The sequence below is a fragment of the Rothia sp. HMSC061C12 genome, assembly GCF_001815755.1.
Lineage (GTDB): Bacteria > Actinomycetota > Actinomycetes > Actinomycetales > Micrococcaceae > Rothia > Rothia mucilaginosa.
The window spans coordinates 1-56874 of record NZ_KV821863.1; the positions used below are offsets into that span (position 1 = coordinate 1).

Sequence of the window (56874 nt, forward strand, 5' to 3'; positions counted from 1 at the left end):
TCGTTGTCCAAGAAACGGGAGGCAGTTCATACGAGGAACGGGGCTTTGCCGTGTATATGCCGTATATCTCGTGGATTGGTCCTGACATGCTTGTTCCCGCGCGGGGGAAGGTCTAGGGTGGGTTTAGCATCTGTGTCGGTACGTGAAAGGTTGTGGATGCGATGTCGCAGCTACCCCAAAATAATGAAGTTTTTGATGACAATCCCGAATACGCCAAGCTCCACCCGGGAAATAACAATGGGCAATCCGCCCCGGGTAACCAACCACTACCTACACGTCAGTTTTACCCGAGCTACCCGAGGAATATTGTCGGACCTGTGGGCATCCTGGAAGAAGGGCGTAAGTTGGCTCAACGGTCATTGACCTTTGGCATCATCAGCGTGGTGCTTATCCTCTTGACGTTCTTGCTGCCCTACACCCTCCTCGGATCTTTTATTCTGGGCATCCTGGGAATCTTGTCTGCACGAGACGCGGAATGTCACGGCGTACCGGCAAAGGCGGGGCATATCCTCAGCTGGATTGGTGTGATTCTGCCCATCGCCCTATCAGTCCTGGCGGCTATTGCCCTGTTAATGCTCGTTTTCACCTTGAAAGGATAGTGTCGTAACCGGCTTAGGAAGTTTGGATAGCCGAGAGTCGAATTCATGGTCTTTCGTATGTGATATGTAAAGAGCCCTGTTCCTCAATGCGAGGAGCGGGGCTTTGCTGTGTATATGCCGTATATCTCGTGGATTGGTCCTGACATGCTTGTTCCCGCGCGGGGGAAGGTCTAGGGTGGGTTTAGCATCTGTGTCGGTACGTGAAAGGTTGTGATGCAACGATGCAGGATCCAATCCTAGGCCCGTATTCCGACCCAGCAGCTGGTCTGCGCTCGAAACCTCATCGCCACAAACAGGGTGCTGATATTGAAGAGCCCCCTATGATGCAGAGCGGTGGGAAAACAGCGACTAATCTAGGGGAACGAGCCTCCCAACTTTCACTCACTTTCGGTGTGCTCAGCCTCATCAACATCATGGTGTCGGGTCCGTGGTTTTTCGGTATCCCCACCATCATCTTAAGTGTCCTTGGTCTACATAAAGCTAAGGAAGCGGATAGTTACGGCGTAGTTTCTCTTGCGGGTCGAATCCTGAGCTGGATAGCTATCGCCAAGCTTGTCCTCGTGTACATACTGATTGTGTGGGCGTGGTTCAACGGCGAATAGGTTTTTGCGAAGCACCAGGCTGAGGTATTCAACTAACGCGTGTAGATCCTGAAAGGTTGTGGATGCGATGTCGCAGCTACCCCAAAATAATGAAGCCTTCGATTACAACCCCGAATACGCCAAGCTATACCAGGAAGATAACAACGAGCAGTCTAGCCCGGATACTTCTGACGAACAGCTACTACCCGCCAATGAGTCTCCGGGTGAGTTCTCAGATCAAGCGGCGGGTAAAAGAGCAGCGAACCTCTCCCTACTTTTTGGCTTCCTCAGCCCGCTGTCTTTCTTTCTAGGGTTCTGGTGTCTTGTCCAAGGTCTTGAAGAAAGTGCTCTGCAGGTAGCTATCCTTGCCCCAATCCTGAACATCCTGGGTATCTGGCAGGGATTCACAGCAAGGCGGCACGGTACGCGTGCCAGCGGTGGCCTGATCCTCAACGGGCTGGGGCTATGCATTTTCATCGGTATCGCCGCCCTCATCCTGCTGATTGCGCAAGCTTTGTCAGGCATCAACTAACGACGCTGGCTCGATGGTGAGCCCAGATGCTCTCCCGAGTCGCTAGACACTTAACACCCGGTATTGAAAGGTTGTGGATGCGATGTCGCAGCTACCCCAAAATAATGAAACCTTCGATAACAACCCCGAATACGCCAAGATCTACCAGGAAGATGACAGCGAGCAACCCGAGGTCGACGATACGGACGACTGGTCGCTACATGAAAGCGAGCTACCTCCCGACGTGCGGAGGGCACAAGCCGGTAAAAAGGCGGCGAACTTATCCCTCCTTTTCGGTGCCCTGGGCCTGCTGTTTCTCTTCCTGGGGATTTGGTTGTTTGCCGAGGAGCTTGAAAACGGTATAGTCCTGGCTATCGTTGCCCCATTACTGAGCATCTTGGGCATCTGGCAGGCGTTTGTGGCACGCCGGTACGGCAAGCACGCCTTCGGAGGTCTAATCCTCAGTGGGATAGGAATCGGCATTGTCATTGCTATTATCGCCCTCATCCTATTAATCTTGAACGCCTTGTCACACATCCACTAACGATGCTCCCGGTAACTCAAAATGGCGTATGCAAAGAGCCCCGTTCCTCAATACGAGGAACAGGGCTCTTTGCGCTCCACACGTGGAGCAGAAGCTATAACGCGGATGGTAAGGGATTTGAACCCTTGAGACGGGGTTACCGCCTACTGGTTTTCAAGACCAGCTCCTTCGGCCGCTCGGACAACCATCCATGCACTCCAGAGACCGGCATTTTATGGCAACACCGTGCCGCAGGGCACTAAGAGATTATCGCACGTTGTATGCTTTCTGTAAATCGCGCACCGACGATGGTGCTTCCGGCAATGAGGAGGACTCATGAGAGCAATTATCGAGAACAGTCACGGTGGACCTGAGGCTCTGACAATCACCAAAGTACCCGCCCCCGTGCCCCGCTCCCACGAAGTTCTCATCCGCGTTCACGCCGCCGGAATCAACCGCGCCGACGCCCTGCAACGCCGCGGATTCTACCCGCCGCCCGCCGGTGCGAGCGCCATCTACGGCCTCGAAGTAGCCGGCGTTATTGAGGCGGTCGGTGAGGGTGTCTCCGTGGAGAACCGCGGCACCCCCGTCATGGCGCTCCTCGCTGGAGGCGGCTACGCCGACTACGTGACCGTACCGGTCGACCACGTGCTGCCCGTACCCGAACAGCTGAGCTTCGCCGAAGCCGCCGGTATTCCCGAAGTCGCGGCAACCGTCTACTCGAACCTGGTGCTCACCTGCGGTATGAGCATGAACCCCGCCGAAAACCTCAAGGAAGACGGCGAACCCGCGGTAGTGCTCGTGCACGGCGGTACCGGCGGTATCGGTGTACACGCCATCCAGCTGGCGCTCGCCGTAGGTACCCGCGTGTTTGCAACCGTGAGAACTGAGGAAAAAGCAGAATATGTGCGCTCACTAGGTGCTGAACCGATTGTTTATACCGAACATTCGTTCCGTGAAGTTCTGCTGGCTGAAACTGGCGGACGCGGCGCTGACTACATCCTCGACGTCGTGGGCGGAAAGTACCTGGACGACAACCTGCACACCCTCGCCGACGGCGGTCACCTGTGCATTATCGGTCTGATGGGCGGCGCCAAAGCAGAAGTGAACCTGGGGTATATGCTCTCCCGCCGCCTGTCAGTGCACGCCACGAGCCTGCGCACCCGTTCGGACCGGCAGAAGGCTGAGATTCTGCGCGGTGTACGCGAACACGTGCTGCCTCTCATTGAATCCGGCAGGATTGGCGTGGGTCTGGATCGTATCTTCGACATGGAGGAGGCGGCTGCCGCCCACGAATACTTCGACTCGGGTCAGCATCGAGGCAAGATTGTGCTGCGCATGGTCTAGAAATCGCTACGCCCCCGCGGTGCTATTTTAGGCCGGTGCCATTTTAGGCTGGCACCGCGGGGATCGTCGCGTGAGCGGCGTGAAGAAAATCTGGGTTTGAAATAAACAGTTGACTGCTGACATCTCGTCACTAAAAGAGATTTAGGGTAACCTAAGTATAGGGAGGTTTGCGGGTCGCCGCAGAGCCCATCACCGGCAGCCTCCACCGATCAACAAGCACGGCACACACACCACGCAGAGGAGGGCACATGGGACTTAAAAGCTACCTGCAATCGCGCCGCGACGACGCCGAGCTCGGCAAAGGCATCTGGCGCCGATCCCACGACCGGTTCATTCGCGGTATCGACCGCTTCCACCAGGTCCTCGAACGCCTAGCGGCAACCGACTCATCCGACTCCATGATCGAGCTCATCGTGCCGGACGCAAACGCGCTCGCCGACCTCATCCCGCGCGTGCGTGCAGTCGCCATGGAAGCGCACCGCCTCGCCCCCAGCGACGGCGATATTCCCGCCTCCCCGTTCGGCACCTACTCCGACCTGAACCGCGCCCTCTCCAAGGCGGGCAACGCCGTGGCACTCTGCGCCGAAGCGCTCGCCATGGCACGTTGCTTCGGCAACTGTGCCACCGGATGCGACCGCCAGGTGAGCGTGCACCGCCGCGTGGAAACCGTCCTTCAGCACATTGAGGAAGCCGAACGCCTCATCCAGCGCGCCCAGAAGGAAGCAACCGGCGAGCTGACCTTCGACGATGGAATCCCCGTAGGCCGCACCGAACTCGTCGAAGCCTAACACCAATCGCGTGACCCGCCCGCAGCACCCACACCGGACGCTGCGGGCAGGCTCATTTAAACCGCCCACCGTGCCGCGTCCGCCAGATGAACACGGCCAATCTGAACGGTGACTAACAGGCGAGCTAGTTTGATGTGCACCTCAACAGGCGATACGCTTAAAGAAGGGGTGTAGGACACTTCTTATGCGGTTCCGTCACAATGGAGGTGACGACACAATGCGATGGTACGCGCGGAAGAACCGCAGGCTTTTTCCTGCCCCTCTACGGCACAACCCAATGCACAATAATTCACGGAAGAAGTCACACACCATGTTTGAATTCCACCGCAACGAGCGCGCACGTCAGCTGCGCCCCAGCCTCTCTCGTTCCTGGCTCCTCGTGCGCGCCAACTCCACCGAAGAAGTTTTTGAAGAGGCCTTCGAATCCGAGGCTGACTCCATCATCATCGACCTCGAAGACGGCTGCCCCGCTGAAGAGAAGGACGCAGCCCGCGAACAGGTCGTCCGTATGCTCAACTCCGGCGTCGTCGCATGGGTGCGAATCAACGCCATCACCACCGAACACTGGTGGAAGGACGTCAAGGCCCTCAAGAACGTGAAGGGTCTGCGAGGCGTCATGCTCGCCACCGCAGAGCACGCTACCGACATTGACCGTACCGCAGCCGAGCTGCCCCCCGGAACCCCCATCATCGCGCTGATCGAGTCTGCACTCGGTGTGCACCACTCCGTCGAAATTGCGCGCGCAATCGGCACTTTCCGCCTCGCATTCGGTGCAGGCGACTACCGCCGCGACACCGGCTCCTCCGCAACCCCCATGGCGCTCGCCTACGTGCGTTCGCAGCTGGTCATCGCCTCCACCCTGGGTGGTCTGCCCGGCCCCATCGACGGCCCGACCCTCGGCGCATACGGTGCTGACCTCTCCAAGGCATGCGGCTTCGCAAACGACCACGGCATGACCGGTAAGATCACCCTGGACATCCGCCAGGCTGAGACCATCAACGCAGCATTCTCCCCGAGCGAGCTCGAAATCGAAGAAGCACACCAGATGCTCGACGTGCCCCTCGACGGCCCCCGCGACGGCTCCTACCTGCCGCGTTACCTGCGTGCAAAGAAGGTCAAGGAACTCGCCAAGGTTTACGGCCTGTGGGGCAAGACCGACAGCGACTTCCAGCGTGCCTCCAAGTAAGGTGCTGGCGTAAAGTACACGTGTAAAAAGCCGCGCATCCGGCCCCTGAACGGGGAATCGGATGCGCGGCTTTTGTCTGCCTAAACCTCACGAGGCTACAGCCTGGCGGGCTGCCGGTCAGTAGCCTAGTTGCGAGGTGATTTGCCGCCCGTCAACGCATGAGCACACACATAGGACGTCACCAAAGAAATCACAATCGGCACCAGGAACGAGGTGTCATCTTCATACACGGAACGGTAGAAGAACCATACCGCCAGGGAAACCACCAGCGCCAGCACGTACACCAGCGCAAAACGCATCGTGGGGCTCATCGGGCGTGCAGAGCCCGTGGAGGCGCGGCCTGCCTGCGCACGGCCGCTCTGGCGCTTAGCGGATGCGGATCGAGAAGACATGAGAATCTCCTAAAGTTCGACGGTGACATCTTCGAGAAAACGGCATCTTTCAGATGCTAAAAACCGCCGCAACACACCGGAAACCGGCACGCGTTACGGCGGATGTGGAGCCCCCAGTGGGATTCGAACCCACGACCTTTTCTTTACGAGGGAAATGCTCTACCCCTGAGCTATAGAGGCGCATATGCTGCCGTTCTCAACTGCCAGAAAGCAACCGGCGAACAGTGCATACCCCGCAATAGTACCAAAAAGGCGGGGGAGAGGCTAATTACTTTCAACACCGGGCCCGCAGCTCAGGACAGGCGGTAGAGCGGCTATGGCGTGCACTGCATTCACCCCGCAAACCCGCCCGAAGATAGGGAAAGTTCAGGGCAGAGGCATACAATAAACCCAGTACCCACGGCGGCTGGCAGCACCTCACCGCGCCCAACAACCACTGGCACATCGACCACAGAGGTATCAACCACAGGCCAGCCCGCCACCCGTAGAGAGAGGAACCCCCATGACTTCACCCCTCAACCGTCGCACCCTGCTGCTGGGCGTAGTGCCCGCCGCCGCCCTGGGACTGAGCGCATGCGGTTCCAGCTCCTCCCAGCCTTCCGCATCGGCGTCTGCGAGCGGTTCGGCGAGCGCATCTGCAAGCACCGCCGCTACCTCGGCAAGTGCATCCGCGAGCGCTTCGGCATCCGCTGACCCTTCGGGTACTGCTTCGGCAACCGCCGATGACGGCTACGTCGGCTACCGCCTCAACCGCGAAGTACCCGGTGCAGGCACCGCAACCCTGTACACCGACTACCAGTGCCCCTACTGCGCCAAGGCAGAACCCAAGTTCGAAGAAGCCGCCAAGAAGCTTGACGGCATCATGAACGTGACTGTGCGCCACATGCCGCTGAACATGCACGCCAACGCCGTACCCGCCGCGCTCGCCGTAGAAGCCGCAACAGCTCAGGGTAAGCACGTCGAAATGGCGAACAAGCTCTTCAACACCCAGAACGACTGGAAGAACATCAAAGAACGCGATAAGCTGCGCACCCTCTTCAATGACTACGCCAAGGAACTGGGCCTGAACGTCGAAGAATTCGACAAGGTCCTACTCGCCTCCGACACCGTCAAGCCCATCCAGCGCGACTACGAGCACGCCGTCAAGATTGGTGTGAAGGGCACCCCCACCTTCGCCGTGAACGACAAGGTCGTTGAGGGCCTGGATTCGTCCTCCTCGGTGGATGACCTGGTCAGCACCTTCAAGCGTGAAGCTGGCGTGAAGTAGTGGCGCACATTCAGCTCTCCGGTGGTCAGCGCGCCGAAATTCACCCCGACGGGTTCAGCGACCACGGCCACGTCCTCGAAATCGGTGGTGCCGAGCAGTCCCACGTGGACGTACAGAACCCCGACTACGTGTTCTACGAGTACCTGCGCCGCATCGCAAACGCGGTGGATGCGCTCGCACCCGCCGGCGAACCCATCACCGCTGCACACCTGGGCGCCGGTGCGCTCACGCTCGTGCGCTATATTCAGGCGACCCGCCCCGGCTCCCGCCAGGTTGCCGTGGATATTGAACCCGAGCTCATGGGCTTCGTAACGGACCGCCTGCCGCTACCCGTCGGAACCGATTGCCAGCTGGTGGTCGGTGACGCCCGCGAGCAGCTGGCGAACCTGCCCGAACTGCTGGGCGTGCCCGGCTTCGACGCGATCATTCTCGACATCTTCACCGGCATGGACGCACCCGCCCACCTGGCGAACCGCGACTTCTACCGCGAACTCAAGGACGCCCTGAACGAGCGCGGCATGGTCGCCATCAACGTGGGCGATGACGCGGGTCTGCCCTTCTTCCAGCTGCAGGCAGCCGCCATGCTGGAAGTCTTCGACCGTGTGTGGTGCCTGTGCGAAAGTTCCATGATTAGCGGGCAGAACGAAGGCAACCTCGTGCTGGTTGGCACCGCCCGCGAGCTGGACGAGGACACCCAGGACCGGCTGTACGCGATGGGTCCGCATCCGGCGGAAGTGCTCACCACCGATGAGCTCCGCGACCTGCTGGACGAGCTGGCCGAGAGCTAAAACTGAAACATAAAACCGTTGAGGCGGGTACCAACCAGGTACCCGCCTCAACGGTTTTGTATATGGGTTTTCTCTATGCCGCGCGCCGGCAGAATCTTGGTTTTATTCGGGTAGCGGCACGGGAACGGGGTCCTCACCGTCATCCTTCTGTTTGGGGGAATCGCCCTTCGTGGTGGTCAGCGTAATACCCACACTCGCCGTCATCAGCAGACAGATTGCCACCCAACGAATCGGGCCGGTCTCCTGATCCAGCAACGCTCAACCGGCAATCGCCGCAATCGCCGGTTCCATGCTCATCAGCACACTAAACACCTGCTGCGGCAGGTTACGCAGAGCCATCAGCTCCGCGCTATAGGGAATCACCGAAGCGAACATCGCGGTACCAAAAATCATGAGGAGCAGCATCGGATCCTGCGCCGCATTCCACATCGGCTGAGGAGCCGGAACAACCGCTGCCACCGGGGCAATGAATGCGGCACCAACAAGCATCGCAACCGCCAGACCGCTCGCACCCGGAACCAGGGCACCCACCTTCGCGCTCGAGCGAATATACAGCGCCCAGAACACGCCAGCAATCAGCGCGAACGTCAGACCCAGGTAGTCGGTATCCTTGCCGACCGCCGCCTCGTAGCCGAGCACCAGCATGCCCGCCAGGGCGCAGAGCACCCATACCGCGTCGCGGAGCCTGCGCGTCAGCATAGACGCCAAAGCCAGCGGCCCCAAGAACTCCACCGCAACCGCCAAACCAATCGGGATGCGGTCAATCGCGCAATAGAAGAAGCCGTTCATCAGGCCGAACGTTATACCGAAAATGATGACGGCACGCCACTGCTCCTTCGACCACGACAACGCACCCGGCGGCATCGTTCCGCCACGACGGGCACGCCAACGAGCCGCCAACCACACGGCACTACCCACCACAATGGAAGCAATCGCCAGACGGCTGACGCTAATAGCTAGAGCACCAAACAGCGGGAAGAGCGTTACCGCGAACGCGGCACCGAACTGCAGTGACGAGCAGGACATCAGCACAAACATGACGCCCAGCGTGGGGCGTTGGGGTGCGGTATGCGACAAGGTTCTCCTTCCTGCGCCTCACAAGGCGGTACTTCTCCACGTGTGCACATGCTGTGCCACTACGGGGCAGAACGAACGCTCCAATAGCGCCGTTTAAAGAGCGCGCCCCCGGGCAACACGAGATACTATCCTACTCGTTACCCGGGGGTGCTAGAAGCCGTCGACACGGCTCAAACTCAGCGCTCAAACTCAGCCGGTTAGAGGCCCTTCGCCTCACGGTCAGCCTTAATCTGAGCGGCTGACGGGAGCGTAATGGAACTGGTTGCCATCTGTGCAATATCCACTGCGTGTGCATCCACAGCACCGGGGAGGTAACGATCGGGATCCTCCATAGTGCCCTCCTCCTGCGCCTTCTTCTGCGCACGAGCGTGAGAAATCGAAATACCGATACTCGCAGCCACCAGCAGAGCAATAGCAACCCAACGAACCAGGCCGGTCGCCTCACCAAGCATCACAATACCCACAGCCGCCGCAATCGCAGGCTCCAGGGACAGCACCACGCTATAAATATGCGCGGGCAGCAGACGCAGCGAAGAAACCTCACCCAACGCCGGCAGAGCAGAAGCCAACAGACCCATCAGGCAGCCAATAGCCAGCAGGTTCACATCCTGAGTGACCTTCAGCAGGTTATTGCCGCTAATAAGGAACGGGAACGGCAGAACCAGCAGAGTAGAGACAACGTTACCCATGACCATGCCGCCCATGCCCGGGATGAGTGCGCCCACCTTCTCAGTCGCCAGAATGTAGGCGGCACGAGAAACAGCGGTCAGGACCGAGAAAATCACACCCATCAGGGCGAAATCTTCAGGCTTCGCCTGGGACTCAGCCGTCAGAATCGCCATGCCCGTAAAGGACAGCGCAATCCACACCAAATCCAGCTTGCGGCGCGACATAACCGTCGCCAGAACCAGCGGACCCATGAACTCAATAGCCACCGCAATCGCCAGCGGAACCTGCTCAATCGCCACATAGAAGAAGGCATTCGCACCCGTCAGGGCGACACCGAGAACAATGACCGTCAGCCACTGTTGACGGGTCCACGAACGAATCTGCGGACGGAAGAACGCCCACAGCAGGATAGAAGAAGTCAACAGGCGCAGAGTCACCACGCCCCAAGGGCCCAAATCGCCCATCAGCTGCTTAGCAAGAGCCGCACCGAACTGCGCCGAAATAATCGCGCCGGTCGCGTACGCAACACCCAGCCCCTGAGTCGCCAGGGGAGAACGCGCAGCATTGGGCGTATGGGTGGAAGAAGTCATAGCAATCCTTATTAGTCCAGAAGAGGTGTCAGCCGCTATCTGTCATCAGGCGCAACCCGAATCGTCGTGAAACAGGTCACGCACTATGCAAACAATGAATAGTGTGTAATCTACGACAATTTTACGCGCTTTAAAATTGGGCGCAAATAGAGACCAAAACACCCTAACAACCCCTCAAAAACCTCCACGCCCTCGGTGAAATTTCACCCCCACACCCCACCACAACCCCTCATATCCAGGAAATATTCACCCAGCCGTGATTTACTGAGAGCATGCTTGACCCGAAGAAGTCTCTATTCGATGAAGACGGCAACCCCCGTCCCGCGCTAACCACCACCCTCGACAACGTACTGCGCATGCAACGACCGCTCGCGCTGTCCATCGTCAAAAAACTCCGTGAAGCGCACCCCGACGAAACCCCCGAACAAATCCACAAGCGCCTCGACCGCACCTACCTGCGCGACATCACCGCCATCGGCGGCGTCACCGGCGCATCCGCATTCGTGCCCGGCGTAGGTACCGTCACCTCCATGAGCCTGTCCGCGCTCGCAGTCGGCGGCTACCTCGAACGCACCGCCCTCTACGCCCAGGCAGTCGCAGAATTGCACGGCGTGCACGTACACGACGCCGAAACCGCCCGCTCCATGGTCATGGCAATCATGCTCGGTGACGAAGGCTCCCAGCTCATGAACACCGTGCTCCTGCAGACCGGCAAGGCAAGCGGCGTCTCCAACAAGTGGGGCATGCTGCTCGGCAACTCCTCCGGCGGCAAGATGTTCAGCGTCGAACGCACCATCCGCAATATGTTCATCCGCCGATTCCTGACCCGCCAGACCGGCGCACTGCTCGGCCGTGCCCTGCCCTTCGGCGTGGGTGCAGTCGTTGGTGGCGGCGCAAACCTGACCCTCGGTAAGGACGTCGTGCGCAACACCCGCCGTGCCTTCGGCGACGCACCCGCCTACTTCCCCGCAGAGCTCATGATTACCCCGCGCGCACCCCGCGTACAGGGTGGCGACGGCTCGGAAAGCTCCTCCGGCGTGGCTGGTGCCCTCCTCAAGGGCGTCAAGGACGCAGGAAAGGCGGCAGGCAAGGTTTTCACCCGCGGCAAGGGCCACGACACCGAAACCGGCCACCGCCGCATGCTCGGCCGCTAAACCCGCTGGTCATAAAACCAGAACATAAAAAGACCCAACACGCTAAAGACCCCGGATCCCTAAGTTAGGAATCCGGGGTCTTTAGTGTTTAGCTTTGTTGATTAGCGGGCGCTACAGGCTACGCGTTCTTCGCGTGATCCAGCAGCTGAGCCGCAATACCGTTGTAGGTGTGCGGAGTCAGAGCCGACAGGCGTGCCTCAGCCTCGGGGGAGAGACCCAGAGTAGCCACGAACTCCTTCAGACGAGCTGCATCCACGCGGTGCCCGCGAGTCAGCTCCTTTAGACGCTCGTACGGGTTCTCCATGCCGGGAACACCCGCGATAGCCTCAGCGCGCATCACCATCTGAATTGCCTCAGCCAGAACCTCCCAGTTGGAATCCAGATCAGCAGAAATCACGTCGGTCGCAATATCCAGACGCTGCAAGCCCTTCACCACGTTAGAGATAGCCAGCACCGAGTGGCCGAACGCCACACCAATATTGCGCTGCGCCGACGAGTCGGTCAGGTCACGCTGCCAACGAGAAGTCACCAGGGTCGAACCCAGCGAATCCAGCAGAGCGTTCGACAGCTCCAGGTTAGCCTCCGCATTCTCAAAACGAATCGGGTTCACCTTGTGCGGCATAGTGGACGAACCGGTCGCACCAGCCACCGGAATCTGACGGAAGAAACCAATCGAAATGTAGCTCCACACATCGGTGCAGAGGTTGTGCAGCACGCGGTTGAAGTGCGCGATATCCGAGTACAGCTCGGCCTGCCAGTCGTGCGACTCAATCTGAGTGGTCAGCGGGTTCCAAGTCAGACCCAGATGCTCCACAAAACCACGAGAAATCTTCTGCCAATCAGCGCTAGGCACCGATGCATAGTGAGCAGCGTAAGTGCCGGTCGCACCGTTAATCTTGCCCAGGAACTCGGTCGCCTTCACGTGCTTGACCTGGCGCTTCAGGCGGTAGGCGAGCACGCCCATCTCCTTGCCCAGGGTGGAGGGGGTTGCCGGCTGGCCGTGAGTGCGGCACAGCATCGGCACGTCGCGGCCGTCCTCAGCCAGATTCAGCAGAACCTCAATCAGCTCCTCAGCGGCGGGGATCCACACGTTCTCAACGGCGTCCTTGATACCCAGCGCGTAGGAGAGGTTGTTAATGTCTTCGGAGGTGCAGCCGAAGTGAACCAGCGGCACCAGGTGACCCAGGCCCAGGCCCTCCAGGCGGCGACCGATGTAGTACTCGACCGCCTTCACGTCGTGAACGGTGACTGCCTCAATCTCAGCCAGCTCCGCCACAGAATCAGCGTTGAAATCGGTCACGATGGCGCGCAGGCCCTTCTTCTGCTCCTCGCTCAGCGGGGACAGACCCGGCAGTACCTCGTGCTCGCACAGGTAAATGAACCACTCAACCTCAACGTGGATGCGGTCGCGGTTCAGCGCCGCCTCAGAGAGGTAGTTGGTCAGGGGTGCGGTCACGGAAGCGTAGCGTCCGTCCAGGGGGCCCAGTGCAAGTTCGCCGGTGCCCAGATCAATACGGCCAGAAGGCAGGATGGTGTTATTGGTGTGAGACATAACTCTATTTTTGCATGAATTCGCTGAAAAAAAGAGGCGGGAAGAGCATATGGACGTGACGGGCGGCTGGGTTAGTTGCAGAAATATGACAAAACGAGGGGGTACGGAGGGGGCATTTTTCGGATGATAAGGGGCAAAAACGTGCGAATTTTTCGAAACAAGCCGGAGTTATCCACAGGTTGGCGTATTCCACCTGCACGGTCACCGCGGCAGATTTAGCCTAAAACAAACCCGCCGTGAAAGGACACACTATGAGCACCCTCGTCGACACCACACCACCACCCGTACCCCAGCTGCCCCGCATCGAACCGACCGATATTCTCCGCGCAGCAGGACACATGGGCATCGGCACCGCCGCCGGCCACGCCCTCGCCGAACAGCTCATGGCGGCTGCCACCCTCGCCCGCGCCAAAGGGGCAGAACTCGCCCACAGGATGCGCACCGAAGCCCAAGAAATCCGCACCGCACACCAACGCGCCAACGAACTCAACGGCGACCACTGGGCATCCGAAGCCGGACGCGCCTACCGGCGACAACTCGAAGAACACCGCGAAAAAACCCGCCACCAAGCCGAACAAGCCGAAGGCACCGCCGCCATGATCGCCGCCGCCGGTGAAGAACTCGCCAACGACCTCACCTCCAAGGCGCAGGCAATCAAAGCCGCCGCCTCCGCCGTAGATAACCTACTCGGCAAACTCGCCGACGGTGCCGCCGACGCCCTCGAAAAACTCAACCCCGGCGAAATCATCGCCCGCTCAGGCGTGCAAAAAGCCCAGTCAACGCTGGATTCACTCATGCACGTGAGCCTGCCCGACGGGCTGAGCTCGCTCATCCGAACCCACTAACCCCACCCTAGGAGACACCATGATTACCGGACCCACCGTTGCGCCCATCGGTGACCTCAGCAACTCCGCAGGGCCCACCGCAGGCACCATCAGCGTTGAGCTTGAAGAAATGCCCGCCATCGCCGACGGCCTCGACACCGTCAGCCGCACCTGCGCCGACCGCACCATGCCCATTCTCGGCATCGCCACCGAGACTCGGCTCTTCCTCGGCATCAACGGACGCGCCCAGCAGGCATCTGGCCTCTGCGCCGGCCTCGCTACAGACCTCGGCGGAAGCGCGCTAAAGTTCGGTGCCACCGCAGCAGCCGTCCGCGCCGCCCACAGCTCCTACCTGCAGACCGAAAATATTGTCGCAGGCTGGTTCGAGTCCATGGGCATCGCCAAGGACGGCAAGCTGCCCGACGGACGCAGCGCCCGAGACCACTTCCGCGGCCTCATCGCTGGAGAACCCGGCGAAGCTAACTACCTCTTGAAGCTCATCATCCCTGAGCTTGGGTACTTCTCGGCATCTCGGACGCTGCCGTATTCACCCCTTGTAGCGGGTATTCTCTTCGGCTTCACCGCCTACATGGATGCCACGTGGAACCCCGAAATTGCGCGCTCGCGAGCATTTGACCGCCTTGCAAGCATGTTTGGCATTCCGCGCGGGCTCGTTCGAAAGGCGCTGGGAGGTGGCCTATTCAGTATCGTCAAATCTGGATTCGATACTTATCTTGGCACTAAGGCTCATAATATTCGGACCGCTTCTGCTGACGAATACGGTATTACTACGCATCGTGGCGAGAAAAGCCAGCTTTCTGTGGGCGCCAGCTCAGAACGTCTTCTTGCGGCTGCTAAGGCACAGGATCAGGAATTTGAGCGTTCCCGACAGAACCCCTCGACCGCTGAACGCAGTGCCGTACTCGTCACCGTCATGTACGAAGCAGGACACGAAGGTGACCCCGCCCATGCTCTATACGTCGTGAGTATTCCGGGTACTAACTTTGATTCCTGGGGCGGATCTATCATAGATATCGTTGGTATCGGACGCGAAGCATTGGGCAAAGATACTCTGAAGAACCCCGCCTATCAGATGGTTTTGCAGGCCCTGCGTGATGCCGGAGCACCTCAGGGTGCTCGTGTGTACCTGGAGGGTTTCAGCCAGGGAGGCATGATTGCCCACAACATGGCGAATAGTACTGAAGTCGCCAAAGAAATCAACATTGTGGGCGTCTACGCCCAAGCCGCCCCGCTACCAGGTCTACCTGCTAAACGTCGTGACTTTGGAGTGGACTACGTGGAAGGAGACGGAGACCCAGTTCCTGACTCAGCAGTGAACCCTTTTACCCAAATTTTCGGGGGAACGTGGCAGCCTGATGAACGCGATACGGTAATCACCGTCAATAACCCTGAACATCATGGTGAAAATTACGACGAAGCCCTACAGCGTGAAGGGCATAGTAGCAAGGTGCCTGGCGGCATGCGCACCGCAATAGACGGTAAAGAATATGTGCTGGGGGAACAGAAGGTAACCTCAGCCTCAAGCCTGCCGGACGGTCTGCCTCCTGCTGTACGAAGCAGCATAACAGCCGGACGTATCGGAATCTACGGTCGCGCTGCCTGGGATTCAGGAACCAGGCCTGGTGTCTTGGGTATAGCTGAGCTGGCTGATAAGAAGACAGGCGGGCGTCTGGGGCAAGCAAAGCGTGGTATCGAAGACACCGTCTCCGACGTCCAGCAGGGCATGGAGATTGCCAAGCAGAAGGCTGAGGGTCTCCAGCGAGAAGCTGGAGAAGCCGCCTGGGCGGTTGCTAAGCAAATCCCTGCGGTCATCGAGGGCGTCCAAAAGACCATCCCTCACCCCGAGCCGACTCCACAGGAATCTCAGAACCCGCAACCTGCCTGGCCGGAAACCCCTGCACCGCAGATGCCTAAGGTGCCCCTCCTGCAGGGATACAACCCGCAGCATCTGCCGCCCGCCATCAATATGCCGGGCGACCTGAGCCGCCCCGAGCCTGCCCCCATCAAGATGCCCGGGGACCTGAGTCGTCGGGAGCCGGCGCCCATCAAGATGCCCGCTCGAATCGAGGCAGAGGGGCAGCTACCCCCTGCAGGTCTGATTCCGCCGGACATTCTGCCCAAACCTGCAGATCTGCATACGCACATCGAAAAGGCTGTTACTCAGCCAATCATCGATCAGTTGCAGCTCCCTAGTGTGGGTTCTGTGCTCAAGAATCCTCCAATCTTCGGATCTGGACAGGGCGGAGACTACGACGGCGGTGAGTCGCTCATCCCCGCCCTGCCGGACCTGAAGCCCGCGCCCATGCTCCCGCCCAAGAGCATTGACCCTGGATTCCTCGCACCGACTCCGCCCGAGAACATCGACCCCGGGTTCCGTGCACCAGGCCCTCCCGAGGACCTGACTCCCCTCGAGGAGCGTGAACCCCTGATGGTCTAAAAGCCCAATCTCAACGGCTCGGTGGAGGGCGGAGGGGACGAGTAGAGTAGAGAAGAGAAAAGGAGGGGCACCGCTGGGAACAACCCCGGCGGCGCCCCTCCATCTATGCGTACAGTGCTTTACGTACAGCGCCCGCGGCTAGTCCCTGCTGCCTGCACAGCTATAGCTTGCTCGCAACCTGCTCTATAGGTGAGAAGCGTTAGCCTCCGAGCCGCCCGCAGGCACATACTGGAACCATGAGCCAGTCAGCTGAACACGCCAACATCCCGGTCCGCCCCGTCTTTAGCACCCTGCCCAGCTACGCGGCAGGCAAGCCGCCCGCGCCCGTTGAAGGCCTCACCCAGTACAAGCTCTCCTCGAACGAGAACCCGCTGGGTCCTGTACCCGAGGTTGCGCGCGTCCTCGCAGAATTTGCGACCGCGCACCGCTACCCCGACCCGCTCTCCACCGCCCTGCGCCACAAGCTCTCCGCACGGCTCGGCGTGGACGCTGACGACATCGTCACCGGTGCCGGAAGCCTCGGCGCGCTCAACCAAATCCTCAAAACCTTCGCCGGCGTAAACGCCGACGGCGTGCAGGACGAAGTCATCTACGCCTGGCGCTCCTTCGAGGCATACCCGATCCTCGTCGGCATTATGGGTGCTCGTAGCGTGCAGGTGCCGAACCTGCCCGACGGCGCACACGACCTGGACGCCATGGCGACAGCTATTACCGACCGCACCCGCCTGATCCTGGTCTGCACCCCCAACAACCCGACCGGCCCCGCCGTCACCGAAAGCCAAATCCGTGCGTTCCTGGAGAAGGTGCCCGCCCACATCCCCGTGGTCATTGATGAGGCGTACTTCGAGTTCTGCGCCGCCTCCACCGTGCCGAAGGGTGAAGAAGCCCCGCTGAACGGCATGGACATCTACCGTGACTACGAGAACGTCATCATTCTGCGCACCTTCTCCAAGGCGCAGGGCCTGGCGGGTCTGCGCGTGGGCTACTCGGTTTCGCACCCGCAGATTACGCAGCACCTGCGCGTGGCGGCAACCCCGTTCGCCGTGACGGCGCTGGCTGAGGCGGCGGCTATCGCCTCCATCGAGCATGAGGATGCGGTGATGGAGCGCGTGAGCCACCTGGTCGCTGAGCGTGAGCGCGTGACCGCTCGACTGCGCGAGCTGGGCTACGATTTCCCGAGCACTTACGCGAACTTCGTGTGGCTGCCCCTGGGGGAGCGCACGGGTGAGTTTGTGCAGCTGATGTCTGAGCATGCCCTGTCGGTGCGTGCGTTCGGCGCCGAGGGTGTTCGCGTGAGCATTGGCGAGGTGGAGGCGAATGACCGTTTCCTCTCGCTCTGTGAGGTCTTCGCGAAGGGGCTCTAGAGCGTCTTGTGAAGGGGTGGGGGTACCAGCTCGACCCTAATTGAACAATGTACTATTTTCCCTTGTCGAGGTTTGTTTGGGCTTTTCAAATGGTTCTCGCGCGGAAAAAATGATGACCCGAAAAAGCTCTCAATAGTTAAATTAAACCTCCCATATATTCTCAAAAAAGAATATATGGGAGGTTTAATTTAATGATGTTCAAATAGTGAATGACAGGGCATAATACACTGCGTTATCAGCGTAACTGCCGCGAGATAAAGCCGAAAAGAGTAGACTGGTAACTATATATGCCCAGACCCTCACAGGCTTGCCGGAACACCTCAAACCCTGCACCATCAGGTGAAAGTTGAGACTAAAACCCAAGCCGCTGAGGGCCAAGCCCTCGTCACGTGTGGAGGTTAGATGCACGAGAACGACAAGTACCCCGGAGTGCCCGAACGCATCCAGCTCATGGATGAAAACGGCACCGTACACGAACACCCCACCTACAGCCGGTACATCGAAGACGTCAACGCAGACACCCTGCGCGAGGCATACCGCCTCATGTACACCACCCGCCGATTCGACGACGAGGCAACTGCCCTGCAGCGCCAGGGTCAGCTCGCCCTCTGGGTGCCCAGTCGAGGCCAGGAAGCCGCACAGGTTGGCTCCGCACTCGCCTACGCACCCAACGACTACATCTTCCCCTCCTACCGTGAGCACGCCGTCGCTCTGGCGCGTGGCGTGGACTTCCGCGACCTGATCACCATCTTCCGCGGTTCCACCACCCACGGCTGGGACATGAAGGCGCACAACTTCCACACCTACACCAAGGTGCTTGCCGCCCAGACCGTGCACGCCGTCGGCTACGCCATGGGTCTGAACTTCGACGCCGACATCGAGGCTGAAACCGGCATCCGCCGCACCGGTCAGGGCCAGGCAACCGACCCCGCCGAGGATACCCAGAAGCCCGCCGTGGCGGTCTACTTCGGTGATGGCTCCTCCACCGAGGGTGACGCACACGAATCCATGGTTTTCGCCGCCTCCTATAACGCGCCGGTGCTTTTCTTCGTGCAGAACAACCGCTGGGCTATCTCCGTGCCCTTCGAGGTGCAGTCCCGCGTGCCGGTATCGACCCGCGCCGCAGGCTATGGCTTCGAGGGTATTCGCGTGGACGGCAACGACGTTCTCGCCGTACTGGCAGCAACCCGCTACGCCATGGAGAAGATCCGTACCGGTGAAGGCCCCGTGCTGATTGAAGCTGAGACCTACCGCCTCGGCCCGCACACCACCGCGGATGACCCCACCAAGTACCGCACCGATGCCGACCTGGAAGGTCCCCTGCGCCGCGACCCGATGATCCGCCTTGAGAAGCACCTGCGCGAGCAGGGCTACGCCGATGATGCCTTCTTCGAAGAGGTTGCAGAATCTGCACAGCAGGTCGCGAACGGCGTGCGTGAGGCAGTGCTGAACTCTGAGGTTGCCGACTTTGAGCGTTTCTTCGACCGCGTCTACGTGCAGGAGCATCAGCAGGTGGAAGACGACCGCGAGTTCTACCGTAACTACGTTGCAGGCTTTGAGGAGGAGTAAGCATGAGCGAGAAAATTGAACGTTTGACCCTCGCTAAGGCGATTACCCGTGGCCTGGAAGACGCCATGGAAGCCGACCGCACCGTCGTCATGCTCGGTGAGGATATTGGCAAGCTCGGCGGTGTGTACCGTGTGACCGAGGGCCTGCAGGCGCGCTTCGGCAACCGCCGCGTCATGGATGCGCCCCTGGGCGAGTCCGGCATTATCGGCACCTCGATCGGTATGGCGCTGCGTGGCTACCGCCCCGTGCCGGAGATTCAGTTCGACGGCTTCGTGTTCCCCGCCTACAACCAGATCACGAGCCAGCTGGCGAAGATCCACAACCGCACCGATAAGCAGTACACGGTGCCGGTGACTATCCGCATTCCGTACGGTGGCGTGATTGGTTCGGTGGAGCACCACTCCGAGTCCCCGGAGGCGCTGTTCGCCCACACTGCGGGTCTGCGTATTGTGACCCCTTCGACCCCGCACGAGGCGTACTGGATGACCCGCAAGGCGATTGAGTGCCCCGACCCGGTCATTATTTTTGAGCCGAAGCGCCGCTACTGGCTCAAGGGTGAAGTGGACTTTAGCGACACTTCCTTTGATCCGTTTAGCGCCCAGGTGGTGCGTGAGGGTACGGACGCGACCATCGTTGCGTACGGTCCGCTGGTGCCGGTTGCTCTGGCTGCTGCGGAGGCTGCCGTGGAGGATGGCCGCTCGATTGAGGTCATTGACCTGCGCTCGATTTCGCCGCTGGACGTGCCGACCGTTGCTGCTTCGGTGGCGAAGACTGGCCGCCTGATTGTCGCGCACGAGGCGCCGACCTTTGGTGGTATGGGTGGTGAGTTGGCTGCGGCGATTACGGAGCGTTGCTTCTACAGCCTGCAGGCGCCGGTGATTCGTGTGGGCGGCTACTACATGCCGTACCCGATTTCCCGCGTTGAGGAAGAGTACGTGCCCGATATTGACCGTATTCTTGAGGCGGTTGACCGCGCTTTTGACTACTAGGCATTCCCTGATCTGACGTATCAGCGTGTTGCGCTATGGCGGGTTGCAAGCCCGCACAGAATATTCCGTATAGGGTATATGCCCTAGTGAGAGGTAAAAATGTCCCAGATTTTCCCGCTCCCTGACGTGGGTGAAGGCCTGACCGAAGCAGAAATCCTCAGCTGGAAGGTTGCCGTCGGCACCGAGGTCGCCATCAACGACGTCCTCGTTGAAATTGAAACCGCGAAGAGCGTCGTAGAACTTCCCTCGCCCTTCGCTGGCACCGTCGAGGCGCTGCTCGTTGCCGAAGGCGAAACCGTTGAGGTGGGCACCCCAATCATCAGTATCTCCGGCGGCGACAACGCACCCGCAACCCCGGCGGCACCCGCCGCGGCAGAGGCTGAGTCCGGCACCGCACTGGTCGGCTCCGGCCCCAAGGCGGACGCTGTGAAGCGCCGCGCCCGCAAGCGCCCCGCCTCCGCATCCCAGCCCGCACAGGCTGCTACGGCACCGGTCGCACCGACTGTTCAGGCGCCCGTGGCGCACACCCCCGCCGACTCGGTGAACCGCAACCAGGGCCTGCTGAGCGAGCTGGCTGAGCGCGCCTCCCGCTTTGTGGAGAACACCCCGCTGAACTCGGTGGTGCAGCGTCTGGCGCCCGAGCCCGCAGCGGCTCCCGCACCGACTTTGGCTCCCGAGCAGGTTCCGCACCGCCCGACCCTCGCGCCGCCTCCGGTGCGTCTTGCCGCAAAGGAGCTGGGTGTTGACCTGGCGAACGTGACCGCTACCGGTGCGCGCGGCCAGGTGACCAAGCAGGACCTCATGAACTATGTGGCGCACCTGAGCGATGTGCAGCATAGCGGCGCCCGCCAGCCGTTCTGGCAGCCCGCAGCCACCCCCGGTGACCGCATTGAGCGCATCCCTGTGCGTGGCGTGCGTAAGGCTACCGCGAAGGCTATGGTTGCTTCGGCGTTTAGCGCCCCGCACGTGTCCATCTTCGTGGATGTTGATGCCTCCCGCACCATGGAGTTCGTGAAGCGCTTGAAGAAGTCCCGCCACTTTGAGGGCGTGAAGGTCACCCCGCTGCTGGTGCTTGCCGCCGCGGTCATTTGGGCTGCTGAGCGTAACCCGCAGGTCAACGCGACCTGGACCGATAGCGAAATCCAGATTAAGCACTTCATGAACCTGGGTATTGCTGCGGCGACCCCGCGCGGCCTGATGGTTCCGAACATTAAGGATGCTCAGGAGCTGTCCCTGCGTGAGCTGGCTATTGCGCTGAACAACCTGACCACTCGCGCCCGTGAGGGTAAGACTCAGCCCGCTGAGATGGCGAACGGTACCCTGACCATTACGAACATCGGTTCGCTGGGTATTGATACGGGTACCCCGATTATTAACCCCGGTGAGGTGGCGATTGTTGCCTTCGGTACGATCAAGCAGAAGCCGTGGGTGGTTGATGGTGAGGTTATTCCTCGCTGGGTGACGACCCTGGGTGGCTCCTTCGATCACCGTGTGGTGGATGGCGACCTGTCGGCTCGTTTCATGGCTGATGTGGCCGCGATTCTTGAGGAGCCTGCACTGCTGCTGGACCACTAGGCGGCACATTTTGGCTAGTCAGCGCCGTATTGCTGGGTAGCTGAGGCTGTTTAGGATACAGATATTTAGATACAGAAAACCTCCGGTACCTTACGCAAGGTACCGGAGGTTTTCTGTATTCTCTAACGCCGAGTTGCGCGCTTAGAAACCTAAGTTAGGCGTCCTCGCGTGCCACCTGATCGTTCGGATACTTGTCCACGCGGCGGTGGTACAGGCGTCCGCACAGGCCGCCGAGGATAGCGCCGAGGAAGCTCAACGCCAGAACCAGCAGAACCGCCAGCAGACCGTTCGCGAAGTCGCCCGCAATGAGCTTCTGCAGGGACAGGGACGCAACACCGTTCTGGAACAGCTGAGGCGCCAGGAAGGTCGCCAGGGATCCGAGGATGAGCGCCATAATCTGCCAGAGCCACACGGCAATGCCCTGCTTTGCGCCGGCGAATCGTGCCATACGACCCGCTGCGTAGCCGCCCACCAGGTAGGCAAAGAAGATGAGCACGCTCAGCGCGACCGCTACCGGTACGGCGTTCGACGCACCGCTAAAGAGGCGGGAGACTACCGAGGCGTACTCGATGGACTCGGTCTGACCGGTCAGGGTCAGCCACGACTGGATAGCCCACAGGCCACCGTCCATGAGGGAGATGGTAATCAGCCAGCCGAGCAGACCGGGTAGCAGGTGCATGCGGGAGTAGCGGCTCTTCTGCATGGACAGCGCGGTTGCGGCGGTGAGGATGGGTTCCGAACCAGCGGCATCACCTGCGGGGGTGGGGATGACGAAGTGGTCATCTGCCGCGGGGTCAGCCTGCGGGGCGCCGGGTGCCGCATGGGCGTTACCGGGTGCGGGCACCTCGTAGCTTGCCGCTGCGGTCGGTGCGGTAGCGGGGGCCGCAGAAGCATTACCGCGTACGTTGTCCGGGCTGGGGGCCGCAGGCTTGTCGAGCCAGCTGAGGTTGTCATCTCCGGGTTCGCCGAAGTTAGCGCCGGACTCTGCGCCTTGAGAAGTGGCGCCGGGGGAGAGGACCGGTTGGGTTGCGGTAGCCGCTTCGGTGAGGGGGCGGGTCGCATCCTGCGAGGATTGTGCAGAGGACTGCGCGGAAGAGGCCTCCTCGCGCGCCTTTTCGTGGGCGCGACGTGCCGCGTTCAGCTCCTCATCGGTTAGGACCACGGTGGGGTCGTCGGAGGAGAAAGCCGCCTCCCACAGGTCGCTCTCGGTGGGGGTGGACGCCGCGGCGGCCGGGCGCTGCTGCGGGGTGTTGTTCTGTGCGTTCATTAAATCCTTTGAATTCTAATCCTGGGTGCTGATTTAGCGGTTGCGGTCAGCGTAGAAGGCGCGTGCTTCTTCCAGGGCTTCTGCGGAGTAGGTGTGCGGGTATGCCGGGCGTTCGTTTTCGTCCAGGGTGCGGATGACGCGGCCGGGGTTGCCGACGACCAGGGAGTTTTCGGGAACATCCTCGGTGACGACGGTGCCCGCGCCAATCACGGAGTTCTTGCCGACGGTCACGCCGCCCAGGATGATAGCGCCGCCGCCAATCCAGACGTTGTCCTCAACGGTGATGGGTTCGCCGCCCTCCCAGTACGCGGCGCGGTCAACGGGGTTGAGCGGGTGGGTGGGGGTGAGGAACTGCACGTTGTTGCCGACGAGCACGGTGGAGCCGATGCGGATCGGGCAGACGTCCAGGAATACGCAGTCGAAGTTGAAGAAGGAGCCGTCACCAATGTAGGTGTTTACGCCGTAGTCGAAGCGTGCGCCGGGACGGATGTGGGAGTGTTCGCCCAGGTGGCCGAGGTGTTCACGGTAGACGTGCATTGCCTGGGCCTGCTCGCCGCGTGCGTAGTGTTCTTCGGCGAGGACGGTTGCAGCGTGGATGCGCTTAGTCTGCGCGGCGCATTCGGCGTCGGGCATGTAGGCGGCGCCGGAGATCATGCGGTTAAAGATGTCGCCGTTGGGGCGCTGCGGGGTGTGCATTAGTGGGCTCCTCCCAGAAGGTAAGCAAGTGCGATGATGGCCATTCCGAACAGGATGACGACTCCTCCGGCGATAGCGAATCGTTTGGAAATTTCGCGGAGGAGCTTCTTGAACTGTTCGTCAGTGATGTCTTGCTGTCGTTTACTCATGCTTTAAGTATCCCAGAGTTGCGGGGTTCTGCCTTAGTGTTTCGGTGTTTATTGCGGTATCTGGGGTGGGTGTACCGTGTGATTTTCAGCGTGGGAAGAAGCGCTACTGAGTTGAAGCGTGAGGGTGTGGGAAGGCACAATCAATGCATGACTGAGGCTCAGAAGAACACGAACCTGCAGGATGCGGCGGCACCTGCATCCCCCGCTGGCGTATCGGCTGGTGCGCATCCGTTGGCGCATCGTCCCTGGTTGAAGAATTATTCTTCGTGGACTGCCCGCGATATTGAGCTGCCCGAAACCTCGCTGAGCCACCTCATTGACGAGGCGGTCCGCACCGTACCCCACAAGGTGGCGCTGGAGTTCTTTGGCGCGACCACGACTTACGCTGAGTTGGGGGATCAGATTGAGCGTGCTGCGGAGGGCCTGCGCGTGGCGGGTGTGCAGGCGGGTGACCGTGTGGCGCTGATTTTGCCGAACTGCCCTCAGCATATTGCGGCGTTCTACGCGATTTTGCGCCTGGGCGCAATTGTGGTGGAGCATAACCCTCTGTACACGGGCGCTGAGTTGCGCCACATGTTTGAGGATCACGGCGCGAAGGTCGCGATTGTGTGGGATAAGATCGCCTCGCATATTACGGGTCTTCCGGCGGATATCCGCCCGAACCATATTTATTCGGTGAACATGATTTCGGCGATGCCTGCGCTGATGCGTACCGCGCTGAAGCTGCCGTTGAAGAGTGCGCGTGCTTCGCGTGAGAAGCTGACCGGTCCCGCTCCGGGTACGGTGCCGTGGTCGCAGCTGCTCAAGAGTGAGCGTATTGATCCTGCGCATCGCCGCCCGACGGCGCACGATATTGCGCTGCTGCAGTACACCTCTGGCACGACCGGTCTGCCCAAGGGCGTGATGCTCACGCACCGCAACCTGGAGTCTAACGGCCGCATGGGTGAGGCGTGGATTAACCCGGGCGATGACGAGGTGATTTACTCGGTTCTGCCGCTGTTCCACGCGTACGGCATGACCCTGGGCGTGACGATTGCGTCGCTGTGCCGCGCCCGCCTGGTGCTGTTCCCGACCGTGGACATGGACCTGATTCTGAAGGCGATGAAGAAGACTCGCCCGACCATTCTGCCTGCGGTTCCGCCGGTGTACCGCCGCCTCATGGATGAGGCGAAGAAGCGCGGCGTGTCCCTGGAGGGTATCCGTTACGCGGTGTCTGGCGCGATGAACCTGCCGCCTGAGCTGGTTGCCGAGTGGGAGGAAGCCTCCGGCGGTTTCATGGTGGAGGGCTACGGCCTGACCGAGTGTGCGCCGCTGGTCTCCTGCAACCCGCTCAATGACACTCGCCGTGCCGGTTTCATTGGTGTTCCGTTCCCCTCCACCGATATTCGCGTGGTGGACCCGGAAACCGGCGAGGACGTGCCCGAGGGTGAAGAGGGCGAGCTGTGGGTGAAGGGTCCTCAGCGTTTTGCCGGCTACTGGAAGCGTGAAGACGAGACCGCGAAGACCATCACCCCCGATGGTTGGTTGCGTACCGGCGATATTGTGCGCCTGGACGAGGACTACTTCATTCAGATTGTGGACCGCATCAAGGAGGTCATCATCACCGGTGGCTTCAATGTCTCCCCGACGGAGGTTGAGGTCGCCCTCAAGCAGCACGACATGGTCGCGGATGCGGCAGTGGTCGGTATTCCGCTGCCCGCCGGTGGCGAGATGGTCGTTGCCGCCGTGGTTGCCGCCCCGGGACGCGTGGTGCAGGAACACACCCTGCGTGAGCACTGCTACTCGAAGGTGACCCGCTATAAGGTTCCGCGCCGCATCGTGGTGGTGGATGACCTGCCCCGTTCGATGCTGGGTAAGGTTCTGCGCCGTAAGGTGCGTGAGCAGCTGATTGCTTCGGGTGAGTTCGATCAGTAGTACTGGTTGATTCGCCGCCTGCTCGTAATGAGTGGGTTAGATGGACGCCGGCTTGGGTTTTTGTACCCTTGCCGGCGTTTTGTGTGCGCCTGAATACACCGGCAATGACATCGTCAATGACGCTTTGTGACCTGGAAATAATCACTGCATGACGAATTATGACAAAATATGACGACCTTGACGTTCTGTGTCTCATGAATAGCTCTTAACTTCCACACCCGCCCCCGCGCGTGCTGTAATTGTCCCATCATCATTCCCATCGGACGTGCTAATACCAACGTCAGCACCCGGCGGAACGCATCATCATTCAACAGAAAGATTCATAGCCGTGAAGAAGTTTGCTGCTGCACTCGCAGTTGTCCCCATGGTCTTTGGCCTGGCAGCCTGCGGTTCCACCAACTCCTCCTCCTCTTCCTCCAGCTCCAAGAAGGTCACCATCGGTGTGGTTGGCTCTGAGAAGTTCAACAAGACCCTGAAGGAAGAAGCTAAGAAGCAGGGTATCGACATTGAGTACAAGGAGTTCAGCGCTTACACCGAGCCGAACCCCGCACTGGACGCCGGTGACATCGACATGAACCGCTTCCAGCACATCGCGTACCTGTCCAACTACAACGTGAGCGCTAAGAAGGACCTGCAGATTGTCGGCCCGACCGTCATCTACCCGATGGCTCTGTTCTCCAAGAAGCACTCCAAGTTGGCTGACATCCCCCAGGGCGGCGAGATCGTTATCCCGAACGACACCGTGAACGAAGCACGCGCTCTGAAGCTGCTGAAGACCAACGGTCTGGTTACCTTCAAGAACGCTGATGTTGACGCACCCACTATCGACGACGTGGACACCGCTAACTCCAAGGTGAAGGTCACCCCCGTCGATGCAACCCAGACCGTGGTTGGCATGGAGTCCGCTGACGGCGCAGTCGTCAACAACGACTTCCTCAAGGATGCAGGCCTGAAGCCCGCAGACGCCCTGGCTCAGGACGACCCCAAGACCGACCCCTCGGCTGTCAAGTACGTGAACCTCTTCGTTGCTCAGAAGGACAAGGCTGACGACGAGACCTACAAGAAGATTGTTGAAATCTTCCACACCAAGCCCGTCATGGATGTTGTTCAGGAAGAGACCCGCGGCACCGCTGTTGAGGTCAACGTGAGCACCGACGAGCTGCGTCAGTCCCTGGCTAACGAAGAAGCCAAGCTGCGCGCCAAGAAGTAATCTTCTAAATACACGCCTCCTCTAGGCATACGCAAAGGCGGTAAGTCTAAGCACCCGATGCGGGTCACGACAGGCTTACCGTCCTTTGCGTACCGGCGTTAATGCCCTTTAGCGCCCCAACCACGACATACAACGGATACAAACTTATGAGTGAACTGGTACAGAGCTTCGGTGACAGCACCGAGCCCATGGTGGTTCTGGACGGAGTCTCCAAGGTCTTCGGCAACGGCCCCAAGGCAGTAGTTGCTGTGGACAACGTCTCCCTCAGCATTAACCGCGGCGAAATCTTTGCAATCATCGGCTACTCCGGTGCCGGTAAGTCTACCCTGGTCCGCCTCATCAACGGCCTGGAAACCACCACCAGCGGCACCCTGACCGTCGGTGGCTTCCAGATTTCCGGTAAGCGCGACTCTGAACTGCGTGAAGCACGCACCAACATCGGTATGATCTTCCAGCAGTTCAACCTGATGAACTCCCGCACCGTGCTCGGTAACGTCGAGTTCCCGCTGAAGATCGCCGGCTGGTCCAAGAAGGACCGCCGCGAACGCGCCCTGGAAATGCTGGAGTTCGTGGGTCTTGCCGACCGTGCAGGTCATTACCCGAACCAGCTTTCGGGCGGTCAGAAGCAGCGCGTGGGTATTGCTCGTGCGCTTGCAACCAACCCTGCCCTGCTGCTGGCGGATGAGTCCACCAGTGCGCTGGACCCGGAAACCACTCATGAAGTTCTTGCGCTCCTTAAGCGCGTGAACCGTGAACTGGGCGTGACCGTCGTGGTGATTACCCACGAGATGGACGTGGTCTCCAGCATCGCTGACCGTGTGGCCGTCATGGAGTCCGGCCGCGTGGTGGAGCAGGGCAACGTCTACGACGTCTTCTCCAACCCGCAGACCGACGTGGCAAAGCTGTTTGTGGCAACCACCGTCAAGCTCGCCCCCACCGGCAAGGAAGCGGCTGAGCTGCGCGCAAACCACAAGGGTTACCTCATCAACGTTGAAATCGTGGAGGGTAACCAGGAGCTCGGTAAGGTGCTGTCCTACCTGGGCGCCCGTAACGTCCGCTTCAACATTGTGGGCGGCGGTATTGAGACCCTGCAGGGTAAGGCGTACGGTACCCTCACCCTGGAACTCCTTGGCGAAATCACCAGCATTGATGCCGCCGTTGCCGAACTGAAGACCGTTGCCCGCGTGCAGGAGGTGCGCTAAATGTTTGCTACTACTCTTCCGCTGGCTGCGTCTAAGACGGACTGGTCCGAGTTCCTGCCCGAGAAGCTGCTCCCGGCTATCGGCGATACGTTCTACATGGTGTCTATCACCATGCTGTGCGCCGGTCTGGTCGGCCTGATTGTGGGTGCTCTGCTGTACACCACCCGTGAGGGCAACATCTTCCAGAACCGTTTCGTGTACACGATCCTGAACATTCTGGTGAACGTGATTCGCCCGATTCCGTTCATTATTTTGATTGCGGCACTAGGCCCGCTGACGAGCGCCGTGGTGGGTACCCGCCTGGGCGTGAATGCGGCGGTCTTCGCAATGAGCTTCGGTGCTGCATTCGCTATTGCCCGTATCGTGGAGCAGAACATGGTCTCCATTGATCCGGGCGTGATTGAGGCGGCGCGTGCGATGGGCGCTTCAAAGCTGACCATCCTGTTCACCGTGATGATTCCGGAGGCGCTTGGTCCGCTGATTCTCGGTTACACCTTCCTCGTCATTGGCGTGGTGGATATGTCCGCTATGGCCGGTTACGTGGGTGCCGGTGGTCTGGGTAAGATCGCGATTGTGGACGGCTACCAGCGCTTTAACGATGAGATCACCTGGGCTGTTGTGGCGATTATTATCGTCCTGGTTCAGCTGGTTCAGTTCATCGGTAACTTCCTGGCGAAGAAGGTTATGCGCCGATAGGCTCATGCCCCCATGGGCACAGCTGATAAAGCATAGAAGACCCCCGGTCTGCTCTTGAAGAGCGGGCCGGGGGTCTTTCTTGATGCCGCCTGCCAGGTGAGGCGGTGGGGCGGGTGCCTCTTAGTTCTGCGCCGCCTCCGACTGCTGTGCCGCCTCAAGCTTGGCGATCCAGATGCGTGCCGCCTCCCAGAGCTGCGGGTCATTGAACGAATCGAAGCGCCCAAAACCGGCCGGTGCCTTTGCCGGGTCGGTGCCTTCCGGAACGTAAATCATGACCTTCGTACCGGCGTCACGTGCCGCCTGCGCGCCCGCGGGGGAGTCCTCGAACGCCAGCGCCTCGTGACCTTCAAAGCCGAGGCGACGTGCCGCCTCCAGGTACATGTCCGGGGCGGGCTTACCGGCCGGAACGTCGTTGCTGCTGACCCAGGTGCGCACCAGCGGGGCGTAACCGTAGCTTTCCATCTTCAGGGTCAGAATGTTCGCGGTGGAGTTCGACGCCACCGCAACCGGCATGTGCTCGCTCAGGAAGCCAAGGAACTTCTGTGCACCCTCAATCAGGTCCACGCCGGAGCTGATGACCTCGTGCTCGGTGGTGAGCAGGTCCTTCATCACGCGTTCATGGTGCTCGGCGTACTCTGCGGAGGCGGTGTCCGGCTTCTGGCCGTTCTGCGCCTCGTAGGAGAGCAGGGCAAGCTCCTGCGCAACATCGGCTGCCGCCAGGCCGGTGAGGCGGTGCTCGACCTCTTCGGTGAAGGGAACAGACCAGCGTGCGAAAAGCTCACGCTGCACATCGTTCCAGACGGTCTCGGAGTCGAGGAGGATGCCGTCGCAGTCGAAGATTGCGCAGCGGGGGAACCAATCGGAGGGTACTGTGTGTTCAAACATAATGTCAGTCTCTCACAGGGCTTTAGGCTATGGAAGCGGTGGCCCGGTGCGTGAGAAAACATGCGGGGTTGCGCCTCGCCCGCAGAACGGAAAACCACATGAAGAAACCCTCCCGCCGCATCCAGAACGAACGCAACGGGAGGGCAGAAGCTAAAACAGCTTAGAGAGCGGACACCGGCTTATGAGTCACCTGACGCATAAACGGAATGGTCGCCAACAGGCCCACATAGACCAGCGCCAGACCCAGCGCAATAGCGCCGAAGGTCATACCGAACATCTTCGTCAGAATCTCACCCGAAAGACCCTGCGCCGCAATCAACGCCGTCAGCGGCAGACCCAGCAGCGCAGAAACCACGCTAATGAGCACCAGCGGACCGAAAACCACGGTAAGGCGCGAAGCCTGCAACATCCTCGTGGGGGTACCCATCATATTCAGCGAAGAGTACAGCGAACCACGCTCGTAAATGGCGGCGCTCTGGTTCAACACTGCGGAGAGGGTGACCAGCAGGTACGAGAAGAACAGCATGAGCAGCATGCCCTGGAACATGTCCGACATGATGGTCATGAAGGGGCCGGCGGCGGGGCCTACCTCCTTCGCCGTTTTGTTCATCTCACCCGCCAGAATCAGGATGGGGCCGAAGAAGGTCACCAAGAAGGTCGACAGCGCCACACCCGAAACCTGACGCCACGCCCCGCGCGGGGACTCCAGCACCGCACGATAACCCAGCAGAACCGACGCCTTCTGGGTCATACGCACACGGATCTTTGCGTACGCCCACACCAGGAAGGTACCAATTAGGTCGATAGCAACCATCATCAGCAGACCCGGCAGAGCAATGAAAATCGCTAGGTTCTTAATCGCGCTATCGGCACCGCCGTCCTGGAAGGGTGAGAACATGCTAAAACCCTTCGAGGTCGAAGCCAGAATCATCACGGCAATGACCAGAACAACACCGATACCCAGAGCAATGTAACCGGCGGAACCGGCCTTCGCGCGGGTACGCACACCCAGCGGGCTGATGCTGACCTTCGCCAGACCGAAGAGGGAGCTGAGAGCCGCCAAAACCATACAACCCAGGAAGCAGTAGAAAATCACGCTCACCGGCAGGAGCATATTCTCAGCACCCAGCGGAACGTTCATGAAGTGTAAAGCGCCAAAGGGGAAAATCAGCACCAGGTAGAGCAACAGACCGATGACGAAACCCACAAGAGAGTACACCAGCGCGTCCGCAACGGACAGACCCACAATCAGGGTTGTGGAGGCACCAATCAGGCGCAGGGACGCCAGACGCTCATCACGGCGGCGGGCACTCAAACGAGCAGCCGAAGCGCCCAGGGTAAAGAGCGGAACAATCAGCACCAGAGCGGCAACCCACGCCAAACCCATGTAGAGCTTCTGAATGCCCATCAGGTTGATCATTTCGTGGTCAACGTTGGCGTGCTCAAGCCAAGTACTCAGCGCCTGAACACCACCGGCAACCGTCAAAAACAGTGCCGAGGAGGCGGCAAAAGCCAGCACGGGAAGAATCGCCTGCGAACTCCATAGGGTTCGCTTGGCGAGTAGAGCATAGATTTGCATTATGCACCTGCCTGAGACTGAGCGCCGAAGCTCTGAGCGTGGTTCTGGGAAGCGGGAACACCGCCCTGGTTATTGCGCTGATCGCTCACAATCTGACCGTCCTGCAGGTACACCACGCGGGAGCACGCCGCCGCCACGTTCGGGTCGTGAGTAACCACCAGCAGAGTCTTACCCTGCTGCGGAATCATGGTCAGCAGCAGAGCCATCACCTCACGCGCGGTCTTCGAATCCAGTGCGCCGGTCGGCTCATCCGCGAAAGTCACGGGGGCACCGTTCACCTGGGAGCGGGCAATCGCCACACGCTGAGCCTGACCACCGGACATCTCACCCATACGGCGGTCCAGCATCTGCCCCAAACCCAGACGGTTCAACAGATCAGCCGAAATGGAACGCGCCTGCTGGCGGGGAACACCGGCAATCATCGCGGCGAGGGAGACGTTCTCCTCCGCGGTCAGCTCGGGAACCAGCAGACCCTGCTGGAACACGAAACCAAACGAGTTAGCGCGCAGGGAGGTGCGCTCACGCTCGCTGAGGGACTCCACCGCCACCTGACCGGTCGGGCCGTTGAACAGCACAGAACCGGCATCGAGCTTGATAATGCCCGAGAGCGCGTGCAACAGGGTGGTCTTACCGGAACCGGAAGGACCCATAATCGCCACGGACTCACCGGGGAAAATATCCAGGCTCACGTTACGTAGCACCGGGTTATTGCCGTACGACTTGTGCAGGTTACGGGCAGAAATAATCGCGCCGCGCGCGAAGGGCGCCTGCTGCATCTGCTGAGGTGCCTGAGCCGGGTAGCCCTGCGGCTGGCCCTGATAGTAGCCCGCCTGGCTCTGCTGGTTAGGCTGACCCTGCTGAGCGGAATACTGACCGGCAGGCTGCGCCGCCTGCGGAGGGGTCATTGAGTACGGGTTCTGAGCCTGGAACTGCGGGTTCTGAGATTGAGGATTCTGCGTCATGACAACCTTCATTGGGTATGAACTAACGGAAGTACTCTTCTATCATCTCAGCTTCTCGGCAGCTCACCCCTCCGTCTGGGGGCTGAAAAATATGGGAAAACCCTGAAAAAATTCGCCCGACCGGGTGCTCAACCACCCCGCAGCTCATACCGCGGTATGAGTGCGCCTCAGCAGAAGGGATAAGCCGCGCACCCCTTGAACTGCACCGAGGCCTTGAACTGCGCGGCGGCCTTGAACTGCATGGAGGCAGTGCCATACTAGAAGGATGACCGACGCACAGAACACCCCCATCATCACTCCGGTAGCCGACCCCGAGGCAGGAACCCGCATCATCTTCCTACGCCACGGCCAGACCGACTGGAACATTGACCACCGCTTCCAGGGCGGCACCGACATCCCCCTCAACGACACCGGCAGAGAACAGATCCGCACCGCTATCGGCGCCCTGAAGCAGGCAGCAGCTGAAGGCACCACCGTGGACGCTATCGTCTCCTCGCCGCTCTCCCGCGCCGTAGAAAGCGCCGAAATCGTAGCCGAAGGCCTGGGCGTACCCTACCGCGGTGCCGTTGACGGCTTCCAGGAACGTTCCTTTGGCGACTTGGAAGGGCAGATCGCTACCCGCGAGCTGATCCTCGCCTCCCGCCAGTCCAACAATGCTTTCAATGTGGAACCGAAGAAGGACTTCCTCGCCCGCTCCCTCGCGGCGCTGAACCGCGTCCGCCGCGAATACGAGGGTCAGACCGTTGTGGTCGCCGCGCACGGCATGCTGATTGCCATGACCATGACCGCCCTGGTCGCTGAACGCCATCCCGAACTGCTCAACGAGGACGGCATCTACCCGATCCCGGTAAACGCCTCCCTGACCGAGGTGCCCCTGCAGTACCTGGACAACGCAATCGACCGCCTGGTTGTGCAGCATCTGGAACCTGAGCTGGGCCCCGAGGAAGTACCGGCGGGCGCCGAGAACACGACCCTCACCCTGATTCGTCACGGCCAGACCGACTGGAACAAGGCGAACCTGATGCAGGGCATCACCGACATTCCGCTCAATGACACCGGTCGCGAGCAGGCACGCACCACCGGCAAGAAGCTCGCCGACATGGGTCTGGAGTTCACCGTGCTGGTGTCCTCGCCGCTGTCTCGCGCCTACGAGACGGCGCAGCTGGTCGGTGAGCACTTCGATCTGCAGGTGCACAAGACCTACCCCGAGCTGGTGGAACGCGCCTACGGTGCCGGTGAGGGCCTGGACATTCCCGCCCCCGAACGCCGCGCCCCCGAACGCTACTACCCGAACGTGGAATCCGAACGCGACGTGTACATCCGCGCGGTGCGTACCCTGCGCAATATCGTGCGTGAACTCTCAGAAGACTCCGGCGACCAGAAGATTATTGCCGTCAGCCACGGCAGCTTCATTCGCCGCGCCCTCTCCGCCGCAGCCGGTGAAGAGTGGACCGTGACCGTGCCGAACGCCGAACCGCTCACGATTGACGTGCCGGGCCTGTTCGCGTGGGATTCGACCAAGCAGTTCGACGAGGTGGGTCGCCTTGTTTGGTAAAGGTTGGTCTGGCGCTCGCGTATGGCGGCTGATTCTCTGGCCGGTCACGGCGCTGTACTGCGCGGTGGTGGCGAGTATCGTGTTCGCCCCCGTGCACGTGGACGATAACGAGATGGGAGGCCGCCTGGCGCAGCTGCTGGATACCGGCCACGCCGAGGGGTGGCTGCCTGCGTTCATCACCTATTCGAGCATTGAGCAGCTTTCGAACGTCATCATGTTCATTCCGGGCGGTTTTCTTTTCGCCCTGCTACTCAAACCGAAGGCTCGCCCGCACGTGCTGTACTCGGGATTTTTGGTCAGCGCCTGCATTGAGACGATCCAGAGTTTCATGCCTGATCGTACCGGCGATCCGGTGGATGTGCTGATGAACGGTTCGGGTGCCCTGCTGGGTGCGGCGGGTGCTTTGGGCGTGCATCGTTGGCGTCGTGAACGTCGTGAGCGTCAAGGTAAATAAAGTTTTGTGCCCGGTGGAGGCGCTGGTTTCGAGGATTCTCGCTGAGGATTTTCGGAGCTGGCGCCTCCACTTTTTACCCTGTGAGGGCGCCGTGTAGGTGTTGGATACTGTGCGGATGAGGGGGGAGCGGGAAAACCCAACAGTTCATTAGGTCAAACAGACATAAACAGGCAGTGACCTCCGATATAGTGTGGTTTCTGTAGGGAACATTCGGGTAATATTCCGGTAAATACAGCGTTTTATATTGACTTACCCACAAAAACCCACATAAAATCAAGTATTACCCTCAAGTGTTCTGCTGGCTCACTGAAACCATGTCTCTCACGGTTATAAAAGCCGAGCAGAGCACAGAAAAGAACGCACAGATTTCCTCCCACTAGCCCAAAGGAACACCAGATTTATGTTCGCAGAAGAACGCCGTGCCGAAATTGCAAAGCTTGTTGCCTCCGCACGTCGTGTCAACGGCGCTGACCTTGCGCGCCGTTACGATGTGACCATGGAGACCGTGCGTCGTGACCTCGCCGCACTGGAAGAGGCAGGTAAGCTCCGCCGTGTCCACGGTGGTGCTGTCACCATTGAGCAGTCCACCTCCCTGGAGTCCTCCATCTCCTCCCGACAGGGCATGAACACCCCCGAAAAGCGCCGCATCGCCACCAAGGCATACCAGATGCTGCGCGACTCCGAGGCGGGCTCCATCGTCCTGGACGCAGGCTCCACCATCGAAATTCTCGCCGACCACATCGGCGCTGAGAACTTCAGCCTCAAGACCGGCAATGACCGCATCGTCATCACCCATGCACTGCACATTGCAGTCAAGCTCGCCGAAGCCGAAGGCGTCACCCTCGAGCTGGTCGGTGGCCAGCTGCGCAAGATGACCTGGGCTGCTGTTGGTGCACGCGCCGCAGAGCACTTCGGCACCATGCGCCCCGACATTGCGTTCATCGGTGCCAATGGCATTGAAGCGCATTTCGGCATCTCCACCCCCGGCATGAACGAAGCCATTGTCAAGACCGCGATCTGCAAGTCTGCTCGTCGCGTGGTCTTGCTCTGTGACTCTGCGAAGTTCGGTCAGGAATCTCTGGTCCGCTTCGCTGGATTCGAGGATATTGACACCCTCATTACCGATCGCGAGCCCGAAGGTGCCCTCCGTCAGGCACTTGAGGCCGCAAACGTTGAGATTGTGATTGCCTAATGATTATTACTCTGACTGCAAACCCCAGCCTGGACCGCACCATTGAACTGGGTGCGCCCCTGGCTCACGGTGCCGTGCAGCGTGCTGTCGGTGCCGTACAGGATCCCGGCGGCAAGGGCGTGAATATTTCGCGTGCCCTGCAGGTTTCCGGTGTGCCGACCCTCGCCATTGTGCCCGGTGAAGCAACCGACCCGGTGCTGACCGCACTGCAGGCTGTGGACGTCGAGTTCGCTAACCTGCCCACCGGCGAGCCGATTCGTTCGAACATCACCGTGGTTGACCCGGACGGCACCACCACCAAGCTGAACGCCCCCGGCACCGTTTTTGATGCTGAACTACGTCAGAAGCTGGACGAGCTGGTGGTTGAGCGTTCCAAGGGTGCCGACTGGGTGGTTTTGGCTGGTTCGCTGCCTCCGGGTCTGGAACCGACCTACTACTCCGAGCTGGTGGCGGCACTGCGCGCCTCCGGCTACGAGGGCAAGATTGCTATTGATACCTCTGAGGCGCCGCTGATTGCGACCGTCGCCGGTGAGCACAAGCCCACCCTGATTAAGCCCAACTCGGAGGAGCTGGCTCAGCTGACCGGTAGCGATAACTGGGAGGAGCTGGAGGCTAGCCCCGAGCTGACCGCCCGCACCGCCCAGAAGCTGCTCGGCGACGGCATCGAGTACGTGCTTGCCACCCTCGGCGGCGGCGGTGCAGTGCTGGTCACTGAGCAGGGTATCTGGCATGCTGTGCATGAGCCGATTCAGGTTCGTAGCACTGTGGGTGCCGGTGACTCGTCGCTGTCTGGTTTCTTGATTGCTCACACCCGTGGTGAGGATGCCCCCGGTTGCCTGGTTCAGACGGTAGCTCACGGTTCGGCTGCTGCTGCTCTGCCCGGTACTCGCATGCCTTCGCTGGAGCAGACCACTCCTGAGAAGGTCACTGTTCGTCAGCTGCAGCTCTAATTCGGGCTGTTTTCGCACCTCCAGCTTTTATTCTCAGAAGGGAATATAAGCTGGGGTGCTGTGCGCATATGTCGCACATATACGCACGCTGCACACTCAACACACACTGCGCACACTTTGAACTCATATAGGGGAGAAGCCCGGCACCGCTGAGCGAATCCCCGCCCCAACACATACCCGAGGAGGGAATATGTCTGATCTGATCACCGCAGATCTCGTCCTGCTGGACGAGAACCTCGGCGAGACCCGATTCGACGTAATTGCCAAGCTCGCCCAGGCAGTCGTAAATGCCGGACGCGCTACCGACTTCGAGCAGCTCTACGCGGCTGCCGAGGCACGCGAATCCAAGACTGACACCGGTATCCCCGGCGGTATTGCGATTCCGCACTGCCGCAGTGCCGCCGTCACCGAGCCGACCCTGGCAATGGCACGCCCCAACCCGGCAGTTTCCTTCGGTGCAAAGGACGGCCCCGCCGACCTGATTTTCTTCATCGCTGCACCCGATGGCGCTGACCAGGCGCACCTGAAGCTGCTCTCCACCCTGGCACGCTCCCTGATGAAGAAGAGCTTCACCGCGTCCCTGCGCGAAGCCTCCTCGGCTGAAGAGATTGTTGAGCTGGTCAACGGTGCGCTCGGCGTGGGCGAGAAGAAGGCCGAGGCCAAGCCCGCCGAGGCTGCACCTGCCGCACCTGCAGCCTCTGCTCAGGACACCCCCGCTGCTTCGGCTCCGGTGAAGAAAATTGTTGCTGTGACCGCGTGCCCCACCGGTATCGCTCACACCTACATGGCTGCGGACGCCCTCAAGTACGCTGCTGAAGAGCTCGGCTACGACCTGAAGGTTGAGACTCAGGGCTCCTCGGGTAATGAGAAGCTGACCCAGGCTGATATTGACGCCGCAGACGCCGTGATTTTTGCGGTGTCCGTGAACGTGCGTGAGCGTAACCGCTTCGCAGGTAAGCCCTTTGTTGAGTCTCCCGTCAAGCGCGGTATTGACGAGCCTAAGGAAATAATTGCGGAGGCTCTGGCTGAGGCCGAGAACCCCAACGGTGCACGCGTTGCCGCTGCCGCATCCAGCGGTGAGGACAGCGCAGGCGCTACCGAAGGCGCTTGGGGCTCGCGCATCTACAAGGCCGTGATGACCGGTATCTCCTACATGATTCCGTTCGTTGCTGCAGGCGGTATTCTGGTCGCCCTGGGCTTCGTTTTCGAGGCAATTACGGTGCCGAACCTTGGTGAGGTGAACACCAAGGCGATTCTCGAGTCGGCAACCCTGTTCAACCTCGGTGACGTGCACTGGACCCTGTACCTGGGTGCTGTTCTGCAGACCATCGGTGGTTTCGGCCTGAGCCTGATGGTTCCGGCTCTTGCCGCGTACATTGCGTACGGTTTGGCTCAGCGTCCCGGTATTGCTCCGGGCTTCATCGCCGGTTCGGTGGCTCTCGCGGTGAACGCGGGCTTCCTTGGCGGTATTGTTGGCGGTATTCTCGCCGGTCTGATTGCGTACGCTCTGGGCACCCTGAAGCTGCCTCGCTGGCTCGGCTCGATGATGCCCGTGGTCATCACCCCGCTGGTGACTTCTCTGGTTGCCGGCCTGGCAATGTACCTGCTGCTCGGTGCGCCCCTGGCGTGGGTTATGACCACCCTGCAGGATTGGCTGACCTCCATGTCTGGTGGCTCCGCTCTGCTGCTGGGCCTGATCCTGGGTGCCATGATGGCTTCTGACCTGGGTGGCCCCATCAACAAGGCTGCTTACCTCTTCGCAACCGCTGGCTTGTCCTCGGGCGCGACCGTGAACCAGGAAATCATGGCTGCCGTCATTATTTCCGGTATGGTTCCGCCGCTGGCTATGGCTCTGGCAACCACCCTGCGTCCCAAGCTGTTCAACGAGAACGAGCGTGAGAACGGTAAGGCTGCGTGGCTGCTGGGTGCATCCTTCATCTCTGAGGGTGCTATTCCCTTCGCTTCGGCTGACCCGGCTCGCGTGATTCCTTCGACCATTGTTGGTGGTGCTATCGCCGGTGCAATCTCCATGGGTGCGCACGTGGCTTCCCCGGCTCCGCACGGTGGTATTTGGATTATCGGTCTGGCACAGAACCCCCTGATGTTCCTGGTGGCTGTTGTTGCCGGTACCGTTGTTTCGGCACTCGTGTACGTGGTGCTGAAGTCTGTGGGTGCCCGCTCTAAGGCATCCGCATAAAGGCCGTATAACCTCACCTTCATTTGATCGTCTGTTTGCAGGCGTGAGCGTGAAAAAACACGTTACACTGTAGACAAACCACAGATAGGACATGAATTTATGACTACCTACAAGGGCGTCGGCGTATACGCCGGCCGTGTTATTGGCCCCGTTCTTCAGATGCCTAAGCCCATCGAGGAACCCAAGGACGGTCTGCGTCTGAGCGGCGAGACCGCCGAGGCAGCCGCACAGCGCATCAAGGACGCATCGGTCCGCGTCAAGGAAGACCTGCTCGCTCGCGCAGAGAACGCAGGCCGCGACGGCAAGGCTGTTCTGAAGTCCACCTCTCAGATGGCTACTGACCGTGCACTCATCAAGAGCGCTATCAAGCTGGTTGAGACTCAGGAGATGGCTCCCGAGCGCGCAATCTGGGAGGCTGCAACCTCTTTCGCAGACCAGATGGCTGCCCTGGGTGGCTACATGGCTGAGCGCGTCACCGACATCCACGACGTGCGTGCCCGCATTGTTGCTGAGCTGACCGGCCAGCAGGCTCCCGGCATCCCCGTCTCTGATGAGCCGTTCATCCTGGCTGCTATTGACCTGGCACCGGCTGATACCGCAACCCTGGACCCCGAGAAGGTTATCGCCCTGATTACCTCTGACGGTGGCCCCCAGGCGCACACCGCTATTCTGGCTCGCGGCCTGGGCCTGCCCGCTATTGTGGCGGCTAAGGGCGTGACCGAAATTGCTGACGGTACCATCGTCTACGTGGACTCCAACGAAGGCATCGTTGACACCGAGCCCACTGACGCTGACCGCGAAGCAGCTATCAAGTACGCAAACCGCAAGCCGGTCGCTGACTTCGACGGCAAGGGTGTGCTGGCTGACGGCACCCGCGTTGAGCTGTACGCAAACGTTGGTGACGGCAAGTCCGCTGAGAAGGCTGCAAGCCTGAAGGCTGAGGGTGTTGGCCTGCTCCGCACCGAGTTCGGCTTCCTGGGCCACGACGCTGAGCCTTCCATCGAGACTCAGGCTAAGACCTACAAGTCCGTGTTTGACGCATTCCCCGGCAAGCACATTGTGGTTCGTACCCTGGACGCTGGCGCTGACAAGCCCCTGCCGTTCCTGAACGTGAACCCCGAGGAGAACCCCGCACTGGGTGTTCGCGGTTTCCGTACCGACTGGACCGTTCCGGGCGTTCTGACCCGCCAGCTGGAGGCTATTAAGGCTGCTTCGGAGAACTCTGACGCTGACATCTGGGTTATGGCTCCGATGATTTCGACCACCTCCGAGGCTCGCAACTTCGCGAACATGCTCAAGGAGATTGGCCTGCCCGTTCACGGTGTGATGGTTGAGACCCCCGCAGCCGTGATGAACGCTGAGGCTATCCTGGGCGAGGTCGACTTCGTGTCCATTGGTACCAACGACCTGACCCAGTACACCATGGCGGCTGACCGCCTGCTGGGCGACCTGGCGCACCTGAACAACCCCTGGCAGCCTGCAGTGCTGAAGATGATCAAGATGACCGTTGAGGGTGCTCAGCGTGCATCGGTCACCGCGGGTAAGAAGAAGTACGTGAGCGTCTGTGGTGAGGCTGCTGCTGATCCGGCTCTGGCTGTTGTTCTGATTGGTCTGGGCGTTGACACCCTGTCCATGAACGCTGGCGCTATTCCCGCTGTGGCTGCGGTTCTGAAGTCTGTGACCAAGGAGAAGGCACAGCAGATTGCGGCTATCGCTCTGCAGCAGATTTCTTCTGCTGAGGCGAAGGAGAGCGCACGCAAGGCTCTGCCGATTCTGGACGAGCTGGGCCTCTAAGCCTTAAAACGATTTCGGGGCTGCCTGCCGCTCCTTGGTGGGGTGTGCTGGGCGGGTGCCCGGGTCCATAAAAATGCCGGGTGTAGAGTTTTATTTCTGCATCCGGCATTTTTGGTACTTGTTAGCGTATGGCTGAACGGTACAATTTATAGAGTAAGGGCGGGTCCTGAAGCGCCCCGTTCATTTAGAATAGGTACTGATATATTTCGGTTCCTTGATCAAAGGAGAAACATAATGGCAGAGCGCGAAGCCACTATTGCAAGCCGTGTTGGCCTGCACGCACGTCCGGCAGCTATCTTCGCTGAGGCAGCCGGCGACCTCCCCGTTGAGGTGACCATCGCAGCTAAGGGCGAGCCCGCAGATGAGGCTATGGACGCTGCATCGATTCTGTCCCTGATGTCCCTGGGTGCAAAGCACGGCGACGTTGTTGTCCTGCGCGCTGAGGGTGAAGGTGCTGAAGAGGCTCTGGACTCGCTGGTTAAGATCCTCGAGACCGACCACGACGCTGAGTAATTGACTTTCGCCTCTGAAGTGACCCTGAGCGGTGCGCTTCGGATGCTGTGAAGGCTACAGCCTTAAAGCGTGAATATCCCGTCACTTCGGTGGCGGGATATTTTTTTGTTATGAATAATTCATTTTTTATTGAGGTGTGAGTGGGGGTAGGTGGGGGATATTTCTCTGCAAATCTTAATGTATATATAACCTTTATTTTTCCTCGAAAATAGCTCTAGAAATATCTCCCAAAATATCTTCTGTGCAGTAATGACCTGGATTTCTCTTCATATCAATTCAATGAAGCCTTCTGCCGTAAGTGCCGCAGAGCGCTTTTTGCTCATAAAATCACCGGTCAGAAAAGTGATATTTCTGCTCTTCAGTGCTACCGCAGAATCGTGCCCTTGTTAGACTAAAAAGGCACTGTCTATCTGGGAGGGACATTGGCAGAATCGAGGAACACCCCCGCGACCCCCACATCGCGGGAAGCTTCGCATGCAGGTGAAGCAAACACTGCCGCAACGGAAGGAAGCGAGCAGAATACCACCGCGGGCTACATCGCCGGTAAACGCGGTTTTCCCCTGGTTTCACTAGACCAGGTCACCGACGAGAAATTGCGCCGCGTGCTGGCTCAGCATGCCGCCTCCGCGAAGAACTCCGAGGGCACCGTTAAGGCAGAAGCAGTGAGTGAGGTGCTCCAGGAAGCTGCTGCCGACATGGGCATTACCCCGCAGGAGACCGCAGAGCCCGATTGTGACCCGGAACTGTGCCCCCACGAGCACGATCATGGGGCACGCACCGTCATTGACCCCTCCCTCGTGCCTGATGACGACCTGGATGCGTACCGTGAGGACCCGAACCCCGTCACCTCCAGCAATATGGTGACCGAGGAGGCGCTGACCCGCCCCTCCCAGCCGGTGCCCATGACCGGCATGATTCCGCAGGTGCCCAACTCTCACGCAGCCCGACGCTACGGTGCGGAACCTACCGCAATGCCGAAGACCGGGCCTGTCTCGATGCCCACCACCTCCGTACCGCTGGTTGAGGGCGGCTCTCGCGGCCTGTTTGGGCGCGGTAGCGGTGGTCGCTGGGGTTCGCGTCGCTTCCGCTCCTTCGTGCGCACTGAGGAGGCGGCACCCGCCGCCCCGCGCGGTGCCCAGCGCATTGCGCAGCGCCAGTTCGTGCCGACGATTCGCTCTGAGGAGCATGAGCGTCGTGAGGCGTTCCGCCGTGAGAAGGAGTACGCCCGCGATACTCTGAACTTCACCCTGCGCCTGGCGGAGGCGATGTTCCACTACGGTGCGGACGCAATGGACGTGGACTCGGCGATTATTGCGGTCTCTTCGGCGTACGGGCTGGACTCGGTGGAAGTCGATATTACGAACCAGTCGGTGACCATCAACTACACGTCGGACCCCGATATTTACATGGAGTCCCGCATCGCCAAGCGCAATGCGAACGCTGAGGAGCGCTTTACCCATACCCTGGTGCGTGTGGTGCGTTCCTCCACGGAGAACTACGAGGCGCTTTCTGAAGTGTACGGCCTGATCTACAAGATCACTCGGGGCGGTATGACCCTGGAAATCGCCGATTTGAAGCTGAACCAGATTACGCACCGACCCAAGCCGTTCCCGCCTCTGGTGGTGTGGTTGGCGAACCTGGCGTGTGCCGGAACCCTGACGGCGGCGCTGGGTGCAAGTTTTGCGACGGCGTTGAGTGCGGCGATTATTTTTATTCCGGTGTACCTGCTGATTCAGTGGTTGAGTTCAATTGGTATTCCGGCGTTCTTCCGTATGGCTGCTAGTGCGGGTCTGATGACCTTCTTGGCGATTTGGCTGGGCGGTGAGGGATCCATTCTTTCGGTGTTGCAGCGTCAGGGGGAGGCGATTTCGGCGCCTCTGGTGGTGGCTGCGGGCATGATTATGTTCTTGCCGACTCCGCGCCTGGTGGGTGCCGTGCAGGACGCGATTAATGGCTTCCCGGTGACGGCTGCGGGTCGTTTCGTGTCTACGGGCATGAGCTTCTTGGGTCTGGTGGTTGGCATTGCGACCGCGGTGAGTGCGATCAATATTTTCAACGGCCCGACCCTGGATATTGAGCAGCTGCGTTTTGAGCCGACGACCCCGCTGGTGGCGTCGTTCTTCTTCCTGGTGGCGATTGCGACCTTTGCGATTACCTTGCAGACGAAGCTGGTGAAGGTCGGGTGGCTGATGGTCATTACGGGCTGCGGTCTGGCGGCGTATTACGGTTATGAGTTGCTGGCTGGCCCGAGTACGGGCCGCGGTCCGACGGCGTGTGCGGCGGTTGTGATTGGTGCGTTGAGCACGTATTTTGCGTACCGTCTGCATGTGCCTCAGGCGATCTTCTCGATTCCTGCGATTACGTTCTTGCTGCCGGGTCTGTCGTTCTTCCGCGGCATGTATCTGTTGACGGTTGAGACGGACGTGATTCTGGGTATGCAGAATATGATTACGGCGGTTTCGATTGTGGTGGCGATGGCTTCGGGTGTTGCGTTGGGTAATTACACGATGCAGTATGCGCTACAGCGTTTTACGACTCCGCGAAATGTGGAACCGGCTGATTCTTAGCCGTTTTTCAAGGGTATATAGCCGATATTGCATATATTGGATGTTGGGAGGGGGCGGTAGCCTGCGAGGTGAACTCACAAGCTACCGCCCCTTCACTATGCCTATTGCGCCAGCTCTCATACTGGCTCTTATGTTGCGCCTAGCGGACCGTCCTAGCGAACCGTCCAATCCACCGGCTCCGCGCCCTGCTGTACCAGCAAAGAATTCACCGTCGAAAACGGGCGCGACCCAAAGAAACCACGACGAGCAGATAGCGGCGAAGGATGCGCCGACTCCACGCTCGGGTAGGGCTGCAGCATGGGTGCGCACTTGCGCGCATCCGCACCCCACAGCAGGCCAACCAGCGGCTGGTTACGCGCCACCAGTGCACGGATAGCGCACTCGGTGATCTCCTCCCAACCCTTGCCGCGGTGCGAACCCGCATCAGACTCGCGCACCGTCAAAACCCTGTTGAGCAGCATGACGCCCTCATCAGCCCAGCAGGACAGGTCGCCGTGATCAGCCGGGGCGATACCCAAATCGTCCTGCAGCTCCTTGTAAATATTGTTCAGTGAACGAGGCAACGGCATACCGCGGTGCACCGAGAACGACAGACCCATCGCATTGCCCGGAGTAGGGTAGGGGTCCTGGCCAATAATGAGGACCTTCACCTGGCTCATCGGGCGGCGGAACGCATTGAAAATATCGGCGGCAGGCGGGAAAGTACGGTACCCCGCCGCGTGCTCTTCACGCAGGAAAGCGCCCATGGCGTGAATCTGCTCTTCGACGGGGGCGAGTGCTGCCGCCCAATCCTCGCTCATAATGCTGCTGAGGGGCTGGTTCATGAATCTCCTCGGGAATCTCCTGATGCTGATGCGACCCGGACGGTGACGGAACCGGGCGCGGGATGAACGTTTCTCCTCTAGACTGAGTTTCTCTTCTAGACTAGGGGATGACGGATACACGCGCTAGGAGACGCCAGCCGCGGCAGGCGAGCTGCAGACAGGAGGGAACGTGTCAGAACGGGAACGAGCTGAAACCGCGCAGACCCAGCCGGAACAGCAGACCCAGCCGGAAGCACAGAACCAGCCGGAAGCACAGAACCAGCCGGAAGTAGGGAGCCAACCCGGTGGCCTGACCCCGGTGGAGCGCCGCATCCTTGAGGTGGAGCGCCGCCGCTTCAAGCACCAGGGCTCCAAAGAGAAGGCGATTATCGCCGCCGGATTCACGCCCATTGCCTACTACCAGCGCCTGAACGTGATGCTGGACGATGAGCGGGTACGCGCCGCAGCGCCGCAGATGATTGACGTTCTGCGCGCCCGCCGAGACACTGACTAGGGGCTCAAACTGGGAGAGCCGTGCGAGCTTTCCAACTCCTGCTTTTAGCCCTGCGCACCTCAAGTTCAACCAGAGATTGAACACTGTGCGGTGTCCGTCTCTTTCACAGCCGGTTGCGGGGCGTTCACGTTGGTTCTCGCTAGTTGAGACGGTACTCTAGGTACTAGAACACCAAGACCGCACCTTCCGCAGCCGCGCCCGCGCGCCCGGTAGGGCGGTACGGTACCAGCCGGTAAACAGAGACCCGTGAAATGAGGATAAATGAGCTACCCCCGCGACGAATTTGACGAGGTAGACGAAAACACCGCCCGCCGCGGAACCTACCGCGCGGTCAACGCTGACCCGGCAAAGAGCCCCAAGGGCGCTATCCCCCTGGTAGCTGCAGGCGTAGTTGGTCTGCTCATCGGCGGCGCAATGTACGTGTACGCGCCGCGCACCGCCTCCCCGCAGTATTCGGCGTCCACCGCGAAGAGTAGCTCCGCCCCCGCAAGCGCCTCTGCGTCCTCTGCGCCGGCTAAGGCTTCCGCCTCGGCAAGTGCTACGAAGACCGGTCTGGCTGAGTCCATCTCTGTGGCGGTCTACAATGCGGCGGCTCCGGCGGGTAGTGCATCTCGTGCGGCGGCTCTGCTGACCGGCTACACCATCAACGAGACGGCAAACTACACGGGTGCGGCACCGGCAACCAGCGTGGTCTACTACGCTGAGGGCTACCAGTCGCAGGCGCAGAGCATCGCCTCGAAGCTGGACATTTCGCAGGTGCGTCAGGCAACTTCCGATGTGCAGATGGGCAACCACGAGGTGATTGTGGTGCTGGCTTCCGATTACACCGGCTAGGCCCCGGCATCCGCCGCTTTGTAATTACAAACTTTCATCAACCCCACCCGTGCGATCCCACCGATGCACAGGGCGGGGTTGATGCTTTTAACACCCCTCCCGCACTCCCGGCGGGCACACCGGTAACGCCCCTTTTGACGGGGTTGATGAGCGCAGATTAAGCACTGGGCGATTAACCCTTCAACCTTGGGCTTAAACGTTTGCTCCATGCCGGTGCGGGTGCCACAATTGATGTAGCGTTCGGGTACTTTATGCCCTGCTCTGCCCGCGCCTCCGTAACGGGGGTGTTGTGGAGGGGCAGCCACCCGATTTTAGATGTACCGCACCCGCAAGGGTGAAGGAAAAAATCCGATCGTCCAGGAGGACACTTATGGCAAAGCTCATTGCTTTTGACGAAGAGGCACGCCGCGGCCTTGAGCGCGGTTTGAACACCCTCGCCGATGCAGTGAAGGTGACCCTCGGCCCCCGCGGCCGCAACGTTGTGCTGGAGAAGGCGTGGGGCGCCCCCACCATCACCAACGACGGTGTCTCGATCGCGAAGGAAATCGAGCTGGAGGATCCGTACGAGAAGATTGGTGCGGAGCTCGTCAAGGAAGTTGCTAAGAAGACTGACGACATCGCAGGTGACGGTACCACCACCGCTACCGTTCTGGCTCAGGCACTGGTCCGCGAGGGCCTGCGCAACGTGGCTGCTGGCGCTGACCCGCTGAGCCTCAAGCGCGGCATTGAGAAGGCTGTTGAGGCTGTGACCGAGGCTCTGCTCTCCTCCGCGAAGGAAGTTGAGACTGAGGAAGAGATTGCTGCAACCGCGTCTATTTCCGCTGGCGACGCTGAGATCGGCAAGCTCATTGCTGAGGCAATGGAGAAGGTCGGCAAGGAAGGCGTCATCACCGTTGAGGACTCCAACACTTTCGGTCTGCACCTCGAACTGACTGAGGGTATGCGCTTCGACAAGGGCTTCCTGTCCGGTTACTTTGTGACCGACCCGGAGCGTCAGGAAGCAGTCCTGGAGGACCCCTACATCCTGGTTGTGAACCAGAAGATTTCGAACGTTAAGGACCTCGTCCCCGTTCTGGAGAAGGTCATGCAGTCCGGCAAGCCGCTGCTGATTGTTGCTGAGGACGTTGAGGGTGAGGCTCTGGCTCTGCTGGTGCTGAACAAGATGCGCGGCTCCATCAAGTCTGTTGCTGTGAAGGCTCCGGGCTTCGGTGACCGCCGTAAGGCTCAGATGGCTGATATCGCTATCTTGACCGGTGGCCAGGTCATTACCGAAGAGGTTGGCCTGTCCCTGGACGCAGCAACCCTGGATATGCTCGGTTCCGCTCGCAAGGTCGTTGTGACCAAGGACGAGACCACCATCATTGAGGGTGCAGGCGACGCAGCGGCTATCGAGGGTCGCGTTGCTCAGATTCGCGCAGAGATCGCTAACTCCGACTCTGACTACGACCGTGAGAAGCTGCAGGAGCGCCTGGCTAAGCTCGCCGGTGGCGTTGCTGTGCTGAAGGCTGGTGCCGCAACTGAGGTTGAGCTGAAGGAACGTAAGCACCGCATTGAGGATGCTGTGCGTAACGCTAAGGCTGCTGTTGAGGAGGGTATCGTCCCCGGTGGTGGCGTTGCTCTGATTCAGGCTGGCGTGAAGGTCTTCGACAAGCTGGAGCTGACCGGTGACGAGGCTACCGGCGCGAACATTGTGCGCGTGGCTATTGACGCACCGCTGAAGCAGATTGCTGCTAACGCTGGCCTGGAGCCGGGCGTTGTGGTTGACCGCGTTCGTTCCCTGCCTGCTGGTACCGGCCTGAACGCTGCGACCGGCGAGTACGAGGACCTGATGGCTGCTGGTATTGCTGACCCGGTGAAGGTGACCCGTTCGGCTCTGCAGAACGCTGCGTCTATTGCTGGTCTGTTCCTGACCACTGAGGCTGTTGTTGCGAACAAGCCGGAGCCCGCTGGCGCGGCTGCTCCCGGTGCGGACGCAATGGGCGGAATGATGTAATAACTTTTTGTCCCTGATGGGGCAAAAAGTTATGGAATCCGAAGGGCACGAAGTGACCTTCGGTGGTGAGATGCCGCTGGAAACTAACCCGGCATAATCACACCGCATCCGTATGAGGCGGGGGCGGCTACCCATGAAGGGTGGCCGCCCCCGCTTTTGTGTGCCCGTGCGTCCTGTCCCGGCGGTGGAGGCGGTAGAATGGCTCCTTATGGAATGCGCCTATTTTCGTGATGACCTCTGCTCCTCCTGCCCCAGCATTGAGACCGCCTACACCGCGCAGGTGCAGGCGAAGCAGGAGCATGCCCGCGCCCTGCTCGCTAACTACCCGCAGCTACAGTGGCTGGACCCGGTGACCAGTGCGGAGGCGGGCTTCCGCAACAAGGCGAAGCTCGTGGTGGGCGGTTCGGCGAAGAACCCGACCCTCGGCATCGTGGATTACCGCACGGGTGCCTCCACTGATCTTGGCGAATGCCCGCTCTATATGGAGCCGATTCAGGCGGCTATACCGGTGCTGCGTGAGCTGATTCAGCGCGCGGGCTTGACCCCTTATGACATTCCGAACCGTCGCGGTGAGCTGAAGAATATTCTGGTGACTGCTTCGGCGGCGGGTGAGCTGATGGTGCGTTTCGTGCTGCGTTCGAAGAAGCTTCTGGTGCCGATTCGCCGCCAGATGGGCTGGCTACAGGAGCGGCTGCCGAACCTGGCAGTGCTGTCGGTGAACCTGCTGCGTGAGCCGGTGGCGCGCGTTGAGGGTGATGAGGAGATTATTCTCTCGGAGCGTCAGACCCTGCCGATGCAGGTGAATGACCTGACCCTGCATTTGCGTCCGCAGAGCTTCTTCCAGACGAACACGAAGGTCGCTGAGGCGATGTATGCGCAGGGCCGTGAGTGGGTGCGTGAGGTGGCTCCGCGCTCGCTGTGGGATCTGTACTGCGGTGTGGGCGGTTTTGCCCTGCATGCCGCTTCGGTGATGGATGGCGGCTCGGTGACGGGCATTGAGATTAGTGCGGAGGCGGTTGCTTCGGCACAGCGCACGGTCGCTGAGTACGGTCTGGAGGGCGTGGACTTTTCGGCTCAGGATGCGCCGGAGTTCGCGGTGTCTTCGGGCGCGGTGCCGCAGATGCTGGTGGTGAATCCGCCGCGCCGCGGTATTGGTGAGAGCTTGTGTGCGTGGATTGAGGGTTCGGGTATTGACCGTGTGGTGTATTCGAGCTGTAACGCGGTGACTTTGGCGAAGGATCTGGAGCGTATGCCCTCGTATGCGCCGGTGCAGGGCCGTGTGCTGGACATGTTCCCGCATACGGACCACTATGAGGTTATGACGTTGCTGAAGCGCGGGTAGGTTTCTCGGGTCAAGCGCTCATTCCTATCCCAAGTCCGCGAGCAGATACATAACACTAGGGCGCGAGCAGGTGATTTTTGGCCGAGCAGGTAGTATTTTTCCTGCATGCTCGGCCAAAAATCACCTGCTCGCGGTGTTATCAGGGTTGCCCGCAACGTGGCGGAGGTGAGGCGATGATGCCCCGAGGCGATATACAGAGCACAGTCATGCACCCGCACGGCTCTTTGCCTCATTCCGCGATTCCTGCGCCCGTATCGCTCGCGCAGTCGGGCCGAGAATGAACGTGAATACGGTGGCGATGATGAAGAGTGCCCCTCCGGTAACAATGGTGTTGATCGCGCCGAACGCTGGTACCGCCCATCCGGTGATGAGGTACCCGACCATACCCGCTAGGGAGAAAACCACACCCATGAAGCTGTAGACGCGCCCGCGCATGTGTTCGTCGATAGCGTCTGCGAAGAGGACTTGCCCGAGCACTTCTTCGGGTCCGTAGAACATGCCCCAGATGAACCAGAGCACGAGTACCGCCCACAGCGCCGGGTGTAGTCCCATACTCAGACAAACGGCGCCGTAGCCGAGTCCGGAGATGCACATCCACCCGCGTTTGGTCATACGCACCCGCCCGGCGCCTGTACCGACGCCGAGTTTGGCTGAAAGCCAGGAGCTGATCACGCATCCGGCGGCGTAGACGGAAGTTGCGATTCCGAAGGCGGTGTAGTCGTGCCCGAGGCCGCGGGTGAGGTATTCGAGCATGGGCAGGGTGGTGATGGGTACGGCGGCGATGGAGAGGAACCAGAAGGTGAGCATACCGCGCACGATGGGGTTGTGTGCGGTGTAGGCGGCGCCTTCGCGCAGGAGTCTGCCGGTGTGGTGTTCCTGCACGGTGGCGGTGCGTTCGGCGTGGGTGAGGTCGTAGTTGCGTATGGTGGCGACGGTGAGGGCAGCGAGCAGGTTGAGGGTGCCTGCGAATCCGACGGCGAGGGCTGGGGTGGTGAAGGATGCGACGGCGGCTGCGATGGTGGGGCCGAGGGTTTGGGCGAGGAAGATGAGGCTGCCGCGGCGTGCCATGTATTTTTGGTAGTCGTCGCCGAGCAGGGAGGGCATGGCGGCGGAGGCTGCGGGGGATGAGAAGGTGCCGAAGGTTGAGACGAGGAATGCGATGGTGAGGAAGGCGGGTAGTCCTGCGGCGGCGTAGAGGGCTGGGGATGCGATGAGTAGGGCGGCGCTGGCGAGCCTGAAGCTGACGGTGAGGGTTTTGCGGTTGAATTTGTCGGCGATAGCGCCTGCGAATGGTGCGAAGAGGATGACGGGGACTGCCTCGACGACCATGACGATAGCGGAGTGGGCGAGGTCGCCGGTGGCGCCGTAGGTCAGCAGGGGCATGGCGATAGCTTGGATACTGGACGCAAGAGCATCAGAAACCTGCGCGGTCAGGAGCGTGAGCTGCCCGCGTGCGTTCAGCGGCGTTGCTGATGTGGGTTTTGCGGTCGCGTCTGGTGTGTTTGTTGGAATGCGCGACGCAGGTGATTCAGGGTGCTCAGGCGAAGGGTCTGTGGTGCGTCTCATAATACTGTGGATTCTATCACGGGTAAGAACGCTGTAACCGAGGCGAAACAAGACACAAGATGCGCGAGCAGATAACAGTCCGTTATCTTCTCGCCGAAATATTATCTGCTCGCGGTGTTATCGGGGTTGCCCGCAACCGGGCGGTGGCGTCTCGGGCTGGTTGTGTCCGAGGCGCCACCGCTTTTTCGTTCCCCTCTAGCGGGCGTGAAATTCTATCCCTGCGCCGCGAAATCCTGTGCCGCGAGAATACCCGCCGCGTACGCCGCCTGGCCTACGTGCTGGGCTGCGTCGTCAATCAGGCTGACCAGGCGCACACCGCGAGTCACCGCCGGAGTCCACGAACGGTCAATAACCTCGCTCAAATCAGCCTCGCTCAGCGTCTGCGCGTAGGCCGCGAGCGCCTCGCCGGTTGCCACAAGGTACTCCACCAGCAGGGCAGAATCTGCAACCACGATGGAGCGTGCCTGCTCGGGGGTGTGGCCGTAACCTATGGTGTCGCCAAGCTCGCCCAGGTTGAAACGTTCCCTGAAGCCCTGAGCCTCCCAGACCTGCGGCTGACCGTTCAGGGCGGAAAGCTGCATGTCCATCTGCCGTCCGGCGTGCCAGAGTAGCCACGCAATAGAGTTCGGGTGCCCGCCCGGGTGGGCGTTGAGCGCCTCAGCTGATAGCCCCTTGACGGCTACGGCGGCTTCGATGCCGGGGCGGCTGGCGGCGTCACGCAGAATGTCGTGGGTTTTCATGGAATCCTCCTGAAGATGCTGGCTCCTCGCAGGGAGCCGGGTAGTTTCAGTCTACGCCCGCACGGGCTGAGGGGCGGCTGGGGCCATGAAAAAATGTGGCGCGCGGGAATAATGCTCATTTCTTCCCGTTGAATCCTGTGAAGAGATCATCATCTAAATTTCACAGGAGAGTATTATGACCACCCCCGCTCAGCTGCACTTTGACATGGTCGTCATCGGCTTCGGCAAGGGCGGCAAGACCCTCGCCGGCGCATACGCCAAGACCGGCAAGAACGTTGCCCTCATCGAACAGTCCACCGGCATGTACGGCGGCACCTGCATCAACATCGGTTGCGTGCCCACCAAGGCGCTGGTTCACCGCGCCGACGAGTTCCGCGCCAGCGGCGAGCGCACCCTAGAAGAGGCAAACGCCGCCTACGAATCCGCCGTGGTTTTCCGTGACAAGCTGACCGGCATGATGCGCGCCAAGAACCGCGAGATCCTGCTGTCCAACGAGACCGCTAAGCTCATTGACGGTCACGCACGTTTCATCTCCGACACCGAGGTTGAGGTCACCGCGGGCGAGGACACCCTGCGCGTTACCGCCGACTACTTCATTGTCAATACCGGTGCCGTGTCGGTTATCCCGCCGATTGAGGGTATCCGCGAATCTGAGCGTGTGCTCACCTCCACCGAGCTGCAGAAGCTCACCCCGCGCCCCAAGCGTCTGGGCATTATCGGTGGCGGCCCCATCGGTGTTGAGTTTGCCGGTATTTTCTCCTCCTACGGTACCGAGGTGACCATTCTGGATGGTGCACCCGCCCTCTTCGGCCGCTACGACGAGGACGTTGCCCAGGTTGCCCGCGAGATTATCGCAGATCAGGATATTGCCGCTCATACCGGCGTGCGCGTGCAGTCCTTCAAGGACGGCGCTGACTCGGTGACCGTGACCTACCTCGACTCCGAGGGCGCTACCCGGGAGCTGGAGGTGGACTACGTGATGGTTGCGACCGGCCGCAAGCCCGCCACCGAGGGTCTGGGTCTGGAGAATACCAGCATCGAAACCAACGACCGCGGCGCAATTGTTGTGGATGAGCACCTGCGCAGCACCGTGCCGAACATTTTTGCGCTCGGTGACGTGAACGGCGGCCCGCAGTTCACCTACATTTCGCTGGATGACTACCGCGTGGTGCTTTCTCAGCTGGTTGGTGACGGTTCCCGCTCCACTAAGGACCGCAAGGCAGTGGCTTCGACCATTTACATGAACCCGCCGCTGTCTTCGGTTGGTCTGACTGAGCGTGAGGCGATTGAGGCTGGCCACAAGGTGAAGGTTGCTTCGAAGCCGGTCGCCGCAGTTGCTGCGATGCCGCGCGCTAAGACTATGGAGAACCCGCGCGGCATCATGAAGTTCGTGATTGACGCGCAGACCGACCAGATTCTGGGTGCCCAGCTGCTGGTAATCGAGTCCATGGAGGTTATTAACCTGGTGGCTCTGGCGATGCGCCACGGCATTACTGCTTCGCAGCTGCGCGATGAGATTTACACTCACCCCTCGATCACTGAGGGTCTGAATGAGGTTCTTGCTGTCGCGGCGCCCGTGAACTAGTTGAACTAGAATCGCGTCTGGATTCGCGGTTCGTATAGCGTTTCTGCTTGTCTGAGTGCTTCCCTGCCCGTTCCGCCCGTTGTGCTGTCAACGGAGGTACGGGTGGGGAAGCATTTTTGTTAAGGCTCATATATACCTAGTAGCTAAGCATGCCCTAAGATGGTTATGAGATAAGCGCAAGCTCACCGATTGGGTGGTCAGCGCGAGAGGGCTCGGAGGAGGCACCCACTCGCTGCTACACCCACCACAGCGCACCGCCTGCGCCGCGCATACAACCGAAAACCAAAGGCACGAACCGGGAGAATCATGGCACTGCCCAAAATCAAGCCCTACACCTACGTCGACCGTGAACACAGCAACCGCGTGAGCTGGCCCGTGGACCCCTCCCGCGCTGTACTGCTCGTGCACGACATGCAGGTACACTTCGTCCAGGCTTTCGAAGGGGCCAACCTGGGTGAGAGCAACGACAATCCGGACGCCCAGATTAACATCGCCATTCGGAACCTGCGCCGCCTCATTGATGCCGCCCACGCCGCCGGAATCCCGGTCTACTACACCGCGCAGCCGCCGCGCCAGAACCCCGAAGACCGCCGCCTGCTCATCGACTTCTGGGGCGACGGTCTGCAGAATGACGAGTCTGCCCGCGTGCTCGACGCACTTGCACCCACCGACCGCGACACCGTGCTGACCAAGTGGCGCTACTCCGCGTTCGTGCGCAGCCCCTTCGAGGACCTGCTCAAGGAGTCCGGTCGCGACCAGCTCATTATCGGCGGCGTGTACGCGCATATTGGCTGCCTGACCACCGCCCTGGAGGCGTTCATGCGCGACATTCAGCCGTTCATGGTTGCCGATGCGCTCGCCGACTTTTCGGAGGAGGAGCACCGCATAGCGTGCGAGTACGCTTCGGGTCGTTGCGCCCGCGTGCTGAACACCGCCGATGTACTTGCCGACCTGCATGCTGCAGAAGGTGCTGAGAAGGCTGAGACTGCTGAGAAGGCTGAGACTGCTGAGGAGGCGCGCGCATGAGCTGGGTCATTGTGACCGGCGCGAACGGCGGTATTGGTGAGGCAACCGTCCACCAGCTCATTAAGAACGGTTATTCGGTGTTTGCGGCTGACCTTGCGGAGCAGCCCATTGCCTCCTTCGGTACCTACGGAGACGCTATCTTCCGCTACCGCGCCGTAGACGTTACGAGCGAAGAGTCCGTCACCGCCCTCGCCAACGCTGTAGCGGCACTCGACGAACCCATCACCGGCGCGGTACTCGCCGCGGGCATCGCCCACAGCCAGCCGCTACTGGAAACCAGCTTCGCCACCTGGAAGCGCCTGCACGCGGTCAACTCCGACGGCGTGTTCCTGTGCCTGCGCGAATTCGCGCGCATCATGATTGACCAGCAGGAGAGCGACCCGACCAACAGCCGCTCCCTGGTGACGGTCGCCTCCAACGCGGCCCGTGTGCCCCGCGCGGAGTTTGGTGCCTACGGTGCATCGAAGGCATCGGCGGCGCGCGTGAGTTCCAGCTTCGGTCTGCAGCTTGCCGCGCACGGTATTCGCGTGAACTCGGTCTGCCCCGGCACCACCCGAACCCCTATGGTGACTGACGCCTGGGAGGGCGAGGACCGCTCCGCCCTGCCGGTTGCCGGTAACCCGCAAACGTTCCGTCTGGGCATTCCGCTGCGCCGTATTGCCGACCCGGCGGATATTGCGGCGGTCAACGCCTTCCTCATCTCTGAGGCAGCACGCCACATCACCATGCAGGAGATTGTCGCTGACGGCGGCGCGACCCTCTAACGGCACCCCGCGTCCGGCGTTTAGATGCCCGGCGCGAACCCACACACCACTGATAGAAGTACGATGACGAACCTTCCCGACTTTATCTTTGCCACCGGCACCCGCGTCCTGCGCGCATCCGGTGCGATGACCCCTGTAACCTTCGATAATGCCCTGGACGAGGCGAAACGTGCCGGTAGCGCCGTCGTGGGTCTGATTCCTTTTGACCCCGATATGCCCGCCTACCTCTTCGTGCCTGAACGCCTGGAGGAGCAGCAGGTGCCGGTCCCCGAGCAGACCGTGGCGCTTGCCGAGCCGGTATCGGTCACCGGCCGGCAGAACGACCGGTTCCGTGCCGCCGTTGCGACCGCCGTGGAGCGCATGAAGGCGGGTGAGCTGAGCAAGATCGTGCTTTCGCGTGTGCTCACCGCCCGCTACGCACCCGGCGCTCTCAACCTGGAGGCGCTGTACAACAACCTGCGCGCCCAGCAGCGTTCCGCGTTCAACTTTGCGGTGCGTCTGCCCGACGGTGAGCGCGGCATGAGCGGAAGCTACCTGATGGGTGCCTCCCCGGAGCTGGTGTTCCGCACCGAGGGCCGCGCCTTCAAGACCCACCCGCTTGCCGGTAGCGCCCCGCGCATTGCCGAGCCCGGTAGCGCCGAGGACGAGGCGATTCGTGACCGCCTGTTCGCCTCGCCGAAGGACCGCCACGAGCACGCCTACGTCATCAACGACATTGCCGAGCGCCTGGCACCCATTGCCGAGGAGCTGAACGTACCGCAGGTGCCCTCGCTGCTGCAGACCCCGCAGCTTTGGCACCTGGCGACCCCCATCGACGGCGTGCTGAAGGAGGGGCTGACCTGCCTGGACGGTGCCCGCGCGATCCACCCGACCCCCGCGATTTGCGGTGCCCCCACTGAGAAGGCGCTGGAGCTGATTCGCCAGCTGGAGTCTTTCGAGCGCCGTTACTTTGGCGGTCTGGTCGGCTACATGGACGCCGAGGGTAACGGCGAGTGGGCGCTGGTGCTGCGCTGCGCCCAGGTCAGCCCGGAGGAGGCGGTGCTGTACGCGGGCGCGGGTATCGTGGCTGAGTCTGACCCGGAGCTGGAGCACACGGAGACCGGCACGAAGCTCGGTAGCTTTGGCCGCGCCCTGGGCGTGGATACCCTGGGCGAAGATACCCCTTAGGTTCTGCCACGAACGCCTTGACGAGGCAGAACGAAACTGCAGAACGAAAACGACTGAATACAACGACGGAACGCGCTCGCTGGCATGGCGGGTGCGTTCAGCCGTTGTATGAGCTGTTAGAGGATTGAGCGTGGCTAATCGGTGAGTAGGCGCTTGAGTTCCAGGGGAGTAGCCACCGGCAGAAGCTGAGCCTCAACCTGCGCGGGCTCACCCTGGGCTGGCTCGCTCTGGGCAGGGTTCTCCACAGCCAGGGCGATGAGCATCTTCTGCGCGTGCTCGGGGTTCTCAGTATCGGGTAGCGCCACGGGCACCCACTGCAGGCTAAAGCTACGCTCGATAGCCTCACCGCCGCCCTGAGTCGCGGGTGCGCTAAAGGTCGCGCGGGTGGTCAAACTGTCCTGAGTCAGTACGCGCAGGGCGGTCGGCTCGGGGGTGCTGCCGTCCAGAAGGTCGCCCGGAACCTCCTCGTTCATGGCAGACTCGAGCGCATCCAACTGGTCATCGGTGAGCTGCACCCGGACCAGGGAAGGTACCACGCTCAGACCGTGACCGGTCGCCTTGAGTACCGCCTCCTTAGCTGTCCACAGTGCCACCGAGAGTAGGTGCAGTACGGGTGCGGGGCGTTCCTGAGCCACCCGCTCATAGAACGTACGTTCTTCATCGGAGAGTGCCAGGCGCGCAAAACCCGAGAACAGGCGCGCATCCAGAGTCTCAACATCCACACCGAGCACCGCCGAGGGGTTACGGCTAAAAGCGCCCACGACCAGCGGGTTCACCTGCGACATGTTGAAATTTACGCCCGCAATCCGCGGCTTACCGTGCTTCTTACCGCTGGTGCACAGGGTGCAGGAACGATCCACCTCAATCTCAGAAGCAGCACTCGAGGGAACATCCAAACGTGCCGCCGCCATGGCACGCATGAGCGCCTGAGTGCTCAGGTAGCTGACCGCCGCCG

At 60.5% G+C, this 56874-nt stretch carries 51 protein-coding genes and 2 tRNA genes (1 of these 53 only partly in view); 36 read left to right on the forward strand and 17 right to left on the reverse strand.

Going from position 1 to position 56874, the window contains the following annotated elements:
- The first annotated feature begins 161 nt into the window (after positions 1–161).
- The 4 genes from HMPREF3055_RS09220 to HMPREF3055_RS04170 all read left to right on the forward strand — a co-directional run bounded on the left by HMPREF3055_RS09220 (position 162) and on the right by HMPREF3055_RS04170 (position 2235).
- Entirely contained in the window at positions 162–599 is a 438-nt protein-coding gene (locus tag HMPREF3055_RS09220) for a hypothetical protein (protein ID WP_070674494.1), read from the forward strand.
- 320 nt (positions 600–919) lie between these two features.
- Entirely contained in the window at positions 920–1201 is a 282-nt protein-coding gene (locus HMPREF3055_RS04160) for a hypothetical protein (protein WP_070738150.1), read from the forward strand.
- A 67-nt stretch (positions 1202–1268) separates the two neighbouring features.
- Positions 1269–1712, forward strand: coding sequence for a hypothetical protein (locus HMPREF3055_RS04165; RefSeq protein WP_070738152.1), 444 nt, complete (start codon positions 1269–1271; stop codon positions 1710–1712).
- An 82-nt stretch (positions 1713–1794) separates the two neighbouring features.
- Positions 1795–2235, forward strand: a complete 441-nt coding sequence (locus HMPREF3055_RS04170) for a hypothetical protein (protein ID WP_070738155.1) — start codon at positions 1795–1797, stop codon at positions 2233–2235.
- A 102-nt stretch (positions 2236–2337) separates the two neighbouring features.
- On the opposite strand, the gene HMPREF3055_RS04175 is transcribed toward HMPREF3055_RS04170, so the two are convergent.
- A tRNA-Ser gene (locus HMPREF3055_RS04175) sits at positions 2338–2425 on the reverse strand.
- 125 nt (positions 2426–2550) lie between these two features.
- Between HMPREF3055_RS04175 and HMPREF3055_RS04180 the strand changes: the two genes are divergently transcribed.
- The 3 genes from HMPREF3055_RS04180 (at position 2551) to HMPREF3055_RS04190 (ending at position 5535) form a co-directional block, all read left to right on the forward strand.
- A complete protein-coding gene (locus HMPREF3055_RS04180; protein WP_070738158.1) occupies positions 2551–3561 on the forward strand; it encodes an NAD(P)H-quinone oxidoreductase in 1011 nt (336 codons plus the stop codon).
- A gap of 248 nt (positions 3562–3809) precedes the next feature.
- The gene (locus HMPREF3055_RS04185; RefSeq protein ID WP_070738161.1) at positions 3810–4349 is read left to right on the forward strand and encodes a dehydrogenase; all 540 of its coding nucleotides are present in this window, start codon (positions 3810–3812) and stop codon (positions 4347–4349) included.
- Positions 4350–4659: 310 nt separating this feature from the next.
- Positions 4660–5535: an HpcH/HpaI aldolase/citrate lyase family protein gene (locus HMPREF3055_RS04190; RefSeq protein ID WP_070738164.1), complete on the forward strand. Its 876-nt coding sequence runs from the start codon at positions 4660–4662 to the stop codon at positions 5533–5535.
- Between the two features lie 125 nt (positions 5536–5660).
- Here the strand turns inward: HMPREF3055_RS04190 and HMPREF3055_RS04195 are convergent, their stop codons facing one another.
- Together HMPREF3055_RS04195 and HMPREF3055_RS04200 are read right to left on the reverse strand one after the other, a co-directional pair.
- On the reverse strand, positions 5661–5927 hold the full coding sequence (locus HMPREF3055_RS04195) for a hypothetical protein (RefSeq protein WP_070738167.1): 267 nt from the start codon (positions 5925–5927) through the stop codon (positions 5661–5663).
- Positions 5928–6032: 105 nt separating this feature from the next.
- Positions 6033–6107 (reverse strand) — tRNA-Thr (locus tag HMPREF3055_RS04200).
- Between the two features lie 322 nt (positions 6108–6429).
- Here HMPREF3055_RS04200 and HMPREF3055_RS04205 point away from each other — a divergent pair.
- The gene (locus HMPREF3055_RS04205) at positions 6430–7194 is read left to right on the forward strand and encodes a DsbA family protein (protein WP_049349922.1); all 765 of its coding nucleotides are present in this window, start codon (positions 6430–6432) and stop codon (positions 7192–7194) included.
- On the forward strand, positions 7194–7982 hold the full coding sequence (locus HMPREF3055_RS04210; protein WP_070738170.1) for a spermidine synthase: 789 nt from the start codon (positions 7194–7196) through the stop codon (positions 7980–7982). The genes HMPREF3055_RS04205 and HMPREF3055_RS04210 overlap by 1 nt, the downstream gene beginning before the upstream one ends.
- A gap of 102 nt (positions 7983–8084) precedes the next feature.
- Here HMPREF3055_RS04210 and HMPREF3055_RS09280 read toward each other — a convergent pair whose 3' ends face one another.
- The 3 genes from HMPREF3055_RS09280 to HMPREF3055_RS04220 all read right to left on the reverse strand — a co-directional run bounded on the left by HMPREF3055_RS09280 (position 8085) and on the right by HMPREF3055_RS04220 (position 10318).
- Positions 8085–8237, reverse strand: coding sequence for a putative permease (locus tag HMPREF3055_RS09280; RefSeq protein WP_012902815.1), 153 nt, complete (start codon positions 8235–8237; stop codon positions 8085–8087).
- A gap of 3 nt (positions 8238–8240) precedes the next feature.
- Positions 8241–9059 (reverse strand): EamA family transporter, encoded by an 819-nt coding sequence (locus HMPREF3055_RS04215; RefSeq protein ID WP_141758471.1) that lies wholly within the window; start codon positions 9057–9059, stop codon positions 8241–8243.
- A gap of 197 nt (positions 9060–9256) precedes the next feature.
- Positions 9257–10318 carry an EamA family transporter gene (locus HMPREF3055_RS04220; RefSeq protein ID WP_070738173.1) on the reverse strand — a complete coding sequence of 354 codons (1062 nt, stop codon included), beginning with the start codon at positions 10316–10318 and terminating at the stop codon, positions 9257–9259.
- A 272-nt stretch (positions 10319–10590) separates the two neighbouring features.
- Between HMPREF3055_RS04220 and HMPREF3055_RS04225 the strand changes: the two genes are divergently transcribed.
- Positions 10591–11472, forward strand: coding sequence for a hypothetical protein (locus HMPREF3055_RS04225; protein WP_049327021.1), 882 nt, complete (start codon positions 10591–10593; stop codon positions 11470–11472).
- A 118-nt stretch (positions 11473–11590) separates the two neighbouring features.
- Here HMPREF3055_RS04225 and purB read toward each other — a convergent pair whose 3' ends face one another.
- Positions 11591–13024, reverse strand: coding sequence for an adenylosuccinate lyase (gene purB, locus HMPREF3055_RS04230; RefSeq protein ID WP_070738176.1), 1434 nt, complete (start codon positions 13022–13024; stop codon positions 11591–11593).
- A gap of 251 nt (positions 13025–13275) precedes the next feature.
- Between purB and HMPREF3055_RS04235 the strand changes: the two genes are divergently transcribed.
- The 6 genes from HMPREF3055_RS04235 (at position 13276) to HMPREF3055_RS04260 (ending at position 21803) form a co-directional block, all read left to right on the forward strand.
- Positions 13276–13869 carry an ABC transporter substrate-binding protein gene (locus tag HMPREF3055_RS04235; RefSeq protein ID WP_070738178.1) on the forward strand — a complete coding sequence of 198 codons (594 nt, stop codon included), beginning with the start codon at positions 13276–13278 and terminating at the stop codon, positions 13867–13869.
- A 19-nt stretch (positions 13870–13888) separates the two neighbouring features.
- On the forward strand, positions 13889–16306 hold the full coding sequence (locus HMPREF3055_RS04240) for an extensin (RefSeq protein ID WP_070738180.1): 2418 nt from the start codon (positions 13889–13891) through the stop codon (positions 16304–16306).
- 236 nt (positions 16307–16542) lie between these two features.
- A complete protein-coding gene (locus tag HMPREF3055_RS04245; RefSeq protein ID WP_060824273.1) occupies positions 16543–17670 on the forward strand; it encodes a histidinol-phosphate transaminase in 1128 nt (375 codons plus the stop codon).
- A 402-nt stretch (positions 17671–18072) separates the two neighbouring features.
- Positions 18073–19239 carry a thiamine pyrophosphate-dependent enzyme gene (locus HMPREF3055_RS04250; RefSeq protein ID WP_070738182.1) on the forward strand — a complete coding sequence of 389 codons (1167 nt, stop codon included), beginning with the start codon at positions 18073–18075 and terminating at the stop codon, positions 19237–19239.
- Between the two features lie 2 nt (positions 19240–19241).
- Positions 19242–20228 carry an alpha-ketoacid dehydrogenase subunit beta gene (locus HMPREF3055_RS04255; protein WP_070677686.1) on the forward strand — a complete coding sequence of 329 codons (987 nt, stop codon included), beginning with the start codon at positions 19242–19244 and terminating at the stop codon, positions 20226–20228.
- Between the two features lie 99 nt (positions 20229–20327).
- Positions 20328–21803: a dihydrolipoamide acetyltransferase family protein gene (locus tag HMPREF3055_RS04260; protein ID WP_049353975.1), complete on the forward strand. Its 1476-nt coding sequence runs from the start codon at positions 20328–20330 to the stop codon at positions 21801–21803.
- Positions 21804–21957: 154 nt separating this feature from the next.
- On the opposite strand, the gene HMPREF3055_RS04265 is transcribed toward HMPREF3055_RS04260, so the two are convergent.
- From HMPREF3055_RS04265 to HMPREF3055_RS09285, 3 genes are read right to left on the reverse strand one after another with little or no spacing between them, the layout of a single operon-like run.
- Positions 21958–23070 (reverse strand): hypothetical protein, encoded by a 1113-nt coding sequence (locus tag HMPREF3055_RS04265; RefSeq protein ID WP_070738185.1) that lies wholly within the window; start codon positions 23068–23070, stop codon positions 21958–21960.
- Between the two features lie 33 nt (positions 23071–23103).
- Entirely contained in the window at positions 23104–23766 is a 663-nt protein-coding gene (locus tag HMPREF3055_RS04270) for a sugar O-acetyltransferase (protein WP_070738189.1), read from the reverse strand.
- Positions 23766–23915, reverse strand: a complete 150-nt coding sequence (locus tag HMPREF3055_RS09285; RefSeq protein ID WP_005504480.1) for a hypothetical protein — start codon at positions 23913–23915, stop codon at positions 23766–23768. Before HMPREF3055_RS09285 ends, HMPREF3055_RS04270 begins: the two co-directional genes overlap by 1 nt.
- Before the next feature lie 147 nt (positions 23916–24062).
- On the opposite strand from HMPREF3055_RS09285, the gene HMPREF3055_RS04275 reads away from it, so the two are divergent.
- From HMPREF3055_RS04275 to HMPREF3055_RS04290, 4 genes are all read left to right on the forward strand, one after another.
- Complete coding sequence (locus HMPREF3055_RS04275; RefSeq protein ID WP_070738193.1) at positions 24063–25829, forward strand: long-chain-fatty-acid--CoA ligase; 1767 nt, start codon at positions 24063–24065, stop codon at positions 25827–25829.
- A 328-nt stretch (positions 25830–26157) separates the two neighbouring features.
- Positions 26158–27039 carry a MetQ/NlpA family ABC transporter substrate-binding protein gene (locus HMPREF3055_RS04280; protein ID WP_070738195.1) on the forward strand — a complete coding sequence of 294 codons (882 nt, stop codon included), beginning with the start codon at positions 26158–26160 and terminating at the stop codon, positions 27037–27039.
- Positions 27040–27185: 146 nt separating this feature from the next.
- On the forward strand, positions 27186–28241 hold the full coding sequence (locus HMPREF3055_RS04285; RefSeq protein WP_005507549.1) for a methionine ABC transporter ATP-binding protein: 1056 nt from the start codon (positions 27186–27188) through the stop codon (positions 28239–28241).
- On the forward strand, positions 28242–28937 hold the full coding sequence (locus HMPREF3055_RS04290) for a methionine ABC transporter permease (RefSeq protein WP_012902834.1): 696 nt from the start codon (positions 28242–28244) through the stop codon (positions 28935–28937). It begins immediately after the preceding gene.
- Positions 28938–29057: 120 nt separating this feature from the next.
- On the opposite strand, the gene HMPREF3055_RS04295 is transcribed toward HMPREF3055_RS04290, so the two are convergent.
- The 3 genes from HMPREF3055_RS04295 to HMPREF3055_RS04305 form a co-directional block, all read right to left on the reverse strand.
- The gene (locus tag HMPREF3055_RS04295; protein WP_070738198.1) at positions 29058–29822 is read right to left on the reverse strand and encodes an HAD family hydrolase; all 765 of its coding nucleotides are present in this window, start codon (positions 29820–29822) and stop codon (positions 29058–29060) included.
- Positions 29823–29982: 160 nt separating this feature from the next.
- Complete coding sequence (locus HMPREF3055_RS04300; RefSeq protein ID WP_049353213.1) at positions 29983–31401, reverse strand: FtsX-like permease family protein; 1419 nt, start codon at positions 31399–31401, stop codon at positions 29983–29985.
- Positions 31401–32363: an ABC transporter ATP-binding protein gene (locus tag HMPREF3055_RS04305; RefSeq protein WP_049348983.1), complete on the reverse strand. Its 963-nt coding sequence runs from the start codon at positions 32361–32363 to the stop codon at positions 31401–31403. Before HMPREF3055_RS04305 ends, HMPREF3055_RS04300 begins: the two co-directional genes overlap by 1 nt.
- 265 nt (positions 32364–32628) lie before the next feature.
- Here HMPREF3055_RS04305 and HMPREF3055_RS04310 point away from each other — a divergent pair, with 265 nt between their 5' ends.
- The 8 genes from HMPREF3055_RS04310 (at position 32629) to HMPREF3055_RS04345 (ending at position 43585) form a co-directional block, all read left to right on the forward strand.
- Entirely contained in the window at positions 32629–33918 is a 1290-nt protein-coding gene (locus tag HMPREF3055_RS04310; protein WP_070738201.1) for a histidine phosphatase family protein, read from the forward strand.
- The gene (locus HMPREF3055_RS04315) at positions 33908–34372 is read left to right on the forward strand and encodes a VanZ family protein (RefSeq protein ID WP_049358374.1); all 465 of its coding nucleotides are present in this window, start codon (positions 33908–33910) and stop codon (positions 34370–34372) included. Before HMPREF3055_RS04310 ends, HMPREF3055_RS04315 begins: the two co-directional genes overlap by 11 nt.
- A gap of 400 nt (positions 34373–34772) precedes the next feature.
- Positions 34773–35564 carry a DeoR/GlpR family DNA-binding transcription regulator gene (locus HMPREF3055_RS04320; protein WP_049353963.1) on the forward strand — a complete coding sequence of 264 codons (792 nt, stop codon included), beginning with the start codon at positions 34773–34775 and terminating at the stop codon, positions 35562–35564.
- Complete coding sequence (locus HMPREF3055_RS04325) at positions 35564–36514, forward strand: 1-phosphofructokinase family hexose kinase (RefSeq protein ID WP_070738204.1); 951 nt, start codon at positions 35564–35566, stop codon at positions 36512–36514. The genes HMPREF3055_RS04320 and HMPREF3055_RS04325 overlap by 1 nt, the downstream gene beginning before the upstream one ends.
- A 190-nt stretch (positions 36515–36704) precedes the next feature.
- Positions 36705–38711, forward strand: coding sequence for a PTS fructose transporter subunit IIABC (locus HMPREF3055_RS04330; protein ID WP_070738208.1), 2007 nt, complete (start codon positions 36705–36707; stop codon positions 38709–38711).
- A 99-nt stretch (positions 38712–38810) separates the two neighbouring features.
- Entirely contained in the window at positions 38811–40505 is a 1695-nt protein-coding gene (gene ptsP / locus HMPREF3055_RS04335; protein ID WP_070738210.1) for a phosphoenolpyruvate--protein phosphotransferase, read from the forward strand.
- Between the two features lie 234 nt (positions 40506–40739).
- The gene (locus HMPREF3055_RS04340; protein WP_005504506.1) at positions 40740–41018 is read left to right on the forward strand and encodes an HPr family phosphocarrier protein; all 279 of its coding nucleotides are present in this window, start codon (positions 40740–40742) and stop codon (positions 41016–41018) included.
- Between the two features lie 422 nt (positions 41019–41440).
- Positions 41441–43585: a threonine/serine exporter family protein gene (locus HMPREF3055_RS04345; RefSeq protein WP_070738213.1), complete on the forward strand. Its 2145-nt coding sequence runs from the start codon at positions 41441–41443 to the stop codon at positions 43583–43585.
- Between the two features lie 152 nt (positions 43586–43737).
- Here HMPREF3055_RS04345 and HMPREF3055_RS04350 read toward each other — a convergent pair whose 3' ends face one another.
- Positions 43738–44409, reverse strand: a complete 672-nt coding sequence (locus HMPREF3055_RS04350) for a uracil-DNA glycosylase (RefSeq protein ID WP_070642327.1) — start codon at positions 44407–44409, stop codon at positions 43738–43740.
- 169 nt (positions 44410–44578) lie between these two features.
- Between HMPREF3055_RS04350 and HMPREF3055_RS04355 the strand changes: the two genes are divergently transcribed.
- The 4 genes from HMPREF3055_RS04355 (at position 44579) to rlmC (ending at position 49071) form a co-directional block, all read left to right on the forward strand.
- The gene (locus HMPREF3055_RS04355; protein ID WP_070738216.1) at positions 44579–44902 is read left to right on the forward strand and encodes a DUF3263 domain-containing protein; all 324 of its coding nucleotides are present in this window, start codon (positions 44579–44581) and stop codon (positions 44900–44902) included.
- Positions 44903–45163: 261 nt separating this feature from the next.
- Complete coding sequence (locus tag HMPREF3055_RS04360) at positions 45164–45736, forward strand: LytR C-terminal domain-containing protein (protein ID WP_049353953.1); 573 nt, start codon at positions 45164–45166, stop codon at positions 45734–45736.
- Positions 45737–46106: 370 nt separating this feature from the next.
- Positions 46107–47729 carry a chaperonin GroEL gene (gene groL / locus HMPREF3055_RS04365; protein ID WP_049346117.1) on the forward strand — a complete coding sequence of 541 codons (1623 nt, stop codon included), beginning with the start codon at positions 46107–46109 and terminating at the stop codon, positions 47727–47729.
- Positions 47730–47937: 208 nt separating this feature from the next.
- Positions 47938–49071 carry a 23S rRNA (uracil(747)-C(5))-methyltransferase RlmC gene (gene rlmC, locus HMPREF3055_RS04370; protein ID WP_070738219.1) on the forward strand — a complete coding sequence of 378 codons (1134 nt, stop codon included), beginning with the start codon at positions 47938–47940 and terminating at the stop codon, positions 49069–49071.
- Positions 49072–49275: 204 nt separating this feature from the next.
- On the opposite strand, the gene HMPREF3055_RS04375 is transcribed toward rlmC, so the two are convergent.
- Together HMPREF3055_RS04375 and HMPREF3055_RS04380 are read right to left on the reverse strand one after the other, a co-directional pair.
- Positions 49276–50637, reverse strand: a complete 1362-nt coding sequence (locus HMPREF3055_RS04375; protein ID WP_246824527.1) for an MFS transporter — start codon at positions 50635–50637, stop codon at positions 49276–49278.
- A 212-nt stretch (positions 50638–50849) separates the two neighbouring features.
- Positions 50850–51377, reverse strand: coding sequence for a mycothiol transferase (locus HMPREF3055_RS04380; protein WP_049353950.1), 528 nt, complete (start codon positions 51375–51377; stop codon positions 50850–50852).
- 175 nt (positions 51378–51552) lie between these two features.
- Between HMPREF3055_RS04380 and HMPREF3055_RS04385 the strand changes: the two genes are divergently transcribed.
- From HMPREF3055_RS04385 to HMPREF3055_RS04400, 4 genes are all read left to right on the forward strand, one after another.
- The gene (locus HMPREF3055_RS04385; protein ID WP_070738222.1) at positions 51553–52962 is read left to right on the forward strand and encodes an FAD-dependent oxidoreductase; all 1410 of its coding nucleotides are present in this window, start codon (positions 51553–51555) and stop codon (positions 52960–52962) included.
- Positions 52963–53268: 306 nt separating this feature from the next.
- Positions 53269–53988 (forward strand): isochorismatase family protein, encoded by a 720-nt coding sequence (locus HMPREF3055_RS04390; RefSeq protein WP_070738225.1) that lies wholly within the window; start codon positions 53269–53271, stop codon positions 53986–53988.
- The gene (locus HMPREF3055_RS04395; RefSeq protein WP_070738228.1) at positions 53985–54752 is read left to right on the forward strand and encodes an SDR family oxidoreductase; all 768 of its coding nucleotides are present in this window, start codon (positions 53985–53987) and stop codon (positions 54750–54752) included. Before HMPREF3055_RS04390 ends, HMPREF3055_RS04395 begins: the two co-directional genes overlap by 4 nt.
- A gap of 63 nt (positions 54753–54815) precedes the next feature.
- Entirely contained in the window at positions 54816–55919 is a 1104-nt protein-coding gene (locus HMPREF3055_RS04400) for an isochorismate synthase (RefSeq protein WP_070738231.1), read from the forward strand.
- A gap of 134 nt (positions 55920–56053) precedes the next feature.
- Here the strand turns inward: HMPREF3055_RS04400 and HMPREF3055_RS04405 are convergent, their stop codons facing one another.
- Positions 56054–56874, reverse strand: partial view of a 4'-phosphopantetheinyl transferase family protein gene (locus HMPREF3055_RS04405; protein WP_070642298.1) — the 3' portion only. It continues 184 nt past the right edge of the window; 821 of the gene's 1005 nt are visible here — the last part of the coding sequence; the start codon falls outside the window, past its right edge; it ends in the stop codon at positions 56054–56056.

Bases quoted from the DNA above. Each gene is read 5' to 3' on its own strand.
- HMPREF3055_RS09220 (WP_070674494.1), top strand. From the start codon at position 162: ATGTCGCAGCTACCCCAAAATAATGAAGTTTTTGATGACAATCCCGAA.
- HMPREF3055_RS04160 (WP_070738150.1), top strand. From the start codon at position 920: ATGATGCAGAGCGGTGGGAAAACAGCGACTAATCTAGGGGAACGAGCC.
- HMPREF3055_RS04165 (WP_070738152.1), top strand. From the start codon at position 1,269: ATGTCGCAGCTACCCCAAAATAATGAAGCCTTCGATTACAACCCCGAA.
- HMPREF3055_RS04170 (WP_070738155.1), top strand. From the start codon at position 1,795: ATGTCGCAGCTACCCCAAAATAATGAAACCTTCGATAACAACCCCGAA.
- HMPREF3055_RS04180 (WP_070738158.1), top strand. From the start codon at position 2,551: ATGAGAGCAATTATCGAGAACAGTCACGGTGGACCTGAGGCTCTGACA.
- HMPREF3055_RS04185 (WP_070738161.1), top strand. From the start codon at position 3,810: ATGGGACTTAAAAGCTACCTGCAATCGCGCCGCGACGACGCCGAGCTC.
- HMPREF3055_RS04190 (WP_070738164.1), top strand. From the start codon at position 4,660: ATGTTTGAATTCCACCGCAACGAGCGCGCACGTCAGCTGCGCCCCAGC.
- HMPREF3055_RS04195 (WP_070738167.1), bottom strand. From the start codon at position 5,927: ATGTCTTCTCGATCCGCATCCGCTAAGCGCCAGAGCGGCCGTGCGCAG.
- HMPREF3055_RS04205 (WP_049349922.1), top strand. From the start codon at position 6,430: ATGACTTCACCCCTCAACCGTCGCACCCTGCTGCTGGGCGTAGTGCCC.
- HMPREF3055_RS04220 (WP_070738173.1), bottom strand. From the start codon at position 10,318: ATGACTTCTTCCACCCATACGCCCAATGCTGCGCGTTCTCCCCTGGCG.
- HMPREF3055_RS04225 (WP_049327021.1), top strand. From the start codon at position 10,591: ATGCTTGACCCGAAGAAGTCTCTATTCGATGAAGACGGCAACCCCCGT.
- purB (WP_070738176.1), bottom strand. From the start codon at position 13,024: ATGTCTCACACCAATAACACCATCCTGCCTTCTGGCCGTATTGATCTG.
- HMPREF3055_RS04235 (WP_070738178.1), top strand. From the start codon at position 13,276: ATGAGCACCCTCGTCGACACCACACCACCACCCGTACCCCAGCTGCCC.
- HMPREF3055_RS04240 (WP_070738180.1), top strand. From the start codon at position 13,889: ATGATTACCGGACCCACCGTTGCGCCCATCGGTGACCTCAGCAACTCC.
- HMPREF3055_RS04245 (WP_060824273.1), top strand. From the start codon at position 16,543: ATGAGCCAGTCAGCTGAACACGCCAACATCCCGGTCCGCCCCGTCTTT.
- HMPREF3055_RS04250 (WP_070738182.1), top strand. From the start codon at position 18,073: ATGCACGAGAACGACAAGTACCCCGGAGTGCCCGAACGCATCCAGCTC.
- HMPREF3055_RS04255 (WP_070677686.1), top strand. From the start codon at position 19,242: ATGAGCGAGAAAATTGAACGTTTGACCCTCGCTAAGGCGATTACCCGT.
- HMPREF3055_RS04260 (WP_049353975.1), top strand. From the start codon at position 20,328: ATGTCCCAGATTTTCCCGCTCCCTGACGTGGGTGAAGGCCTGACCGAA.
- HMPREF3055_RS04265 (WP_070738185.1), bottom strand. From the start codon at position 23,070: ATGAACGCACAGAACAACACCCCGCAGCAGCGCCCGGCCGCCGCGGCG.
- HMPREF3055_RS04270 (WP_070738189.1), bottom strand. From the start codon at position 23,766: ATGCACACCCCGCAGCGCCCCAACGGCGACATCTTTAACCGCATGATC.
- HMPREF3055_RS09285 (WP_005504480.1), bottom strand. From the start codon at position 23,915: ATGAGTAAACGACAGCAAGACATCACTGACGAACAGTTCAAGAAGCTC.
- HMPREF3055_RS04275 (WP_070738193.1), top strand. From the start codon at position 24,063: ATGACTGAGGCTCAGAAGAACACGAACCTGCAGGATGCGGCGGCACCT.
- HMPREF3055_RS04285 (WP_005507549.1), top strand. From the start codon at position 27,186: ATGAGTGAACTGGTACAGAGCTTCGGTGACAGCACCGAGCCCATGGTG.
- HMPREF3055_RS04290 (WP_012902834.1), top strand. From the start codon at position 28,242: ATGTTTGCTACTACTCTTCCGCTGGCTGCGTCTAAGACGGACTGGTCC.
- HMPREF3055_RS04295 (WP_070738198.1), bottom strand. From the start codon at position 29,822: ATGTTTGAACACACAGTACCCTCCGATTGGTTCCCCCGCTGCGCAATC.
- HMPREF3055_RS04300 (WP_049353213.1), bottom strand. From the start codon at position 31,401: ATGCAAATCTATGCTCTACTCGCCAAGCGAACCCTATGGAGTTCGCAG.
- HMPREF3055_RS04305 (WP_049348983.1), bottom strand. From the start codon at position 32,363: ATGACGCAGAATCCTCAATCTCAGAACCCGCAGTTCCAGGCTCAGAAC.
- HMPREF3055_RS04310 (WP_070738201.1), top strand. From the start codon at position 32,629: ATGACCGACGCACAGAACACCCCCATCATCACTCCGGTAGCCGACCCC.
- HMPREF3055_RS04320 (WP_049353963.1), top strand. From the start codon at position 34,773: ATGTTCGCAGAAGAACGCCGTGCCGAAATTGCAAAGCTTGTTGCCTCC.
- HMPREF3055_RS04325 (WP_070738204.1), top strand. From the start codon at position 35,564: ATGATTATTACTCTGACTGCAAACCCCAGCCTGGACCGCACCATTGAA.
- HMPREF3055_RS04330 (WP_070738208.1), top strand. From the start codon at position 36,705: ATGTCTGATCTGATCACCGCAGATCTCGTCCTGCTGGACGAGAACCTC.
- ptsP (WP_070738210.1), top strand. From the start codon at position 38,811: ATGACTACCTACAAGGGCGTCGGCGTATACGCCGGCCGTGTTATTGGC.
- HMPREF3055_RS04340 (WP_005504506.1), top strand. From the start codon at position 40,740: ATGGCAGAGCGCGAAGCCACTATTGCAAGCCGTGTTGGCCTGCACGCA.
- HMPREF3055_RS04350 (WP_070642327.1), bottom strand. From the start codon at position 44,409: ATGAACCAGCCCCTCAGCAGCATTATGAGCGAGGATTGGGCGGCAGCA.
- HMPREF3055_RS04360 (WP_049353953.1), top strand. From the start codon at position 45,164: ATGAGCTACCCCCGCGACGAATTTGACGAGGTAGACGAAAACACCGCC.
- groL (WP_049346117.1), top strand. From the start codon at position 46,107: ATGGCAAAGCTCATTGCTTTTGACGAAGAGGCACGCCGCGGCCTTGAG.
- rlmC (WP_070738219.1), top strand. From the start codon at position 47,938: ATGGAATGCGCCTATTTTCGTGATGACCTCTGCTCCTCCTGCCCCAGC.
- HMPREF3055_RS04375 (WP_246824527.1), bottom strand. From the start codon at position 50,637: ATGAGACGCACCACAGACCCTTCGCCTGAGCACCCTGAATCACCTGCG.
- HMPREF3055_RS04380 (WP_049353950.1), bottom strand. From the start codon at position 51,377: ATGAAAACCCACGACATTCTGCGTGACGCCGCCAGCCGCCCCGGCATC.
- HMPREF3055_RS04385 (WP_070738222.1), top strand. From the start codon at position 51,553: ATGACCACCCCCGCTCAGCTGCACTTTGACATGGTCGTCATCGGCTTC.
- HMPREF3055_RS04390 (WP_070738225.1), top strand. From the start codon at position 53,269: ATGGCACTGCCCAAAATCAAGCCCTACACCTACGTCGACCGTGAACAC.
- HMPREF3055_RS04395 (WP_070738228.1), top strand. From the start codon at position 53,985: ATGAGCTGGGTCATTGTGACCGGCGCGAACGGCGGTATTGGTGAGGCA.
- HMPREF3055_RS04400 (WP_070738231.1), top strand. From the start codon at position 54,816: ATGACGAACCTTCCCGACTTTATCTTTGCCACCGGCACCCGCGTCCTG.